This window comes from Micromonospora sp. LH3U1, from assembly GCF_028475105.1.
In the GTDB taxonomy this organism is placed as follows: domain Bacteria; phylum Actinomycetota; class Actinomycetes; order Mycobacteriales; family Micromonosporaceae; genus Micromonospora.
Genome location: NZ_CP116936.1, coordinates 1,251,212 through 1,308,098 on the forward strand (window position 1 = coordinate 1,251,212; position 56,887 = coordinate 1,308,098).

The window sequence follows — 56,887 nt, forward strand, 5'->3', positions numbered from 1 at the left end:
GTGACGGCACGCTCCGGTGGTCTGCGTACCGCGCTGCGGCACCTCGGGGAGGGCTACCGGGCGGCCGGGCACGATCCGGTGCTGGTGATACCCGGCCAGAGGGCCGCCGACGAGTCGTACCCGTGGGGTCGGGTCATCACTGTGCCCGGCCCGGAGCTGCCCGGCAGCGGCGGTTACCGGCTGCTGACCGGTCGGCGCCGGTTGGCCCGGCTGCTCACCGACCTGGCGCCGGACCGGTTGGAGGTCTCCGACCGGTCGTCGCTGCGGTGGACGGGACGGTGGGCGCGGGCACACGGGGTGCCGTCGGTGCTGGTGTCGCACGAGTCGCTGACCGGGCTGCTCGGCCAGTGGGGCGTGCCGGACGCGCTGCGCCGGCCGATCGCCGACCGGCTCAATCGGGCGACCAGCCGGGCGTACGACCGGATCGTCTGCACGACCCGGTGGGCTGCCGAGGAGTTCGACCGGATCGGCGCCGACAACGTGGACCTGGTGCCACTCGGGGTGGACCTGGACACCTTCCACCCGGACCGGGCCGACCCAGTGCTGCGCGAGCGGTACGCCGACTCTGTCGAGTTGTTGTTGGTGCACTGCGCCCGGCTGTCCCCGGAGAAGCGGCCGGAGTTGGCCGTGCAGGCGTTGGCCGAGTTGCGCCGGGAGGGCGTACCGGCGGTGCTGGTGATGGCCGGCGACGGCCCGCTGCGCGGCGCGCTGGCCCGGCGGGCGGCGGGGCTGCCGGTCACGTTCACCGGCTTCCTGCCGGACCGCGCGGCGGTGGCCGCGTTGTTGGCCAGCGCGGACGTGGTGCTGGCACCCGGCCCGGTGGAGACCTTCGGCCTCGCCGGGCTGGAGGCGCTGGCCTGTGGCACCCCGGTGGTGGTCAACGCGGCGAGCGCGCTGCCCGAGGTGGTCGGTGCGGCCGGGCTGGCCGCGTACGGCTCGGGGAGTCGATGGCCGCCGCGGTGAACCGCCTGGCGGCCCGGCCGGAGGCGGAGCGGCGGCGGAACGCCCGGGCCAGGGCCGAGGAGTTCGGGTGGCCGGCGGCGGTCACCGGGTTTCTCAGGGTGCACGACGTGAACGCTGGTCGGGGCACCCCGAGCGAGGTGACTCACCGCACCGCATAGGGTGCAGGCATGGCGCGACCTGACGGGCGAGGGCCCTCTCAACTTCGACCGGTGACCCTGACCCGAGGCTGGAGCACCCATCCGGAGGGCTCGGTGCTCGTCGAGTTCGGCGGCACCCGGGTGCTCTGCACGGCAAGCGTCACCGAGGGGGTGCCCCGCTGGCGCAAGGGTTCCGGGCTCGGCTGGGTGACCGCCGAGTACGCGATGCTGCCCCGGGCCACCAACACCCGCTCCGACCGGGAGAGCGTCAAGGGCCGGGTCGGTGGCCGCACACACGAGATCTCCCGGCTGATCGGCCGTAGCCTGCGAGCCAGCATCGACCTCAAGGCGCTCGGCGAGAACTCGGTGGTGCTCGACTGCGACGTGCTCCAGGCCGACGGTGGCACCCGCACGGCCGCGATCACCGGCGCGTACGTGGCGTTGCACGACGCGGTGGGCTGGCTTGCCGCCCGCAAGGCGTTGACCGCCAAGCCGGAGAAGGTGATGCACCGGTCGGTGTCGGCGGTCAGCGTCGGGATCGTCGCCGGCGAGGCGCGGCTCGACCTCTGCTACGAGGAGGACGTCGCCGCCGAGGTGGACATGAACGTGGTGTGCACCGGTGCGGGTGACTTCGTCGAGGTGCAGGGCACCGGCGAGGCGGGCGTGTTCGCCCGGGACCAGCTCGACAGTCTGCTCGACCTGGCCGTGGCGGGCTGCAACGAGTTGGCCGAAGCCCAGCGGAAGGCTCTCCTGTGAACAAGGTCCTGCTCGCCACCCGTAACCGTAAGAAGCTGGTGGAGCTTCAGCGGATCCTGGACGGCGCGCTCGGCGCGCACCGGATCGCCCTGCTCGGGCTGGACGACGTCGAGCAGTACGCGGAGCTGCCGGAGACCGGCCTGACCTTCGGCGAGAACGCGCTGATCAAGGCGCGGGAGGGGTGCCGGCAGAGCGGGCTGCCGACCATCGCCGACGACTCCGGGCTCGCGGTGGACGCGCTCAACGGGATGCCGGGTGTGTTCAGCGCCCGGTGGTCCGGCCAGCACGGCGAGGACCGGGCCAACCTTCAGCTGGTGCTGGACCAGATCGCCGACGTGCCCGACGAACACCGGGCGGCCTCGTTCGTCTGCACGGTGGCGTTGGTGCTGCCCGGCGGCAAGGAGCACCTCGTCGACGGCCGGCAGTCCGGGCGGGTGCTGCGTGCTCCGCGCGGTGATGGTGGGTTCGGCTACGACCCGATCTTCCTGGGCGACGGACAGGACCGGACCAACGCCGAGCTGACCCCGGCCGAGAAGGACGCGATCAGCCACCGGGGCAAGGCGCTGCGCGAGCTGGCCAAGCTGATCGCCAAGGTGCTGCCGCCCGCCGCCTGACCCGCGGCGGACGACAGCGACCCGACGGAGGTCAGCCCAGCGGGCCGACCTCCCGTTCGATGGCAGCGCGCAACTCCGGCCCGGCGAGGACGGCACGGGCCGCCTCCATCACGGGAGCGAGGAACACGTCCGGGCCGGGCTCGCCGGCTGCCGGGCCGAGCGCGGCGACGGCCGCCCGGCCGGCCGGTGACGGCTCCAGCGGGGCGCGCAGCTGAAGGCCGCGTACGCCGGCCAGCAGCTCCACCGCGAGCAGGCTGGTGAGGTTGTCCAGCACCGTGCGCAGCTTCTTGGCCGCCGCCCAGCCCATCGAGACGTGGTCCTCCTGCATGCCGCTGGTGGGCAGCGAGTCCACCGACGCGGGGGCGGCCAGGCGGCGGTTCTCCGCGACGATCCCGGCAGCCGTGTACTGGGCGATCATCAGCCCGGAGTTGACCCCGGCGTCGGGGGAGAGGAACGCCGGCAGCTCCCGGGAGCGGGTCACGTCGAGTAGCCGGTCCACCCGCCGTTCGGCGATCGCGCCCACTTCGGCGGCGGCGATGGCGAGGAAGTCCGCGGCGAAGCCGAGCGGCGCGCCGTGGAAGTTACCGGTCGACTCGACCCGGCCGTCCGGCAGCACAACCGGGTTGTCCACCACGGACACCAGCTCCCGGCCCGCGACCGTGCGGACGAAGTCCAGGGTGTCGCGGGCCGCGCCGGCGACCTGCGGCGCGCAGCGCATCGAGTACGCGTCCTGCACGGCGTGCGCCAGGTCGTCGCGGTGCGAGTCCATCACCCGGGAGTTTTGCAGCAGCCGGTGGATGTTCGCCGCCGACGCGGCCTGACCGGGGTGCGGCCGGATCGCGTGCAGCTCGGGCAGGAACGGCCGCTCCGAGCCGAGCATCGCCTCGATGGCCAGCGCGGCCGTCACGTCGGCCATGGCGAACAGGTGCGCGGCGTCGTGGATGGCCAGCAGCAGCATGCCGAGCATGCCGTCGGTGCCGTTGATCAGCGCCAGCCCCTCCTTGGCGGCCAGCTCGATCGGCTTGAGCCCGGCGGCGGTCAGCGCGTCGGCCGCGTCCTGCCGCTCGCCGGCCGGGCCGAGGACCCAGCCCTCGCCGAGCAGCACCAGCGCGCAGTGCGCCAGCGGTGCCAGGTCGCCGGACGCGCCCAACGAACCGTGTTCCGGCACCCAGGGGGTGATGTCGTGGTTGAGCAGGTCGATCAGGGCCTCGGCGACCAGCGGCCGGACCCCGGAGCGGCCCAGCGCGAGGGACCGGACCCGCAGCAGCATCATGGCCCGGACCACCTCACGCGGCATCGGTGCGCCCACCCCGGCCGCGTGCGAGCGGATCAGCGCGTGTTGCAGCTCGGCCCGCCGCTCCGGGGCGATGAAGGTGTTGGCCAGCGCCCCGAACCCGGTGGAGACCCCGTAGACGGGGCGGCCGGACGACTCGATACCGTCCACGATGGCCCGGCTGGTCGCCATCGCGTCGATGGTGGCCGGGTCGAGGACGACCGTGGCGGTGGCGCGGGCCACCGCGAGCACGTCGTCGGCGGAGATTCCGGTGGGTTGGATGGTCACGGTCGTCATTGCGGCACTCCGTTGCGCATTACCTGGCGGATCAAGGGGACACCGGGCCGGTAGGCCAGGTGCAGGTACGACGGCGCGTCCAGCACGATCAGGTCGGCCCGCGCGCCGGGGGTGAGAACGCCGATGTCATCGCGGCGCAGGGCCCGCGCGCCACCGGCGGTCGCGGCCCAGACCGCCTCCGCCGGGGTCATCCGCATCTCGCGAACCGCCAGGGCCACACAGAACGGCATGGACGAGGTGTACGACGAGCCGGGGTTGCAGTCGGTGGCCAGCGCCACGGTGACACCGGCGTCGAGCAGTCGGCGGGCGTCCGGGTAGGGCGAGCGGGTGGAGAACTCCGCCCCGGGCAACAGAGTCGCCACCGTGTGGGTCCCCGACCCGTCGCCGTGGGCCGTGCCGACAAGCGCGGCCACGTCGGCATCACTGAGGTGGGTGCAGTGGTCGATGCTCGCCGCGCCCAACTCCACTCCGAGTTGCACCCCGCCGCCGGGGCCGAGCTGGTTTGCGTGGATGCGTACGCCCAGCCCGGCGGCCTGACCGCTGACCAGGATGGCCCGGGCGTGGTCGACGTCGAAGGCGCCCCGCTCGCAGAACACGTCGACCCACTTCGCGTGCGGCGCGGCGGCGGCCAGCATCGGCCCGCAGACCAGCTCGACGTAGTCGTCGGGACGGTCGGCGTACTCGGCGGGCACCACGTGCGCGCCGAGGAAGGTGGTCTCGGTGCTGGACTCGGCGGCGATCCGCAGCGAGCGGGCCTCGTCGGCGACGGTCAGCCCGTACCCACTCTTGATCTCCATGGTCGTGGTGCCCTGGCGCAGCGCCTCCGCGCGCAGCCGGCGCACGGTGGCCCGTAGCTCGTCGTCGGTGGCGGCCCGGGTCGCGCCGACCGTGGTCCGGATGCCCCCGCCGGTGTACGGCTGACCGGCCATCCGGGCGGCGAACTCGGCGGCCCGGTCGCCGGCGAAGACCAGGTGGGCGTGGCTGTCCACGAAGCCGGGCAGCACGGCGGACCCGTCGGCGTCGACCCGTCGGTCGGCGGCCGGCGCGTGCGCGGACGGGCCGACCCAGGCCACCCGGCCGTTCTCGACCAGCACGGCCGCGTCGCGGCGGATGCCCAGCGGGCCCTCGCCGACACCGTTGGTGACCAGCTCCCCGATGTTGTCGACCAGCAGACTGCTCATGCCGGCGTCACCGCCTCGATGGACGCCGACAGCTCGGCCGGTACGTCCACGCTCAGGTGTCGGCCCTCGGCCACCACCACCCGGCCGTCCACCATGACCTGCTCGACGTCCGCCGCGGACGCCGCGAAGAACACGCCCACCGGCGGCACCCCGGCGGTGCGGGAGCTGTCCAGCCGTACCGTCACCAGGTCGGCGCGGGCACCGACGGCGATCCTGCCGGCGTCGGCCCAACCCAACGCGGCGTGCCCGGCGGTGCTGGCCGCCGTCAGCAGGTCGACCGGCGCGAAGTGGCCGCGGCGGCGGGTACGCAGCCGCTCGTCCAGCTCCACCGCCCGGGCCTCCTCGAACAGGTCGATCACGGCGTGGCTGTCGCTGCCCAGGCTCAACCGGATCCCCGCGTCGGCCATCCGCCGGGCCGGGCCGATCCCGTCGGCGAGGTCCCGTTCGGTGGTCGGGCAGAGGCACACCCCGGTCCGGCTCTCCCCGAGCAGTGTCAGGTCGGCGCTGGTCGGGTGGGTGGCGTGTACGGCGGTGGTGTCCGGCCCGAGCACGCCGTGCTCGGCGAGCAGCGCGGTGGGCGTGCGCCCGTGCACGGCCCGGCACTCGTCGTTCTCGGCGGGCTGCTCGGAGAGGTGCACGTGCAGCGGGGCCTGCCGCTCCCGGGCCCAGTCCGCGACCGTACGCAGTTGGTCGGCCGGGACGGCCCGCACCGAGTGCACGGCCGCGCCGACCCGGGCGTGGGAGTCCGTCGGCTGGAACGCCGCCGCCCGCTCGGCCCAGCGGGTCGCGTCGCCGTCACCGAAGCGGCGCTGGGGCCCGGCGAGCGCCTGACCGTCCACGCTGGAGGTCAGGTAGCAGGTGTCCAGCAGGGTGAGCCGGATCCCGGCGTGGGCGGCGGCCTCCACCAGCGCGGCGCCCATCGCGTTCGGGTCGTCGTAGGCGCCGCCGTCGGGCCGGTGGTGCAGATAGTGGAACTCGCCCACGCAGGTGATCCCGGCGAGGGCCATCTCGGCGTAGACGGCCCGGGCCAGGGCCAGGTAGGTGTCCGGGTCCAGTCGGTTCGCGACCGCGTACATCTGGTCCCGCCAGGTCCAGAAGTCGCCCCGACCGCCGTGGGTACGCCCGCGCAGCGCCCGGTGGAAGGCGTGCGAGTGCACGTTGGACAGGCCGGGCAGGGTCAGACCGGGCAGCCGCACCGCGTCGGCGTGCACCTCGACCCCGGCCGGTGGCTGACTTTCGGGCGTCAGTGGCGTCACTGCGCTGATCCGGCCGTCCTCGACCTCGATGAGCACATCGGGTGTGGGTTCGGCGTGCTCGGGCAGCCAGGCGTACTCGGCGAGCCAGCGGGTCGGTGTCACCGGCATGTCAGCTCCTTCAACACCTGGGCCAGCGCCCGGACCCCGGCGGCGCAGTCGTCGTCGGTCGCGGTCTCGGCCGGGGAGTGCGACACCCCGGTCGGGTTGCGCACGAACAGCATCGCGGTGGGCAGGTGCGCGGCGAGCACCCCGGCGTCGTGCCCCGCACCGGTCGGTAGCACCGGCGCGTCGAGCAGCGTGGCCAGCCGTTCGGCCAGCCCGCCGTCGAAGGCGACGAGCGGTGTCGCCGACTCCTCGGTGACCGTCACCGCCGTACCGTCACGGCGGGCCCGCTCCGCGAGCTTGCCCCGAACCGCGTCGACCAGCCCGGCCAGGGTCTGCGGGTCGGCGGCCCGGGCGTCCAGCCAGCCGGTCACCTTCGACGGGATCGCGTTGGTGGCGTTGGGTTCGACGGCGACCCGGCCCACGGTGGCGTGCGCGCCGCGTAGCCGGGCCTCCTTGTTGGCCGCCAGCACCGTGAACGCGTACGTGAGCATCGGGTCGCGGCGGTCGGCCATCCGGGTGGTACCCGCGTGGTTGCCCTCGCCGACGACATCGAAGCGCCACCGGCCGTGCGGCCAGATCGCGCTGGCCACCGCGACCGGCGCGTCCGTCTCGACGAGCGCGCGACCCTGCTCGACGTGCAACTCCACGAAGGCGCCGAACCGGCCCAGCAGCTCCGGGCGGGCACCCGCCGGCCGGTCGCCGAGCGCCTCGGCGAAGCTCACCCCGGCCGCGTCGCGCAGGCCGGCCGCGCGGTCGGGCGGCAGCGCCCCGGTGAGCAGCCGCGACCCCAGGCACGGTACGCCGAAGCGCGCACCCTCCTCCTCGACGAACGCGCCCAGCACCAACGGTCGGACCGGGGTGGCACCGGCGGCGCGCAGTTCGTCCACGGCGAGGAACGCGCTGACGATGCCGAGCGGCCCGTCGTACGCCCCGCCGTGTGGGACCGAGTCGAAGTGGCTGCCGGTGAGCACCGCGTCGGCGGCCTCCGGGTCACCCCAGTGGGCGAAGAGGTTGCCGTTGCCGTCCTCGGTGACCGGCATGGCGCGCTGCTCGGCCTGCGCGCGGAACCAGGCCCGCAGCTCCAACTCCGGCTCGGTCAACGCGTAGCGCAGGTAGCCGCCGCTGTCGGCGTCCCGCCCGACCGGTGCGATCTCGTTCCAGAGAGCCCGGAACCGGGCGGGAAGGTCGTCGGTCGCTGCGTCTCCGTTGTTCGCGACTGCGGGGCTCCGCTGCGCTGCACTCCTCGCGCTCACGCGGGTCCCTCGGTCATCGGGACCCGGACGCCGGTGCGGTCGGCGACCTCGCGGGCGATGTCGTAGCCGGCATCGACGTGCCGGATGACGCCCATCGCCGGGTCGTTGGTGAGCACCCGCTCGATCTTCTGACCGGCCAGGGCGGTGCCGTCGGCCACGCAGACCTGCCCGGCGTGGATCGACCGGCCGATGCCCACGCCGCCGCCGTGGTGGATGGACACCCAGGACGCGCCGCTGGCCGTGTTGACCAGGGCGTTGAGCAGAGGCCAGTCGGCGATCGCGTCGGAGCCGTCGGCCATCGCCTCGGTCTCCCGGTACGGGCTGGCGACGCTGCCGGCGTCGAGGTGGTCCCGACCGATGACCATCGGTGCGGAGATTTCGCCGGAGGCGACCATCTCGTTGAACCGCACGCCCGCCTTGTCCCGTTCGCCGTAGCCGAGCCAGCAGATCCGGGCCGGCAGGCCCTGGAAGGCGACCCGCTCGCCGGCCAGCTTGATCCACCGGGCCAGGGACTCGTTCTCCGGGAACAGGTCGAGGATGGCCCGGTCGGTGGCGGCGATGTCGGCCGGGTCGCCGGAGAGCGCCGCCCACCGGAACGGGCCCTTGCCCTCGGAGAACAACGGCCGGATGTACGCGGGCACGAAGCCGGGGAAGTCGAAGGCGCGCTGGTAACCGCCGAGCTGCGCCTCGCCCCGGATCGAGTTGCCGTAGTCGAACACCTCGGCGCCGGCGTCGAGGAAGCCGACCATCGCTTCGACGTGCTTCGCCATCGACGCCCGGGCCCGGTCGGTGAACTCGGCCGGCTTCGCGGCGGCGTAGTCACGGGCCTCGGCCAGCTCCACCCCGACCGGCAGGTACGCCAGTGGGTCGTGCGCGCTGGTCTGGTCGGTCACGATGTCGATCTCGACGCCGCGGCTGAGCAGCTCCGGGAAGACCTCGGCGGCGTTGCCGACCACGCCGACGCTCAGCGCCCGGCGGTCCCGCTTCGCCGCGAGGACCCGCTCGACCGCGTCGTCCAGGGAGTCGGCGACCTCGTCCAGGTAGCGGTCGTGCACCCGACGGTCGAGTCGGGTGCGGTCCACGTCGACGATCAGGCAGACGCCGCCGTTCATGGTGACCGCGAGGGGCTGCGCGCCGCCCATCCCGCCGCAACCGGCGGTCAGCGTCAGCGTGCCGGCGAGGGTGTCCGCGAACCTCTTGGCGGCCACCGCCGCGAACGTCTCGTACGTGCCCTGGAGGATGCCCTGGGTGCCTATGTAGATCCACGAACCCGCGGTCATCTGCCCGTACATGGTCAGGCCGAGCTGCTCCAACCGGCGAAACTCCGGCCAGGTCGCCCAGTCGCCGACCAGGTTGGAGTTGGCCAGCAGCACCCGCGGCGCCCACTCGTGCGTACGCAGGACGCCGACCGGGCGGCCCGACTGCACCAGCATCGTCTCGTCCTCGCGCAGGTCGGTCAGCGTGCGGACCAACGCGTGGTACGACGGCCAGTCCCGCGCCGCCTTGCCGGTGCCGCCGTAGACCACCAGGTCGTCGGGGCGTTCGGCCACCTCGGGGTCGAGGTTGTTCATCAACATCCGCAGGGCGGCCTCCTGCGGCCACCCACGGGTGGTGAGCTGGCTGCCCCGAGCGGCACGGACGGGCTGGGTCATCTCTGGTTCTCCTCCGGTCATCCGAGGAACAACTGTCGGCGGGCCGCAGAGGCTTCGAAAGCCTCCAGTCGGCGCTGGGTGTCGGCCGGCGCGGCATCGCAGATCGCCTGCAACAGCACCATGGCCAGGGTCATCGGTGCGGTGTGCAGGTCGAAGACGAGCCGCGCGCCGACCGCGGCGGGGAGCACCACGTCGGCGTGCTCGGTGGCCGGGCTGACCGGCGAGTCGGTGATCGCCACCACGGTCAGCCCGGCGGCGCGGGCGTCGCGCAGCGCGTCCAGCGTCTCTCTGGGGTAGCGGGGCAGCACGAAGGCGAGCACGGCGGACGCCCCGGCCTCGGCCGCCTGTTCCAGACGGTCGGTGAGCAGGCTGCCGCCGTCGTCGAGCACCCGCACGTCCGGGTGCACCTTGGCCGCGAAGTAGGCGAAGTACGCGGCCAACGGCGCGGCGGCGCGCAGGCCGAGCACCGGCAACGGTCGGCTCTCGGCGAGCAACCGCCCGGTCTCGGCGATCCGGTCCCGGTCGGCGAGCTGAGCGGCCAGCCGGTCCAGGTTGCCCATTTCCGCGCGTACCGCCTGCTGGAGTTCGTTGCCGGCGTCCCCCGACCCACCCGGCGTGGCGGTGGTGAGGTCGCGTAGCCGGCGGCGCAGTGCCGGGTAGCCGTCGTGGCCGAGCGCGACGGCGAACCGGGTGACGGATGGCTGGCTGACCCCGGCCAACTCGGCGACCTCGGCGGCGGACAGGTACGCCACGGCGGGCGCGTGTTGCACGAGGCAGTGGGCGATCCGGCGTTGGGTGGGAGTGAGCCGCACCCCTTGGAACAGGTCGAGCACCCGGTCAGCGGGTGCGGCGACAGTTCCTTCATTCATGAGCCGACTCTATGCATGAGAACTTTCACGAAGCAAGCGGCATCACCCGCCGTTGATCGCCCCGGCCGGGGCAGGCCGGGTTGGCCCACGGTCGGTACTATCCGCACGGCGGTTCAACGGAGGAGTGCGCATGCAGCCGGAAGGCCCCTACAGGTTCACCCACGCGCTCGGCGGGTCTCCGGTGGGGAAGGCGTGGGCCGCGATCGACGAGCAGGGCCGATTCGTCACTGTTGCGGTGCTTGAGGCCACCGTGGCCGCCACACCCGGCTGGCGTGAGGCATTCGCCGGGGCCGCCGACCTGCTGGCCCAGTCGCCCGACCCGGTGCCCTACACGTACGCCGATTTTTCCGCCGCCGCGCCCTGGGTGGCCTACCCGGCCGAGGCGGGCCCCGGTGCCGAAAAGCTGTTCCGGGCCCTCGGCGTCGACTACACCCCCGCCCCGATGGCGGCCCCACCGACGTCCGCCCCGCCCTCGGTGTCCGCCCCGCCCGTGTCGGCCCCGCCGCAGCCCGTCTCCGGCGGACCGCAGGCCCCATGGGCGGTGCAGACCGGCCCGATCCCCGGTCAGCTGGTGTCCGCGACCCCGCACCCCATCTCCGGCGTACCCGTCTCGCCGGCCGCGGTGACCTCGGCACCGCCGGCCGCGCACATCTCCCCGGTGAGCGGGCCGAGCGCCGACACGTTCGTCCCGCCGGTCCGCGTCCCGCCGCACGACCCGTTCAGCTCGCCAGCCCAACGGATCCGGCCCTCCCAGCCACGCCCGCGCCGCACCGGGCTCTGGATCGGGATCGCCGCCCTGGTCGTGGCCCTCGTCGGCGGTGGCACCGCCTTCGCGCTCACCGGCTTCGAGGGGAAGGCCGAGCCTACGGCGAGCCCCACACCCACCGGCGTGGTCGAGTCTGGCGCAACGGGCTCGTTGCCGACCGCGCCACCGCAGCAGCCCGGCCTGGAGCCGCCGCGGCCGGGGGACTGGCCCAAGTGGCCCGTCTTCGTGGAAAACGGGGCGGTACGAGCACAGAACCCTGATGGCTTGGGCTTCAAGTTCCTGGCGCCGGCCAACTGGGAGTGCGCCCCCGGCGGCAGCGCGGAGGGGCAGATCGAGTACAACTGCGGTGCCTCGATCGGGGAAAACTCGGAGATCGGCGGCGAGTTGATCGTCCGCGATTGTCGTGATTGTAAAGAGGAGCAGCGCGACGCCCTGCGTAAGGCCGAGGAGGCGTGGGGGCTGCAATGGCGCAGCGCCGGGCCGTACGTCGTCTTGGCCGAGACCGTGAAACTGAACGGCGCCCAGCGGTACGGCATCGTTGTCGTCGCGTTCTGGCGGTCCGACCCGGACGGTGCGATCGACCGCCAGTTGGTGCTGCGAATGACCGCACCATCGACATACATGAATGACATTCGGCGCGTGGTCAACTCCGTTCGTGACAACGCGCGTTTCTAACGAACGAGCCTTCGGGTCGGCGGCCGGGAGGACCATCTCGTATCGATTCGACCAGGGGCTGCGGTGGGCATCAGGGAGTCGGTAAGACGTACCAACGATGATGGCAAGGTGGCTTCCCGCGCACCCCGAAAGCGGCTCACGCCCGGCCCTATGTTCGTTGTCGGCACCACCCCTATGATGAGCGCCCGAAGCACAGTTTCGGCCGAGCTGATCGTCATCGGTTCCGGAGTCCCACCCCACAGTCCTGGCCTCACGGCGTGAGTGAACCCCGCATGACCAGCGCAGCCCTGGCTAGTGACTGGTCGACCAACGCTGATACGGAGATTGTCATGTTCACCGGCACCGGCGATGGTCATCCGCAGGGTGATCCAAGCCATGCCCCGACAACCCGGCTCAGCGGCAGTCAGGTGCCAATCCAGACAAACGTTGACCCGGCTGAGGGCCTCGGCGACACGACGTCCCGACCTCGTCCCATGGGCCGTCATCGGGCCCCGAGCGTGGTCACGCAACTGACCTCGGCCGGCCGGGCGTTCGTCGAGAGCCTGCGATCCGACCCGGATCAACGCATCGTCGCCGCGTTGGCAGTGCTCGTGGCGGCGCTCGGGTTGGCGCCGATCGCCCTCGCCCCCTCCGAGGTGGTGATCTACAGCGGCGTGGCGACGGGCACGCCGACGCTGTACACCTACACGATCGCGATCGCGGCTGCCGTGGTGGTGATTGGGATGCAGACGCGTCGTCAACTCCTCCGCGCCTTCTTCCCGTGGGTGCCGTTTCTCGGCTGGATGATCCTGTTTGCCGTGCTCTCGTGGGACTCGTCCCTGCGTACCGTGAGCGGCCTGCTGCATTTCTGCCTGGCAGCGATCGTGTTCGCCATCGGTGTCACGGCCGAACGCGCGGACCGCAGGAACTCGGTCCTGCTCTGGGCCTTCGCGGCCGTGGCGTGGTTGCAACTCTTCGCGATCACGATGGCGGTGATCGGTCTTCCACTGCGACGCATCGCCGGCCAGCAGTCGCTGGACGTGCTTGGCCGCGCCACGGGCCTGACGAGCCATCCGGGCGAACTGGCGAAGCTGCTGTTCTTCTGCGGCATGTGCGCGTTGACCCTGCCGCAGAAGACGGTGCGGCAACGGTGGGTGGCCTGGACGACGCTCGGTGTCGTCTTCCTCGGCGTCTCCCTTACCCAGAGTCGCTCGGTCCTCGCGGCCGTGGTCTCGATGATCCTCATCCTGGTGGTGCTCGAGTTCGTCACCGGGCGTTGGCAGAAGAGATACTTCGTGGTCGTCGGGATCACCGGCGTGCTCGGCTTGGTGTCGGTGCCGTGGCTGATCGAACGGTTCACGGCGGACCCCGAGGGCGGCGACCGTCAACACCTGCTCCAGGTCGCCTGGGATGTGATCCAGGCCCATCCGTGGGCAGGGGTGGGGCCCAACAGCTACGTTGCCATCGCCGGTGCCACCGATCGACTCACCGCCAGTGGTGTGCCCGTACACAACGTGCTGTTGCTGAGCGCCGCGGAGGTGGGCATCATCGGCGCGCTGCTCCTCTGGCTGCCGTTCGTGCTGACCGCGACGACGGCCATCCACTCCGTGTTTCGGGTGCGGACCTCAGAGTTGGCACCCAGGGTTCTGGTCAGTGCGCTGCCGGGCCTTGTCCTGATCGGCATGACGGGCTGGGGACTTATGCAGGGGCCATATTTTCTGATACTGGCGCTGGTGGTCGGCTACTTCTACGCCCGGGCGCGAGCTGCGAAGGTTGCGAGTGGTTATGGTCGCGACTGAGGTCAAGACGCCGGAGAAGCGACGCCCGTCCCTGACGATCGTGTCGGGCCTGCTGGGAATCTCCACCCTGGCCACACGGTCGACCACCCTGGTGGTCATGGCGCTGCTGACCAGAGGCGCCGGCACCGAAGCCGTCGGCTTCTACGGGCTCGCCACGCTCATCGCATCCTTCACCGCCGCAGCGCTCTCCCTCGGCCTGCCGACCTACCTGACCAGGGAGGCCGCCGCCGGGACGGTGTCGCCGCCCGTGGTCGCGCGGATCCATTGCGGGCGCTTCGTCGCGTTGATGGTGGCCGCCGCCGTCGCCTACCCGCTGATCGGCGTGGTCCTTCCCCGGGAAGCGCAGTTCGCCTTCTTCCTGATCTTCGTAGCCAGCCTTTTCGAACAGTGGAACGAGACGGCGTGGGTCCTCATCCGAGGGACGCCCTCGGCCTGGGCAGAACCGCTCACGAATGTGTCCGCCGGCCTCCTGCTGGTCGGCGCGTGTGCGGCCGACGTGTGGCTCATGGACGGGCTCACCCTCCGCGACGCTGCCGTCTACATGTCGATAGCGGCCGTCCTCCGGTCAGCTGCGGCGTTTCTCATCGTGCGAATCCTGCCTGCGCTTCGGGAGTCACGCGGCATCCAGTCGGTCCAGCACATCAGGCAGGCATTGCCGTATTTTGCCGCCGACCTCTTCGGCCTCTTCTACTTCCGCGGCGACGTCTTCGTGCTCGCGTTCTTCGTCGCCGCCGCGGAAGTCGGAGAATACGTTTCGGCAGCGGCGATCGTCGGACCCGTGGTCCAGGTCGCGGCGTCCATGGGCGTCGGCGCGCTCGCCTACGCCGCGCCGCGCCGGTCGTCCGGGAACGCCCAGTCGAACGACCCGCTCACGATCTTCAGGTTCTTCGGGCTCGCGGGTATGGGCGCTGCCGGCGTCATGTTCATCGGAATCCCGATCGGGACTGCGGTGTTGTTCGGCGACCAGGCGGGCAACATTCCGACTCTGGCGATGGTGCTCACCTTCTTCCTCGCGCTGCGATTCGGCAACTTCGGCCTGTCCGCCATTCTGCTTTCCCAGGGCCGCGCCTCCAGCCGGCTGGTGGTTCTTGTGTTGAGCATCTGTGGCAGCGTCGGACTGAATGTCGCACTCGACGGCAGGTACGGGGCCTTTGGCGCCGCAACGGCGATGGTGCTGAACGAGCTGATCGTGGCGGCGTCGCTGCTCTGGTTCTTGCGGATAAAGGAACTGGTGCGGCCTGTCGTGATGTCGTTCGGAATCGTGGCGGCGGCGGTCGCGGCACTCGCCGCACTACTCGCTGTACTGGAACCCACCCCAGCGTCCTTCATCCTGGGCGGCGTCATTCTTGTTCTGGCCATCGCCAGATTGTTGGCTCAACGGAGGGCCGCAGCTCAGCTGCAGGCCGCGACGACGGAGGACATGTGAGGGTCGGAATAGTCGGGTGGTTCGGATCGGACAATCTCGGAGACGAGATTCTTCTCCACTCGCTCATCACCTGCGTCCGCGCGGTCAAGGAGAACGCGTCGTTCGTGGTCTTCTCACCCAACCCCGACAGAGTCGCCGAGCTCCACGGCGTGCAGACGGAGCACATGCCCGTGCTGCGGGCTCGCGGTGCCTCGGAGCGTCAGGTTGCGGTACAACGCGCGATCAAGTCGTGCGACCTGCTGCTCCTCGGCCCTGGAACGGTCTTCCAGGAGCGTTCCCCCAACCTGTCCTGGCCCGGCACTCTGCCGATGTTCGCCCGGATCGTTGCGATGGCCAAGATTGCCGGGACGCCCGTAGCCACGGTCGGCGTCGGAGTCCGGGAGGGCGGAACGCCGTTCGGTCGTCAGTTGCTCCGTGTCATCGGCGCCTCGTGTGTCGGCGTCGGTGTGCGCGACGAGCGAACCGCGTCGCACTTCGGCTCCAGCGCCGAGGTCATCGGCGACATGGCGTACACCCTGCCGCTGCCCGAGCTGGAGCCGGTCGTCGCCGGTCGTCGCTTCGCGCTGTCGATGCGGCCGCTCGCGCCGGAGCTGGAAGGCCCTCTGCTGGCGGCGACCTCCGGTTGTGCCTCCCGGCTGCGCCAGGAGGGATGGTCGGGCACCTTCCTTCCGATGGCCTTCGGTCGAGGAGCACACGGCGAGGACGACCGCGTGATCTACGAGCGCGCCTTCCGCGACCTGCTGGACCTGGACTCGACCCCGCTGGACGGCAGCCAGCCTCTCGCCGGGGCCCTCCGTACCTGGTTGCAGGCGCTCGCGACGAATCAGCTCGTCCTCGGCACCCGCCTGCACGCCGCCCTCCTGGCTGTGGCGATCGGCGTTCCCACGGTGGCCATCGCGTACGAGCGGAAGGTCCAGGACGCCTTCGTCGATCTGGGGCTCAGCGAGTACGTGGTGCCGCCGGACGTCGATGCCGAAACGCTCTACCGGAAGGCGACTGCGGCTGCCGCGTCGCCCGAGCAGTTCCGGGAGGCCGCCGGGCGAGTCGCAGCCCAGGGACGAGTCGCGCAAGGGTTCGTCACGACGCTCCTGAAGCGGCTGGGCTGATGCGCGTCCTGCTGCTCACCCCATTCGCGCCCAACGGCCACCACAACCATGCCGCGGCCGACACGATCGTGCAGCTCACCCCGCGGCTGGCTGAACAGGTCGACCTCTTCGTGTACTCACCGGAGAACACCGCCGTACCCGAGCGGGACGATCTGAAGTACACGTTGCTGCCCTCCGGGGTCGTTGCTCGGCCGAGCCACCTGGACCGTCTCCGGGTCGAACCGGCGTGGCTCCGCCAGGCGTGGCCGCGGGAGGCCACACAGGAGGTTGCCGAGCTGATCCGTCGGATTCGGCCTGATGTCGTGCACGCGGAGTATCTGCAGTCTGCCGAGGTCGTCGGGCTCAGCCGGGCGTCGGTGCTCGGCCTGCACGACATCACCGAGAAGGTCATGTTGGAGTCGTACCGGGCGTCATCCGGCCTGGAACGGCCGTACCGTCTCGCCGAGCTGCTGCGAACGCGACGGTTCGAGCGTGCGGCGATCCGGCAGGCGGCGGCCGTCATCACCCTGTCGGACGCGGACTTCGCGGTCGCCGCGACGTACAACGCGAACACCGTGCTCGCCCGGCCGGGAATCCACGTCGGGGATCGGTCCTGGTCGCCGCCGCCCGCGACGAACCGACCGCGACTGGTGTTTGCCGGGGCCATGTGGCGGCGTGCGAACGTACTCGTCGCCGAGTTTCTCGCGCGCGAGGTGATGCCGATGGTGTGGCAGAGCCTGCCGGAAGCCGAACTCAGAATCGTCGGGGCCGAACCCACCGCCGACGTGATCGGCCTCGGCGAGAGCGACAGCCGAGTGGTGGTGACCGGTGCGGTGCCCGACTTCCAGTCGGAGATGCTCGACGCCCACGCCGTCGTCGTGCCGTCGATCGTGGGCGGCGGTGTGCTGATGAAGGTGGCACATGCCATGGCCCTCGGCTGCCCCGTCATCACCTCGAAAGGGCCGGCGGAGTCAGTACGCGGAGACGCCTCGATGGTGTTCATCGCGTCGACGGCTGACGAGATCGCGGCAGCCGTCCGGGGCGCAGTCGAATCACCGGAGGACGCCGCCCAGCGTGGTCGGCGTGCCCGCGCACACATCGAGCGGACGTTCCGTTGGGACGACACGGTCCGCTCGTACCTCGACGCCTACGGGATAGCGGGTCGACAGTGAAAATCGCAGCCATCATCGTCTCCTACAACTCGGCCCGGGAGCTTCCCCTGAGCCTGGGCTGCCTGGCGGCCCTGCCTGTGGACCATGTCGTGGTCGTGGACAACTCCTCCACGGACGACAGCGTCGAGGTCGCGAAGTCCTTCGGGTACCAGGTCATCTCGCTGCCGAACGTCGGCTTCGGCAAGGCCATCAACGCCGCAGCGGAGACCATCCCCGACGCCGACGCCTACTTCCTCCTGAACCCCGACTGCCACATCACCGCCGAGTCCTTCGCGCCCCTCACGGAGACTCTGCACGATGACCCGAAGCTGGGTGTGGTCGCGCCGCTCATGCGTTACCCCGACGGGCGCTTCGGGATCTCGGCGGGGCCGGCGCCGAGCATGGCAAAGGAATGGCTGGCGGCGCTGAAAGTCGACCACCTCGTGCCGAAGGGCCTGAAGCAGTATCTGGCTCGTGCAGCGCCGTTGCGCAAGAGGTTCAAGATGCTTGAGTATCTCGATGTCAAGCCGGCCGCCGAGGTGCGCGAGGCCGCCTGGGTGTCCGGCTTTTGCATGCTCGTACGGGGAGATGCCTTCCGGTCCATCGGCGGATTCGACCCCGGCTTCTTCCTCTACTTCGAGGACGTCGACCTCTGCACGCGGCTCTCGGCGGCTGGATGGGGCGTCGCGTCGGTCGGAATGAGTGTCGCCGAACACAAGGAGAGCACCAGCACCGCTGCGGTCGGCAAGAACAACCTGTACCGGGACGGCATGGATGTCTATTTCGCGAAGCATGGCACGCGGGGTCAGCGACTCCTCGCGTCCGCTCTAAGGAGACTGCCGATTTGAAGATTTTGTTTGTAGCGCCCTGGATCCCGGCATCGGTTCGCCCGCGTAGCCTCGTGATCCTGGAGATGCTCGCCGCCGAGCACGACGTCCGCTTCCTGGCACTGACGCACGACGACGAAGAGGCGCGGCTGGCGGAGCAGTTGCCGGTCAAGGACCGGACCCTCGTCGCCAACCCGTTCGTCGGTTCCATGCTGCGCTCCGCGCGAGCACTTTCCACCGGAGTCTCGCTGCAGACGGGCTATGCGAGCCCGAAGGCGCTCACCGACGCTCTTCGGCGGGAGCTGGACGACTTCCAGCCGGACGTGGTGCACCTCAACGTCTTCCGTACCGTCCACCTGGTCGAGGCCTGTGGTCGAACGCCGGTCATCGTGGACCTGGACGAGTTCCGCAGCGAGTACTACGAGCAACTGGCCTCCCATGGGTCCAACCTCGGGTGGAAGGCGTTGGGTCGTGTCGAGGCGGGCCGGATGCGGGCGCGGGAAGACAAGTTGGTCAGCATGGGGGTTCCCCTGATGCTGTCCGCGCCGTCCCTGCCCGGCCAGGAACGGCCCAACACCTTCCTCGTCCGGAGCCCCTGCGACTTCTCCGTTCAGCGCCAGGAAGGCCGCATCACGCCGACGGTCCTGTTCGTCGGTCGGCTCAGCTACGAGGCGAACGTCAACGGCCTCATGTGGTTCGTGCGCGAGTGCTGGCAGGGTATTCGCGACGCGGTCCCGGACGCCCGGCTCAGGATCGTCGGCACGGATCCGCCGAAGGCGGTTCAGGCGCTGGTCGGGAACGGCATCGAGCTCCATGCCAACGCGCCCGCGGTCGAGCCCCACTACGCGGATGCTGCCGTTGCCATCGCGCCGATCTTCCGGGGCACCGGCGTCCAGTTGAAGCTCATCCAGGCCATGTCCGCCGGCGTGCCGAGTGTGACGACCAGCATGGTGGCCGACCGCGCCGGTGTGCAGGACGGTGTTCACGTCAGCGTTGCCGACGACGCAGCTGGCTGGATCGCGGCGGTCAGCGCGCTGTTGTCCTCGCCGGAGAGGGCGGAGCGCATCGCCTCGAACGGACGTGAGTGGGTCGTGGCACACCACAGCTCGGCGGCGGTTCGTCGGCAGCTGCAGGCGGCCTACGCCTCGCTTTCCTCCCGATCAGAGGTAGACGCCTCCTGACGCAGATGGGCCGCCGAGACACGTATCGCACGTGTCTCGGCGGCCCCTTTGCATGTGTCGCGTCAGGACGCGACCGTCAGGCAATGATGCTTAGCCGACGGTCATGACCTCGTGGGTGAACTCCGTCGACGTGCCCGGGTAGGTGGTGTCCGGGTTCAGGTTGGCGATCAGCGGCGAGTTGCCGCTGTTCGGCGCCTGCACGAAGAAGTAGTTGACCTGGGACTGCAGCCCCATGGTGCCGTCACCCCAGTGGTACAGGTAGAACGACTGCGGGGTGCCGAGCGTGGTGGAGTTGGCGATCAGCGGCTGGCTGGCGTTCGTCGCGGTGACGAAGCGCCAGTTGGAGTGGGACCGCAGCGCGACGCCGTCGTCCCCCAGGTCGAGCATGTCGAACTTCTGCACGTGGGTGATCGCGGTCGCGCTGGCGATCAGCGGAGACGTGGCGCTCGCCGCGGTTACGATCTTGTTGTTGATCCCAGCGCGTAGGGCGACGACTGCCGACGGCGAGGCCCAGATGAACTTCTCCGCCGTACCGACGGTCGTGGAGCTCGCGATCAGCGGGCTGGCCCCGTCCGACGGCACGGTGACGTACTTGCCGTTGACCTTGGCGATCAGGGTGGTCGTGCCGTCGCCCTGCATCACCACCTGGAACCGCTCCGCGTCCGTGATGGTGCTGGCGTTGGCGATCAGGGAGCCGGCGCCGCCGGAGGTGGCGCTGACGTACTTGCCGTTCGCCCAGGACGAGAACGCGATGTAGTTGGTGCCGGCGCTCACGATGGTGAACTTCTCCAGGTCACCCATCTGAATGGGGGCCTGGGTGGCCTTCAGCGGCTGGGTGCCGCCCTGCCCCACCGAGACGTTCTTGCCGTTGGCCAGGGCACGCAGGCCGGTGACCTGCGGCACCGCCGTGGTGCCGATGCGCAGCATCACGTCGCTCGTGTTGAACGCGGCCGTGTTCCGAACGACCCGCCGGGTGCCGCCGTAGACCAGGTTGTTGCGCACCTGCAGGGGCGTCCAGGTCGGGTTCGCGGACAGCGCGAGCGCCGCGGCGCCCGCGACGTGCGGGCTGGCCATCGAGGTCCCGCTGTACTTGGCGGTCGCCGTGTCGCTGGAGGCCACCGACGACGGAATGTTGTGCCCCGGCGCGTGAATGTCCACACAGGTGCCGTAGTTGGAGAAGAAGGCGCGGAAGTCGACCTCGTCGGTCGCGCCCACGGTGATCGCCGAGGCCGCACGGGCCGGCGACTCCAGGCAGGCGTCGTCGTTGCTGTTGCCGGCGGCAACGGCGTACGTGACGCCGGAGGAGATGGAGGCCTCCACTGCGGCGTCGATCGCGGAGCTGGCGCCACCACCGAGGCTCATGTTGGCGACTGCCGGCTTGATCGCGTTCGTCGTCACCCAGTCGATGCCGGACAGGACACCGGCGTAGGTCCCACTGCCTTCGCAGTCGAGCACCCGCACGGCAACCAGCTTGACGGCCTTGGCCACGCCGTAGTTGGTGCCGCCGACGGTGCCGGCGACGTGCGTGCCGTGCCCGTCGCAGTCGTCCGCGACCGCGTCGTTGTCGACGAAGTCGTAGCCGTAGCTGGCCCGGCCACCGAACTCCTGGTGGGAGATGCGGATGCCGGTGTCGATGACGTACGCGTGCACGTTGCTCGCCGTGTTCGGGTACGTGTACCGCTTGTTCAACGGCGCGAAGATCTGGTCCAGACGGTCCAGGCCCCACGACGGCGTGTTGAGCTGGGTGTCACTCTTCGACACCTTGCGGTTCTGCTCCACGTACGCGACCTCGGAGCTGGTGGCCAGCTTCTTGGCCTGCGCGGCGTTCATCCGGGCCGCGTAGCCCCGGATCGAGCGCGTGTACGTGTGGGAGACGGCGCCGCCGTACCGCGTGGAGAGGGACTTGGCGCTGGCGTCGACCTCGGCCGGCTTGGCCTTGGTGTCCTTCAGGACCACGATGTAGCTGTCCTTGATGGCACCCTTGTCGGCGACCGACTGGGCCCTCGGAAGCTTCTTCGCGTCCGACGGGGCGGCATACGCGGCACCGCCACTGGAGATCGTTGCGGCAGCCGCGACTACGGCGAGGGCGAACCCGGCCGTGACCGAGCGACCAGCTCGGCGAAGTTGGAACACGTGAGACTCCCCGTTGGGTCAGCGTCCAGAACGGACGCACTTGAAGGTCGTCGCCTTTCGGCAAAGACGCAGCCCATCTTCGTCGATAGGAGCCATCGATGGCTCAGCCGTTCGGACTGATTGACGCCAACGCCGCGACTCTGCCCCGACGAGCCGGTGACCCTTGCACCAATGACGTAGCGTGTCGAACTGCCTACGATTGATTAACCCCATGCGTGGCCAAAATGTGAGGCACTGTGCCGCTGCTACCGCTGACCTATTTTCGAGGTCAGCAGGGATTGCCTGAGATCCTGGGTCCATCCTCGACCTGGTTCCCAATCCGGGTCAGTCCGGGGCAGCGCGGATGACCTTCGGTTGCGTAAGGTGCGAACGTCCTTTCGCGCCGGTTGATGGGCCGGTCCAAGCGACGCCCGCGTCTCGCTGACCAGGCCGCGAGACGTTGGCTCCTGAGCAAGGAGATTCGGGCTACCCATGTCACGAAAATGGATTCCTGTGCTGGTTTCATCCGTGCTGGCAGTCGGCCTGCTCAGCACGCCGCAGGCGGCGAGCGCGGCGACGCCTCCTGACGGTGGTGGCCGGGCCAACGCCGGCGCCATGCCGGGGGTGCGGAAGATCCCGGTGTCCGCGCTGGCGGCACCACCTGCCGGCTACACGATCAGCGGCATCGACGTCTCCAGCAATGACCACAACCTCGGCCCGATCAACTGGAGTGCTGTGGCGGCCGAGGGGAACAAGTTCGCCTACATCAAGGCGACCGAGGGAAACGACTACCTCAACCCCTACTTCAAGGGCGACTTCGCGGCGGCGAAGGCGGCGGGTCTCTTCGTCGGCGCGTACCACTTCGCGCGGCCGGACGGACGGGACCCCGTCGGGGAGGCCAACTACTTCATCAACAACATGCAGTGGGCGAAGGACTCGCGCACGCTCGTGCCCATGCTCGACTTCGAGTGGCCGTACTGGGCCGGCGCCCCGACCTGCTACGGGCTGACCCCCACGGAGCTCACCAACTGGGTCCGGGTGTTCACCAACCAGGTCAAGGCGCGCATCGGTCGACCGATGATGATCTACACGAACACCAACTTCTGGAATCCCTGCACCAACAACGACGCCTCCTTCGGTGGCCTCCTGTTGGACATCGCCGGCTACACCTCCACCCGGCCGCCGCTACCCGCCGGCTGGACCAGGGAGACCATCTGGCAGTACGCGCCCGGCGACCCCTCCCAGCCCGGCAACTACAGCAAGAACGTCTTCAACGGCGACTACGCGAGCCTGACCCGGCTCACCAGCCCCGAGGTCAGTGTTGCGCCCCCGGGCCCACGACAGTTCCGCACGCCCATCACGCCGAACAGTCGTTGATCGCCAGGGCGAACAACGATCGTTTCGTCGATGGCCGACGCAGACCGGTTATCTTCGCCACCAATCCAACAGGTTGACACCTCGCCGTCGAGCAATTCTGGGCGAGTGCCCGCAGGGCCGGCCTGGCCAGTTCGCTAGTCTCTCTGCGACTTCACGGGGTAGGGGAAATTGGTGGGCTCCAGAAAGAGCGATTTGGCTCCCTTTGGCATCGGCTTCGCCGTCATGTTGGTGGTCGCCGGTTATTCGCTGACCAGCGTTCCGCTCGACTGGGATGAGGGCGCGACGCTCTCCGCCGCGACCCGGTCGTTCGGTGAGCTCATCCAGTTGGCCAGCTACAAGGACGCGGTCATCACGCCCTTCTACCTGGTGCTCCATGTCCTGGTGACGGTCTGTGGCGAGTCCGATGTTGTCCTTCGCCTGCCCTCGCTCCTGGCAATGGCCGCCGGCGCTGGGGTGACCGCCGAGATCGGCCGGCGAGTCGCCGGGCCGGCGGCTGGAATCCTGGCCGGCATCATCTGCTCGGCGATACCCAGCCTGGTGTTCTTCGCCCACACGGCCAGGCCCTACGCGTTCGCGTTCCTTTTCGCGACACTCTCATCCCTGCTGTTGCTGACCGCCGTGCAGACCCCCACCTGGTGGCGTTGGGCGGGATATGGCCTTTGCCTGGCTCTCACCGGGATCTTCCATCTGGTCGCGCTCTCCGTGCTGGCCGCACACGTGGTGATTCTGGCGATGGCGTGGTGGCCAGAGCGTGATCGCCGGCTGTGGCGGGCGCTTCCCGCGATAGGTGCCGCGCTGGTGGTCGTATCACCGCTCATCTGGCTGGGCAGAGGCCAGCGGTATTCCCAGCTGCACTGGGTGCAGACACCGACCTGGAAGACCGTCGCCGAACTGCCGGGCGATGTCGCGTTCAGTCCGGCTGTCGGATACCTGTTGTTGCTCCTCGCCGTCGCCGCCTGTTTCGTCCTACCAACCCGTCGATACGTCGAGCTTGTCGCTCTCAGCACGGTGCCGGTCGTCGTCGGTCATCGGGGCCTCGCTGATCGCGCCGGTGTGGGTGCCGCGTTACGGCATCTTCCTCCTCGCGCCGGTTGCGGTGCTGGCCGCTGCCACCGTCACCACCGACCGTCTGCGTGCGGTTGCCGTGTTGCCGTGGCTCGTACGCGCCGTGGCGGTCGTGGGAGCGCTCGTCTTCCTCTCGCTGCCTGTGCAGAAGTCGGTCCGGCAGACGCACAACGCGCCGGACACCCGCACCATGGCCTCCGCCATCCACGACAACGCGGCCACCGGTGATGTCGTCGTCTACACCGACTTCGCCTGGTCGATGCGGCCGACCCTCACGCACTACCTCGCTGAGTTGGAGTGGACGCAGACAATCCAGCCACCGGACATCCTGATGAAGCAGACCGCGGCTGCCAATGGAACGCTGGAGGCGACCGAGTTCGCCGACATCCAGGGAAGGCTGGCCAAGGCCAACCGCATCTGGCTCATCGGCCCGGCGGCAGGCGTCTACGGAGCGCAGAAGGACCCGCTGTCCGCGCCCGGCTGGAAGATCAAATACATCGGTCAGCGCTACGAGGTGCGGCAGACCTACACGTTCGAGACCGGGCGAGCGGTATTGCTCGTGGCGCGCGACGGGTCGACGGGCCCGGCTTGAGCCATTGATCCTGGTACCACCCTGGGCGGCGCGGGCACCGGATCGGAGGTTGCGCCACCGGCAGTGAAGGCGATCGCCCTCGGGTTGGAACGTGCCAGCGGCGTCGCATACATTTACCTGCATGGCCGACGACCTCGCGTTGCTACTTCGCCGCGCCGGCTTCGGTCCCACGCCCTCTGAGCTGGCTGCGGCAAAAATTGCAGGGTACGACGCCACCGTCGCTACTCTCACGGCCCCGACAGCGCCGGACGTCGGCGCTCTGCTGTCTCCTATGCCTGTGCTCGAACCGGATCCCCTGGCCGGCCTGTCCAACCCGACCGACGCCCAACGGGCCAAGGCGAGTGTCGAGCGTTGGGAGCAGACGAAGCGGATCACCCAGTGGTGGTTGGATCGCCTCACGGTTGCTGACCACCAGACCCGCGAGAAGCTGTGGTTCTTCTGGCACGGGCACTGGGCCACCTCGGTGCGGAAGGTGATCCGCCCACAGTTGATGTTCCTGCAGCATCGAAGTCTGCGCAGCTCGCTCGACTTCGCGGTGATGGCCCACAAGATGATCACCGATCCGGCGCTCGTCTCCTGGCTCGATGGGCAGACCAACACGCGAGACGCACCCAACGAGAACCTCGGCCGCGAGTTGATGGAACTCTTCATGCTCGGCATCGGCAGGTACACCGAACGGGACGTGAAAGCGGCAGGCCGAGCACTGACCGGCTGGAAGATTGACTACGACGGGGCCCGCACCTTCTTCAGCCCTGCCGCGCACGACGCCGGAAAGAAGAACATCCTCGGCGTGACGAGGAACTTCGACGCGCACTCGCTTGTCGACTACCTGCTCAAGCAGGACCGCTGCCCTGCCTACATCGCCGAGCGGCTCTGGTTCCGCTATGCCTCGTCGACCGAGCCGATTCCGAAGTCCACCCGGGACAGCATGGTGTACGCATTTCCCAACTCTGCTTCGATGCTGCGGAAGCTCTTTGAGGACGACGCATTCCTGGCCAGCGCCGGCACGTTGGTGAAGCAGCCGACAGAATGGTTCGTCGGCGCGATGCGGCAGTTGGGTCTGCGGCCGGGGGAACTGTCCGACGACATGCTGGACTATTCCCTCAACGGCTTGGAGCGGCTGGGGCAGTTGCCGTTCGCGCCCCCGAGTGTCGAGGGGTGGCCGGCAGGAGCCGAGTGGTTGACCGTCGGGGCGGCGCACACCCGCCTGAACTTTGCCGGTCGGATCGCTCAGTTGGTCCATGCTCAACGGCTGACGCCGGAGAGCATGGCGCACATTCTCACCATCGACACCTGGACCAACAGGACGTACGCGGCCCTGAAGGCCACAACCGATCCGCAGCGTTTGTTGACCCTCGGGTTGGCGAGCCCGGAATATCTGGTGACGTGACATGGACGCAGTGACCCGGCGCAGGTTCCTCCTTGCTTCTGGCGTTGCCGGGGGTGCCGCCATCGTCGCCGGGGCGGCGCAACTGGACCTGGCAGGTCTCTTCGGCACCGCGAGTGACGCAGCGAGCCGCGAAGATCACCGGAAGACGCCGAAGCTCGTCGTCGTCACGCTCTACGGTGGCAACGATGGCCTCAACACGGTCGTTCCCTACGCGAGCTCAGCCTATTACGCGGCCCGACCCGAGCTGGCCTACGCGCCTGATCGAGTGCTCAGGCTGAACGACTCGTTGGGGTTGAATCCGGTGATGAAGGGCTTGAGTCTGCTGTGGAGCCAACAGCAGCTGGCCGTCGTCCTCGGTGCCGGGTATCCCAAGCCGGATCGGAGTCACTTCCGATCCATGGACATCTGGCAGAGCGCCTCACCCAGCGGTCCCGCCAACTCCGGGTGGGTGGGCCGATGGTTGGACGGCACCAATGCCGCCCCAGAGGCTGCGGTGAGCTTCGAGCCCATGCTCCCGCCGCTACTCGCGGGGGAGACCCGTACGGGAGCTTGCGTGAGTATCGGTGGGCTCAAGTTGCCGGCCGGAGTCACCCCGAACATGGTCGAGGTGCTGGGGCGGAGGGAGCCGCACGAATCCGAGATGCAGGCGCGGGCCGCGGATTCGTATGCGAATCTCATCAAGATCGACCAGCTCATCCAGGGTGCCACAGCTACGGGCGCCCCGTCGGGTGCCGTCGTCCGACCTGACATTCCCGCCACGAGTACGGGCGGCGCAAACGTCCTCTCCGAACAGCTCTCGCGCGTGGCGCAATGTGTCGAGGCTGGGGTCCCCACGCGCGTGTATTCGGTGAGCCTTGGTGGCTTCGACACGCACGCGGCGGAGCGAGTTGGCCACGAGTTGCTGTTGGGCCAACTCGATCAGGCGTTGGCCAGCTTCGTTGGCAGGCTGGCGCGGACCGAGGCCGGTCAACGGGTCACCGTGGTCGTCTACAGCGAGTTCGGTCGGCGGGTCCGCGCGAACGCCTCGGACGGCACCGACCACGGCACCGCCGGACCCGTCTTCGTGCTGGGTCCCCAGGTCGCCGGCGGGCTCTACGGCGAGCAGCCGAGCTTGACCGACCTGGATGACGGTGACCTCAAGGCGACGACGGACTTCCGTGACGTCATCGGCACGCTGCTGGCCTCGGTGTTGGAAGCAGACCCGGCGCGCTATGTCGGCGGAGGGTACAAGCCGAAGATGCTGCCGTTGCTCGTGCGCGACTGACGTTCAGCCCCTTGCCCGCCCGCGACCGGGTCGCTGCCGGCGCTGGGCCGGACATGCCGCGGCCGGGTAACCCGGTCACAGGATCCTGGTGACAACGGGTTGCCCGGCCGCGCCCCTTCAGGGGAAGTTGCCAGGGGTGGTGGTCAGCGACCACCACCGCGGAACACCTCCGCGACCGTGCGGAGCACCACCTTGACGTCGAGCCAGAGCGACCAGTTCTCGATGTAGTAGTTGTCGAACCTCGCCCGGTCGGAGATCGGCGTGTCACCACGGAGGCCACTGACCTGCGCGAGCCCGGTGAGCCCGACCGGCACCCGGTGGCGCATCGCGTAGTTGGGGTACTCGGCCGAGAACTTCTCCACGAAGTGCGGACGTTCCGGCCGCGGCCCGACCACGCTCATCTCACCGCGCACGATGTTCCAGAGCTGAGGCAACTCGTCCAGTGACGTACGGCGCATGAACCGCCCGATCGGTCCGACCCGTCGGTCATGCGCGATGGACCAGTTCGTCTGCGACTCCTGCTCATCCACCGGGCGCATCGACCTGAACTTGATGACATTGAACGGCTTGCCGTAGCGGCCGATCCGTTCCTGGTAGAAGAAGATGCCCCGACCGCCGTCGATGAACGTCGCGATCGCGCAGAGCAGCAGCACCGGGCTCAGCAGGACCAGTGCCATCGTGGCGACGAAGACATCGGAGGCCCGCTTGATGGCCCAGCGTGGCCCGGACAGGGTCGTGTCACCGATCTTGGCGATCGGGATGGCGCCGATGTGGTCGGGATAGCCAGCCTGGGAACGGGATCCCCAGAGGCGCGGCACCACCCAGAGGTCGCAGCGCGAGGTGAGCGGCTGGAGCAGGGTTTCGATCAGGGTCGCTTCGGTGCAGTCCGGGTCAGCGATGACCAGGACGTCACAATTCAGCAGCCTGACGAGCTGTTCGACGTTGTCGAGGGTGCCGAGCAGCGGAACCGACCCGGCGTCCTGCCGGGACGGTGCGTCGACGCAGCCAACGAAGCGCAGGCCGTACTGGGGGTAGCGCCTCAGCAGCCGGGCGAGCTCCACACCGATCGGACCACTACCGATGATGATGGCGTTGTGTTCCACCCACCGCCGCCTACGCGCGACGATGGTGAACTTCCTGCTGAGCGCGCGGCCGGCGATGACCAGCACGGCGGAGAGCGCAACGCCGCGCATGAAGCCGGTCACGTACTCCACCGAGGCGTGGCGTTCGGCCGCGATGATGGCCACCACCGCGGCCGAAGCCAGCAGCCGTCCGCAGAGGATCGGCAGTTCGTCAAGAATGCTGACGTGACGGCGGGCCCGGTAGAGCCCACCCGCCGCGAAGATGGCCACCGTGAGCGCGGTGTTGGCCAGCGTCCCGCGCCAGTAGTGCTGGGTCAACAGCAGCGGGGTCAGCAGCGCGATGACGTCGATCGGAGCCGTCATCATCCACGCGCGGAGAAAACGTGTGCCGGTCGAGGCCCGGGAGCTGGCGTAGGGCAGCACCGCGGTCGTGTCGAGACCGGGAACCGTAGGTGCGGCAACCGCCGGCTCGGGCCGCTCGACGCGGGGCATCGCGGCAAGGGTCGCCGCGTTGCCCGCCGCGTTGCCCGCCGCGTCCTGCTCAGGAGCCACCGACTGCTGTGGAACCGCTGACTGCTGTGGAACCGCTGACTGTTCCGGGGCCCCGTCGGGCGTGCTCGAATACCTAACCGCCGAATGGCGTGACATGAACGATTCCTCCCCCGTGACTACCCTCGGCCATGCATGTCGCGCCATCGGGCGATCGCAGGATATGAGCCGTTCAGCTGCGCCGCCAGAGCCGGAAGGACAATTGCAAGCCCTACTTCCCGTTGGCCAGGATCTCCGCCACTGCGTCGCGCCGAACGGCACCGTAGAACGTCTTGGCCTTCTCGGTGTTCGCGAAGACCACACTCTCGCTACCGACCCGTCCGGTGCCCTTCGTGGGGCTGGTCAGGAAGGTCAGGTTTCCGCCGCGCAGGTTGCGCAGGTCGGTCGCCATGTCCAGCAGGGACATCTTCTCGTCCACCGACACCGCGCTGGACGACGCCTTGACGAACGAGTTGAGCCGGGCCGGGTTGGTGAGGATGCCGCCGGAGACCGCTCGGTCCAGGATTGCTTTGATCACCTGCTGCTGGTGCCGGATGCGCGCGAAGTCGCCGTCGGCGAACTGCTTGCGTTGCCGCGAGTAGTCCAGCGCTGCCGCGCCGTCCATCCGTTGCTTGCCCTGTTGGAAAGTGCGGAACGGCTCGTGAATCGAGGTGAAGGACTTCTCCGAGTCGATGTCGACGCCGCCCAGTGCGTCGATGATCTCGACGAACCCGGCGAAGTCAATGATCATGACGTGGTCGATCCGCACGTCGGTGAACTTCTCCACGGTCTGCACCATCAACGGCACCCCGCCCCAGGCGTAGGCCGCGTTGATCTTGGCATCCCGGCCGCCGTTGTTACCGTTCTTCGACTTCGGCACCGGCACCCAGGTGTCCCGAGGGATCGAGACGAGCTGCGCACTGGACCGATCCTTCGGCACGTGCGCCAGGATGATGCTGTCGGTACGCGAGCCGGTCGTGCCCTCCGGGTCACGGGAATCACTGCCCAGAATCAAAATGTTCATCGCGCCCTTGGCCGCCGCCTGCGGACGGCCCTCCTCGGGCACGTCGGCGAACGCGTCCACCCGCTGGATGTCGGAATTGATCGAGCGGAAGTAGAGCCCGCCTGCGATCAGACCGCCGCCGCCGAGCAACGCCATCACCAGGAAGGTGATCAGGGCGACCTTCTGCCATCGAGGGCGGCGGCGCCGCGGCCGCGGCGCCTCAGTCGACTCAGGTGGCGACTGAGCGTCAACGAACTGCGTCTGGGGATCCACGTACTCCTGGCGATACTGCATGCCGCGATGCTACTGATTGCGGGTTACAGCCACGTACCCTCGGCTGGCCCATACGGCTCCACATTCTGACCAAACGACTTATCCGGCGAACGATTGCCTGAACCTGATATGAAGCAGCGGTGGACGCCACACAGTTGCGCCGGGCCATCGCCCGCACCCCACTCGCGCCCGTCGCCGCATTCCCCAAGCGGCTCGTCCGGGTCGCCCGCCACGACGCCAGGGTGCTGCGCATCTCGGCCCGCTGGCTCGTCACCTCCCGGGAACACCACAACTACACGTACGAACTGACCAAGCTCAGCCGTCACCACCTGGCCTGGTTCGTCAGCGTGGTCTGCGACCGGCCGATCAAGCAGGTTCGTGGGTGGCTCGACGAGGTCGAGTCCGACCAGGCGCTGCGCCAACACATCGAACGGACCACCGCAGGCGCCGCCCGCCGGGGTCTCGCCGACAAGAAGGTCCACTACGCCCGACGCGTCGGCTGGTACGCGATCGTCCGGGCCACCCGCCCCGCACACGTCGTGGAAACCGGCGTGGACAAGGGGTTGGGCACGTGCGTCCTGGCGTCCGCCCTGCTGCGTAACGCGCAGGAGGGGCACCCGGGCCGGATCACCTCGCTCGACATCAACCCCGAGGCCGGCTACCTCGCCGCCAGCGAGCCCTGGTCGGAGTTCGTCGACCTGGTGATCGGCGACTCGATCGCCTCGATCGGCGCACTGGACCGCCCTGTCGACCTGTTCCTGCACGACAGCGACCACAGCCGCGCCCACGAGAAGCGCGAGTTCGACGCCGTGGAGTCGAAACTCGCCCCCGGCGCGATTCTGCTCACCGACAACGTCACCAGCACCAATGTGCTCGCCGAGCACGCCGAGCGCACCGGCCGGCGGTTCCTCGCCTACCGGGAGAGCCCCGCCAACCACTGGTACCCAGGGGACGGCATCGGCGTGGCATGGTAGGCGGGTGCTGCTGAGATCGATTCACACGTACCCCGTCAAGGGTTGTCACCGGCTCGACCACGACGATGCGGTCGTGCAGCCGTGGGGCCTGGCGGGCGACCGGCGCTGGATGGTCGTGGACGCCGACGGTGTCGGCGTCACCCAGCGGGAGACCACCCGGCTGGTCGGCCTGCACGTCACCGTGCGTCCCGGCGGTCTGACGTTGCGCGCGGACGGGCAACCCGACCTCGACGTGTCCGAGCCGGCAGACGTGGCCCCGGTTGTGGTCCGCACCTTCCGCAGCCGCAAGCTTCCGGTCTCCGCTCTGCCAGCCGGCCCGGCGGCCGACGACTGGCTTGGCTCCCTGCTCGGCCGACCGGTCCGGCTGGTCTGGCTGGCCCGGCCGTCCCGCCACCTGGCGGTCGGCGCCACCGAGGCCGGCGAACGCGACACCGGTGACCAGGTCAGCTTCGCCGACGCCTACCCACTGCTGCTGGCGAATACCGCTTCCCTCCACGCCCTCAACGACTGGCTGGCCGAGGCGGGGGAGGAGCCGGTGCCGATGAGCCGGTTCCGACCCAATTTTGTGGTCGACGGGGCATCGGCGTGGGCGGAGGATGACTGGGTCGACCGGCCGCTGCGCATCGGCGACCTGAGCTTTCGCGCGGCTGGGCCGTGCGACCGATGCGTGGTGACCACGACGGACCAGGAGACGGGGGTACGCACGAGGGAACCGCTGCGCACACTCGGGCGGCACCGCAACGTCAAGCAGAAGCTCCTCTTCGGACTGAACCTGGTCCCGCTCGACACTGGACAACTGACCGTGGGCGCCCCCGTCCTCATCGAACCCTGACCGGGCCGCCCACCGGTCTGTCGCAGGAACGCGCCGGTCACCGTCCGTCGATGCTGTCTTAGCTTTGGCTTAGCCGGCTTGTCCGTCCGCGCCCGGGTCCGGCAGCATCGCCGTCGTGACGGACGAAAGCGCTGTCGACATCGACATCGACCTGGACCGGGCCCCCGAGGTCCGGCCCGCGTCGTCGTCCGGCCCGATGCCCTGGCTTGTCGCCACCGGAGTCACCGTCCTCGCGGCGGCGCTCGGACTCACCCTGACCCTGCGGTCCGGCTCCGCCCCGGCCTGCGCCGCCGGCCGGACGCTCGCCGCCGCGCCGCCCACCGGCAACGCCACGCACAGCGGCAAGGCGACCTTCTACGACTCGAAAGGCGCCGGCGGCAACTGCTCGAACCCCGCCGCCCCGGCCAACCGGCTGTACGTCGCGCTCGGTCCGACGGAATACTCCGCCGGCGCCGCCTGTGGTGGATTTCTCGACGTGAACGGCCCGAAGGGCACCGTCCGAGTGTTGATCATGGACCAGTGCCCGGAGTGCGCGCCCGGGCACCTCGACCTGTCCCGCGAGGCATTCGCCCGGATCGCCGACCCGGTCCAGGGCCTCGTCGCCGTCACCTACCGCGCGGTGGTCAACCCGCCACTACCCGGACCACTCACCTTCCGGATCAAGGAGGGCGCGTCGCAGTGGTGGTTCGCCGTCCGCGTCGGCAACCACGGCAACCCGCTGCGATCCGTCGAGGTCCGGCAGGGTGACAGCGGTCCGTGGCGGTCGGCCGCCCGGCAGGACTACAACTACTGGCTCATCACCTCCGGTGCCGGGCCCGGCCCGTTCAGCGTCCGCGTCAGCGACGTGTACGGAAACCGTGCCACCGTCGGCGGCATCCGGATGGCACCCGGCCAGGTGCAGAACAGCGTGGTCCGGATGTACGCGCGCAGTGCCGTGGCTGCCAGTGCGCGCCCGTCCGCATCGGCCCGGCCGCCCGGCAACCGACCCACCGGCACGCCGACGCCGGCCCGTCGTCCGGTCGAGGTGGCGAGGGCGACCGCGCCGGCCACCGGCACGCCCACCACCCGCCCGGCCGAGGCGACCGCCCGTCGGTGCGCGGGCTGACCGCTCAGTCGACCGGCGTCAGGTCGAGCCACATCAGGATCTCGTCCCGGTCGTCATCGGGCGCCACCCGCAACGCGCCCGGTAGCCGGCCGATCTCCCGATACCCGAGGCGGCCGTAGAACTTGTCCAACCCCAGCCCGTCGCGCACCGTGACATGTAGCGCCTCATGGCCGAACTCCCTACCCAGCCGGGCGGCTTCAACCATCAGCGCCGCGCCGTAGCCGGTGCCCTGGGTGTCCGGGTGGACCATCACCCGCTTCAACACACACCAGTGCGCCTTGAGCGGGAAACGGTTGTCATTGAAGATCAGCAAACCCACGAGCCGGTCGCCGGAGTATCCGACCAGCAACCGGTCCGGCCCGCCGGCGATGCCGTCGAAGGTCGGATCGGCGATGACGTGGACGTCGGCAGCGGCGACCGGTGGCACGAAACCGACCGCACCGCCGGCGTTGCTGACGTCCACCCAGAGGTCGACGATCTCAGCGCGCAGCTGCGGGGTCAGGTCGGGGTCGAGGACGAAGCGCAGACTCACGCTCGCCATCCTGACCCGACGACCAGGGTCGCGACCCGCGACAGTGACGCGCCCGACAGTTGTTGCTCGTCAAGCCGCGTCGCCTTCTCAGGCCGACGATGAGGTGGGGCCGACGGGATTCGAACCCGCACTGGTGCGGACCTAAACCGCATGCCTCCTGCCGTTGGGCTACGGCCCCTTGATGCTGTACTCCACCAGCGTCCACGGCCATTCTTGTCGACGAGGCAGTCGCCTGCCTATCCGGAAGCCGGTCGGAGTAACCGCATCAGGATCGTAGACCACCTCGGGCGCGACGAGGGCAGGCCGTCGCTGACCAGCGTACGTAGAGGTTTGGCTGTGACAGTTGGGGCAGAGCAGACGGAGATTGCGGGGCTGGTTGTCGAGGAAATCGCCGTTGATGTGGTCGACGTGGAGCGTCAGCTTGCCTCCCTGCCACGTCGGAGAGGTGCCACACACCTCGCAGTTCTCGGGAAGACCGATTGTTGCCAGGGCGCGTTTGAGGCGGAAGCCTGGGACCCGGCGAGAGCCCTCGGGCAGCTTCACCAGTAGCTCCGTGGGGGACATCCGTCGCCACCGCACACCTCGGTTGTGGGCCTGCCCCGTGAAGTGCGACGTGTCGATGCCGAAGCGTTTGAGCTGACGGCTGATGTGCGCGTGGGAGCCGCCGCTGACGCGTACGCCGAGCAGCCGCATCACCTCGGTGATGTTGCGCGCGGCGGCGGCAGCGGCGGCCAACGCCTCGGGCGTGTACTTGTATCGAACCACTGACGGACCGTAGCGGCCCGGTGCGACAGGTCAGTCCAGACCGAGGTCGCGGCGGAGCTTGGCGACGTGCCCGGTGGCCTTGACGTTGTAGAGCGCTCGCTCGATCTTGCCGTCGGCGTCGATCACGAACGTCGAGCGGATCACGCCGGTGACGGTCTTGCCGTAGAGCTGCTTCTCGCCGTACGCGCCGTAGGCAATCAGCACCGCCTTGTCCAGGTCCGACACCAGCGGGAAGGTGATCGCGTCGCGCTCGCGGAACTTCGCCAGCTTCTCCGGCTTGTCCGGGGAGATGCCGACGACCTCGTAGCCGGCGGCCTGGAGCGAGGCGAGTGAGTCGCGGAAGTCGCAGGCCTGCTTGGTGCAGCCGGGGGTCATCGCGGCCGGGTAGGCGTACAGGACGACCTTCCGGCCTCGTAGGTCGGCGAGGGAGAGTTGGTCGCCGGTATCGGTGGCGAGGGTGAACTCGGGCGCGGGGTCACCGGGGGAGAGACGGTCGGGCGCGGTCATGGCCCGACGATACCGCCGGGCCGGCGTGAGCCGTCGTCGGCGACGCGCGCAGGTGTGCGGCGGCGCGTGAAGGTCGACTCGTCGTCCCGGAAACCGGGGCATCGGCGAGTCGCGGACACCCCGGCATCCAGGAAGACGAGTCGATCACCAGGAACGAGCCTGACCTGGAAAGGTGATCAAGACCATCCGTTGTTGCCAGAGTCTGGCAACAACGAGGATTGGGAAATAAGCTGACGCACGCCGGCCCGGGTAGGGCCCGCTGACGTGTGGGAGGTCGCGTGGAAACACTGGCGATGCACATCTCGAACGGGATCATCGATGGTCCCGTCGCAGCGGTCTTCGCTGCGCTCGCTCTTGCCGCGCTCACCATCTGCGTCCTTCGTGGCCGGCGCGACCTGGACGACCGGCTGGCCCCGATGGCGGGCCTGGTGGCGGCGTTCATCTTCGCCGTCCAGATGCTCAACTTCCCGATCTTCACCGCTGGCGTGAGTGGCCACCTGCTCGGTGGCGCGCTCGCCGCCATGCTGGTCGGTCCGTGGGTCGGCGCGCTCTGCGTGTCCGTGGTGCTGGTCGTGCAGGCGCTGATCTTCGGTGACGGCGGCGTGGCGATGCTCGGCCTCAACATCACGAACATGGCGGTGCTCGGCACCGCCGCGGCGTACCTGCTCATCGCAGTGCTGTTGCGGGTGCTGCCCCGCACGCGGGCCGGCCTGGCCGTGACCGCTTTCGTCGCCGCGATGATCAGCGTGGTGGTCGCGTCGCAGGGCTTCGTCCTGCAGTACTGGCTGGGTGGCACCACCGACCTCGGTGGCAACCTGGCCGGCCTGGCCGGCACGATGGCCGGCGTCCACCTGCTGATCGGCATCGGGGAGGGCCTGATCACCGCGACCACCGTGCTCACCGTCGCGAAGGTACGACCCGACCTGGTGTACGCGCTGCGCTCCCTGCGCACGCCCGCCGCCCCCGTTGTCCCCGTCGCCGGAGGTGTCCGATGAAGAACCGTTCCTGGGCCTTCCTGGCCGGCGGCCTGCTGGTCGCCCTGCTGCTCGCCGGTGTGGTGAGCAACTACGCCTCGTCCCACCCGGACGGGCTGGACTCCTCGCTGCTCAAGGGCTGCACGGTCGACGCCGACGACAACATCGTCGCCGGCAGTTGTCCGGCCCAGCAGGCACGGGACCACGAGTTGGGCGACAGCCCGCTCGCCGACTACGGCGTGCGGGGCGTGCAGAACAGCTTCGTGTCCACCGGCCTCTCCGGGGTGCTCGGGGTGCTGGTCACCTTCGCGATCGGTGCTGGCGGCTTCTGGCTGCTGCGCCGCCGGGGCACCACACCGACCGACGGTGACGCGACAACGCCCGCTGAGGGCGACCCCGCGACGTCCGACGACGTCCGGCGCCGCGCCGACGCGGCCAGCTGAGCAGGGGTACGCGGAATGGGTGCCGGTCACGGGCATGTGCTGTACCGCGAGTCGGACTCGCCGGTGCACCGGCTCCCGCCCGAGGTCAAGATCGTGGCGATGGTGGTCTTCACCATCGCCGTGGTGGCCACCCCACGCACGGCGTTCTGGGCCTTCGGGGCGTACGCCGTGCTGGTGACGGCGGTGGCGGCGCTGGCCCGGGTGGGGCCACGGTGGTTGCTCAGCCGGGCGCTGATCGAGCTGCCGTTCGTGCTGTTCGCCGTCGCGCTGCCGTTCCTCGGGACCGGCGAACGGGTCGACGTGTGGGGCCTGCGGCTGTCCGAGGACGGGCTGCACGGCGCGTGGAACATCCTGGCCAAGGGCACCCTGGGCGTGCTCGTCTCGCTGCTGCTCGCCGCGACCACCACCACCCGGGACCTGATCGTGGGGCTGGACCGGTTGCACTGCCCGCAGGTGCTCACCCAGATCGCCACGTTCATGCTGCGCTATCTCGACGTGTTGGTCGGCGAGGCGAAGCGGATGCGGGTGGCGCGGATCTCCCGGGGTGACGACCCGCGCTTCCTGTGGCAGTTGCGCGGCTTCGCCGCCGGGATCGGGGCGTTGTTCCTGCGCGCCTTCGAGCGCGGTGAGCGGGTCTATCTGGCGATGCTGTCGAGGGGTTACACGGGGCGGATGCCCGCCGTGTGGCAGGGCGAGGGTGCGGCGACCGCCGGTCAGTGGCTGGTCGCGGCGACCGTGCCGGTGTTGGCGGCCTCCATCGCCGCCACCGCCGTCGTGCTGTCATGATCGGTGTCGTGCAGACCGCTGTCTCGCTGGACGTTCGTGGTGTTCGGTACGCGTACCCCGATGGGCACGTCGCCCTGCACGGGGTGGACCTGAACGTGCCGCGCGGCGATCGGGTGGCGCTGCTCGGGCCCAACGGCGCCGGCAAGACCACGCTGGTGCTGCACCTCAACGGCATCCTCAGCCCGACCGAGGGCAGCGTGAGTGTCGGCGGGTTGACGGTCACGCCGGACCGGGCCACCCTGGCCGAGGTGCGTCGCCGGGTGGGCATCGTCTTCCAGGACCCGGACGACCAACTCTTCCTGCCCACGGTGGCGGAGGACGTGGCGTTCGGGCCGGCGAACCTGGGTCTGCGCGGGGCGGAGTTGGCCGCCCGGGTGGACGAGGCGCTCAACGCGGTGGGAATGGGTGAGCACCGGGATCGGGCGCCGCAGCACCTCTCGTTCGGGCAGCGCCGCCGGGTGGCGGTGGCCACCGTGCTCGCCATGCACCCGGAGATCCTGGTGCTCGACGAGCCGTCGTCGAACCTGGACCCGGCGGCCCGCCGGGAGCTGGCCGAGATCCTGCGCGACCTGCCGGTGACCCTGCTGATGGTCACGCATGACCTGCCGTACGCGGCGGAGCTGTGCGAACGCTCGGTGATCCTCGACGGTGGCCGGATCGTGGCCGACGCCCCCACCCCGGACCTGCTGCGGGACGCGGCCCTACTGGCCCGTCACCGCCTCGAACTCCCCTACGGTTTCACCCCGCGCCCGTAACCCCGCAACCCCGTAACCCCGTAACCCCGTAACCCCACCCCAACCCACACGGCGATCTTGCACTTTCTGTCGCGACAACCGACGCGAAAGCCGCATAGCGGCGACACAAAGTGCAAGATCGCGCAGAGGGGAGGGGGAGGGGGGTCAGGGGTGGGTTGGGCTTTTGGTTCTGGGGGCTGCCTTCAGGCGCAGGACTCCGGCGGCTGTTGCTCCGGTGCCGGTTACCAGCACTATGGCCACCATGACGCGGGCGGCCTCGGGCGACCAGGGCACCGGGGCGATGGACCGGGCGAACACGGCGGCGTTCGCCGCACCGGCGAAGAGCGCCAGGCAGGCCCCGGCCAGCGCCACCACGAAGTCGGCGGCCGGGCGGCGGGCCAGCGCGTACCAACCGGCGGCGATCGCGCCGAGGCCGGTGAGCAGCGACCAGATCTGCCCGGACAGCAGCCCGACCACCACCCCGCCCACACCCTGTGCGCCCGCGTCCAGTTCCCGCCCCACCGGGTACACGACGGCCAGTGCGCCGCCGGCGACCAGCAACACTCCCAGCGCGGACAGCGCGCGGGCACCGGCCGGGGCGGCGGCGGCGACCAGGCCGAGCGCGCCCACCGCGAGCAGCCCCACGATGGTCACCGCCCACCAGCTGAACGCGTCCGGCGGCGGCACCCAGTCCAGCGTCCCGCCGATCACCAGCGGGTCGGCGCCGTCGCGCAGCGGGACCGTCCAGTCCCGGACCCGGTGCTCCCGGTCCGGTGCGGCGCGTACGGCCGCCGGTGGTGCGGACTCCTGCCACAGGGCGCGTTGGTCGTGCCAGCGCACCGTGGGCCCGTCGGCGATCCGCTGCCAGGACGGCGGAGCGGCCGGATCGGCCTCGGCCGGGAGTGCCGTGTCTCCGGCGAGGGTGCGGTTCAGGTACGTGGCGGGGGAGCGACTGTTTTCGAACACCCCGTCCGGGCCGACCCGCAGATACGGCTCGCCGGAGTAGCCGATGACCTCGACGGCGCGGCCGGTGCGGTTGGTCAACTCCAGTCGGGCGCCCGCCTCGACCACGCGTACCTCCAGCCCTGGCCGCGCCGGCGCGACCCCGGTGGTCCGGGTCCGGTAGTCGGTGCCGTCAGGTGCGTCCGCGCCGTGCGCGGCGGCGGGCGCCGCGGTGAGCAGGGTGGCCGCGCAGGCTGCGGCGGCGACCAGGCCGGCGCGGGCCACCAGGGTACGGATCACTTGCCGGCCGCCGCCACGGCTGCGGTGAGACCATCCGGGGTCGGGTTGGCGAGCGGCTGGCCGTTGACCTTGACGGTCGGCGTGCCGGTGACGTTGCTCCGGCTGGCGTCGTCGGTGACGTGTTCGGTCCACGTCTTGTACGTGTCGTCCTTGACGCAACCGCCGAACGAGCTCCGGTCGAGGCCCACGCCGACGCCGATGTCGATCAGCTGGTCGTCGGTGAGCCCGGCGCTGCCCTCCGGCGGCTGCTGGGCGAAGAGCGCCTTGGCGTACTCGTGGTACTTGCCGCCCGCCGCGGCGCAGCCGGAGGCGGCCGACGACCGGGTCGAGTATTCGGTCGTGGAGAAGCGGTTGAGGTACGCGACCGGGTGGTAGACCACCTTCGCCTTGTTCTCGGCCACCAACTGTTCGAGCGTCGCCCCGCTGGTCTGCTCGAACTGTTTGCAGGCCGGGCAGAGGAAGTCCTCGTAGACGTCGACGGTGACCGGCCCGCCGCCGGTGACGATGCCGGTGCCGTCCGCGTTGGCGCCGGGCGGGGTGGTGAAGTCGTCAGAGCGCTGGCTGGACCAGGCCGCCCAGCCGATGACACCGGCGATGACCAGGACGGCGACCGCGGCGACGGAGACCCAGATCGTGCGCCGGCGCCGGCGCTCGCGGGCGAGCTGCTCGCGGACCACCCGGGCGGCGTCCCGCTGCCCCTTGCGACTACTCATCCTCGTCCTCCACAGCGGGTTCGCCGGACAGCCATCCGTCCACCGAGACGGGCGTACGCGGCCAGATCAGCAGAAATCCGGCCAGCACCAAGAATCCCAGGTCCCGAAGGATCTCCGGGAGGTAACTGGGGGCCTGCCCCTCGGCCAACTGCCCGCCGCTGCCGAAGCAGCCGCAGTCGATGGCCAGCCCCCGTGCCCAGGCCGAGGCGATCCCCGCGATGAAGACCACCAGCAGCGCGGCGGACACCCCGGCGACGAGCCGGGTGGCCAGCCCGAGCAGCAGCAGTACGCCCAGCGCCAGCTCGACGAAGGGCAGGGCCGCGCCGATCACGGTCGCCACGTCGTACGGCATCACCTGATACGCGTTGACGGCCCGCCCCGAGGCGGCCAGATCGCCCACCTTCGACGCGCCGGCGACCAACCAGACGGCGGCGAGGCCGAGCCGGGCCGTCGTGCCGAGCCAGGGCCGGATGACCGGCCAACGGCCGACCGGGGTGGGAGGTGCAGTCACGCTCATTTGTCGTCCCGTCTCCACCGGAAGTTCCGCGCTCAGCCGGTCATGGCGTCGCCGACCGCCTCGACCAGTTCGTCGCGGGCCCGCGCGACCCGCGAACGGATGGTGCCCACCGGGACGCCTTCGACGGCGGCGGCCTCGGCGTACGACAGGCCGAGCAGTTGGGTGAGCACGAACGCTGCGCGTCGGTCGGCGCTGAGCCGGCGGACCAGGTCGGTGGCACCGAGCTGGCCGGCCGGGTCCGGGTGAGGGTGGTCGGTGTACGCGTTCGCGGCCAGGCGCTCGTCGAGCCGGCGGCGGCGGATCACCGTGCGCAGGTGGTCGGCGCAGGCCCGTCGGGCGATGCCGAGCAGCCAGGTGCGGGCGCTGGAGCGACCCTCGAACGCGGGCAGGGCCCGGAACGCCCGCAGGTACGTCTCCTGGGTCAGGTCGTCGGCGCTGTCCGGGTCGACCAGGGCGGCGGCGAACCGCCAGACCTCGACCTGGGTCAGCCGGACGAACGCCGCCTGGGCGGCCGGGTCACCGTCGCGGGCGGTCAGCGCCCACTCGGTGGCCCGGTCCCGGGAGGCGTCACCGGCCGGCTCTGCCGGACCGGCACCACCGGTGTCACGCGGGACGGGGATCACGAAAAACCAGGTTACGCGGCACCCGGCGGAGCGTTAGGGTCCTTCGGCTCTTGGATGGTCTGCGCCACGTCGGGAACTTTTCCCCCGCACGGGCCGACTACCCGATCATGACGTGCGACCACGGACGCGATCACCGGCCTCGGGTCGCCGAAAGCGACATGCGTCGGCGACCATGGCTGGCATGACTGTCGCCCCCCGCCGCTGGCTCGCCCGGCTGGCCGCAGCCGCCGGCCTCCTGGTCGCCGTCGTCGCCTTGTTGCTCGCGCCAGCCACCCCGGCCAGCGCCCACGCGGTGCTGGAGAGCAGCAGCCCGGCTGCCTCCTCCATCGTGCCGAGCGCGCCGGCCGAGGTGGTGCTGACGTTCAGCGAGTCGGTCCGCAAGGTCCCCGGCAAGATCCGGGTCATCGGGCCGGACGGCTCCCGGGCCGACCGGGGCGAGCCGTCGTTCGACGGCGGTGCCGTGAGCATCCCGGTGGACCCGGCCGGCGAGCGCGGCACCTACCTGGTCAGCTTCCGGGTGATCTCCGCGGACAGCCACCCGGTCTCCGGGGCGTTCACCTACTCGGTTGGCGCACCCTCGACGCCACCCGTCGACTCCGGTGAGGACAGCCGCGCCAACCCGGTGGTGGGTACGGCGGTGAAGGTGGCCCGTTTCCTCGGTTACGCGGGTCTGGTGCTGCTGGTCGGGCCGGCGCTGGTGCTCGCCGCGCTCTGGCCACGACGGCTCTCCCGGCGCGGGCCGACCCGGCTGGCCTGGGCCGGCCTCGGCCTGGTGGCTTTCGCCACCCTCGCCGATCTGTGGTTGCAGGTGCCCTACACCGCCGGCGGTGGTCTGTTCGATGTCACCGGCGAGGGGTTCGGCAGTGTGTTCGGTAGCGCCTTCGGCGCCGCCCACCTGGTCCGACTCGGCCTGCTGGCGGCCTCCGCCTTCCTGCTCCGCCCGCTGCTGGCCCGGCCCGCCAGCCGCGCCGACGCGATCATCCTGGCCGTGCTCGGCGGCGCCGCCCTGCTGACCTGGCCGCTGGCCGGGCACCCGGCGGCCTCCCCGGCGCCGGCGGTCTCCGTGGTGGTCGACGCGGTCCACCTGGGCAGCATGGCGGTCTGGCTGGGCGGTCTGCTCATGCTCGCCGGTTTCCTGCTGCGTCAGGCCGACGAGCGGGAGTTGGGCGCGATCCTGCCGATCTGGTCGCGCTGGGCGGCGCTCGCCGTCTCGGCGCTGCTGCTGGCCGGCACCGTCCAGGCGTTGATCGAGGTGGCCACCCCGCAGGCGCTGTTCAACACCACGTACGGGCGGTTGCTGCTGGCCAAGATCGGGCTGTTCGCGGTGGTGATCGCCGTGGCCGCGTACTCCCGGCAGTTGGTGCGTCGACGCATCGCGGCGCAGCGCCCGGCACCGGTACGCCGGGCGGTCTGGGTGGAGTTGGCCGTCACCGTGGTGGTGCTGGGCCTGTCCGCCACGCTCGTGCAGACCACGCCCGCCCGGACCGCCGTGGCCGAGCCGTCCGGCACCGAGGCCGGCCTCTTCAGCACCAGGTTGTCCAGCCCGCTCTATTCGCTGGAGGTCGAGCTGAGCCCGGCCGAGCGGGGCAACAACACGGTGCACCTGTACGCGTACGGCAAGGACAACCTGCCGTTGCCGGTGGTGGAGTGGCGGGCCACTGCCGCGTTGCCCTCGGCCGGGATCGAGCCGATCGAGGTCCCGTTGCTGCCGTTGACGGACAACCACGCCTACGGCGACATCAGCCTGCCGACCGCCGGTGACTGGGAAATCAAGATCACCGCCCGGACGACCGACATCGACCAGGCCACGGTGACCGCCACCGTGCCCATCCGTTAGAGAGGCCCGCGAAACCCATGACCCGATTCCGGCGTACCGCAACCGCCGCTGCCGCCCTGGCGTTCACCGCCGCCGCCACCGCTGTGCTCGGCTTCGCCGGACCGGCGTCCGCTCACGTCACGGTGAACCCGAAGGAGGCGACCCAGGGCGGCTACGCCCGGGTGGCGTTCCGGGTGCCCAACGAGAGCGACACCGCCTCCACCACCAAGCTGGAGGTGGTGTTGCCGGAGAACGCCCCGGTCGGCTCGGTGTCGACCATGCCGATGCCCGGCTGGACGGTTACCACGGAGAAGCGCAAGGTGGACCCGCCGATCGAGGTGCACGGCAGCCCGCTCACCGAGGCGGTTTCCAAGATCACCTGGACGGCCACCGGCGACGCGGCGGTGAAGCCGGGTCAGTTCCAGGAGTTCCCCGTCTCGATGGGGCCACTGCCGCAGGTCGGCTCGATGGTCTTCAAGACCCTGCAGACCTATTCGGACGGCAACATCTCGCGCTGGATCGACGAGCCGGTGCCGGGCGGTGCGGAGCCGGAGAACCCGGCTCCGGTGCTCACCCTGACGGCCGCGGCGCCGACGGGTTCGGCCGCACCGACCGCTGCCGCCGTCGCCTCGCCCGACGATGACGATGACGACGAGGGCAACGGTCTCGCGGTCGGCCTCGGTGTGGCCGGTCTCGTCGCCGGTCTGGCCGGCCTGGCGCTGGGCGGGCTGGCGTTCGCGCGGACCCGCCGGGAGCCGGTCGCCAAGTCCTGACCCCGTCGAACCCGCTGGCCCGCCGGACCATCCGGCGGGCCAGCGTGCTTTTCCGAGCCGGAACTGACCGTGCCGTGGATATCCCCTGATCAGACGGCGTACGTCGGTAAGGTCGGCCGGGTACTTGGCTACGGAGGGGGAAGCTGCGAATGCGGTTCGTGCGGGCGATCGCCGGAGTGCTGCTGTTGGTCGTAGGGATTCCGGCGCTGTTCGCCGGTGGCGCGCTCTGGCTGGTGACCCGACACGCCGACCCCGACGGGGCCTTCGCCGCCCGCTTCGAGACGGTCCGCACGCCCGGTCACGCGGTCGTGGTCACCGACCTCGACCGGCTGCTGCGGCAGGAGGCGCCCTTCGCGCGTACCGCGCAGACCCGGCTGCAACTGGACGCCCGCACCTCGGACGGCCCGGCCTTCGTGGGGCTGGCGCCCACCGCCGACGTGCGCCGCTGGCTGGAGCCGGTGCCGCACGCCGCGGTCCGCCGGGTGGCGCTGGCCCGAGGCCCGCTGCCGGTCCGGCTGGACCCGACCGGTGCGCCCGCCGACGCGCCGGGCGCCTCGGCGGTCACGCCGTTGGGTCAGCCCTTCTGGGTACGTGAGGGGATCGGCTCGCTGGAGTGGAGCGCGGACGACCTGGCCGGTGAGCCCATGAGCCTGGTGGTGATGCGCCCCGACGGCGGCGCTGACCTGGCGCTGGACCTGCGCGCCGAGTTGCGGGCAGGGTGGGCCGGCCCAGCCACCTGGGGTCTGCTGACCGTCGGCATCCTGCTGGTGGTGTGCGCGGTGCTGCTCCTGCTGCGACCGCTGCGTCCGCGTGAGGTGGTCTTCGTGGTCGAGCCGGATCAGGTGCCGGTGCTCGCCGGCCGGCTCGGGGTCACCTCGCTGAGTGGCCTGGGCTCCCCGGCACCCGGTCCGACCCCACCGTTACCGGCCGTACGGCAGCTCACCCCGGTCGGCTCGGGTTTGGGGGAACGGTCCCGGTCGGCGATCGGCGCCGAACCGGCCCGGCCCGGCACCCTCGCTGACCTGGACGAGCCGGTCCGGTTGCCCCGCCCGCCGGAGGTGACACTGAGTCTCGCGTGGCCGCCGGCTGGTGCGGAGGCCACGGCCCGGCCGGTGACGATGGACGAAACGGCGAGCGGCCCTCCGCGCTGCCGACGCGGAGGGCCACCCTCACCGGGGGAGCGGTGCTACCCGAGCGACGCTTGAGGTAGATGAGACCAGATTAGCGCCGATAGCCGCTAGTGGGGGCTTCGTCCATTTGGTGCGATTTTTGCTCAGGGTGTCTGGAGCGCACCGGCAGGGTGGCCAGCAGCAGCACGCTGAGCAGCACGTAGCCGTTCTGTAGGACGAAGTCCGCCGGGTTGTTGGTCCGCAGGGTTGCCACGCCCCATTCCTGGAACGTCACCACGCCGTAGATGATCACGGCGGCGGTGCCCAACGCGAGCCCGCCCAACCACCACCGCCGGCGTGCCTCGTCCGGACGGTCGGCGCTCAACGCCGCGTCGGCGAGCAGCACCACCGCCGGCACGAACCAGTAGATGTGGTGGGTCCAGGTGATCGGGCTCGCCAGCGAGCCGACCAGCCCGGTCAGCGTCAGACCCGTCAACGGGTCACCGGCCCGAGCCGCGCGGACGGCCCGCCGCAGCCCGTAGACGGCGACCACGGCGACCACCAACAGCCAGAGCAGTCGGTCCGGCTTCTCCGGCGCGGTGAACCGGCTGAGGAGGCCGAACAACGACTGGTTGCCCGCGTAGTCGGTGCGTCCCACCCGGTCGTTGTCCCACAACTCGTGGATCCAGAACCGCCAGGAGTCGCTGGGGGCGATCGCCGCCGCGAGCAGGGTCGCCGCGGCTGCGGTGGCGCTCGCCACCGCCGCGGCCCGCCACCGCCGGGTGGCCAGCAGGTACACGATGAAGATGCCGGGGAAGAGCTTCAGCGCCGTTGCCAGCCCCACGCCCACCCCGGCCCAGCGGCGTGCCTGCGGCACCGCGTACAGCAGGTCGGCCAGGATCAGCACGACCAGCAGCATGTTGATCTGGCCGAAGGTGATCGTCTCGCGGGTGCTCTCCACCGCCAGCACCAGCAGCACGGCGGCGGTCAGGGTGAACGCCCGCGGCAGGTTGTGCCGGGCGATGACCGGGGTCACCAGCCACCGGGTGGTCAGCACCACGGCCAGCACGGTGAGCACCGTGAAGATCGTCACGGTCACGCCGAGCCTCAACAGCCCGAACGGCCACAGCAGCAGCGCGCTGAACGGCGGGTAGGTGAAGAACAGCTCGCCCTGCACCCGGTCGGGTTGGACGTAGTCGTAGAGCGGATGGCCGACCCGCCACCAGTCCATCGCGGACATGTAAATCTTGAGGTCGAAGAAGTTGTGCTTGAGGCCGGGCAGGTAGAGCGCTGGTAGCACGGCGATGAGGGCCACCACCGCGACCAGGCGACGGACCGTACGGCCGCCGGGATCGTCGTCCGTGACGGCGGGCGGTGCTACGGGATCGGCTGGCACTCCGAAACCCTAGCGGTCTGGTCCGCCGAGAGCGCGCAGCCGCCGGGCGTGGGCGGCGCGTAGGCTGTCCCGGTGGCTGACCTCCTTGTCTGGATCGACTGTGAGATGACCGGGTTGGACCTCGGCAGGGACAAACTGATCGAGGTTGCGGCACTGGTCACCGATCCCGACCTCAACGTGCTGGGTGACGGTGTCGACGTGGTGATCCACGCCGACGAGGCGGCGCTGGAGGGGATGCCGGAGATCGTGCAGACCATGCACGCCAAGTCCGGCCTCACCGAAGAGGTCCGTCGTTCGGCGGTCACCCTCGCCGAGGCCGAAGACCTGGTCCTGGAGTACGTCCGTACCTTCGTCAAGGATCCGCGTACGGCTCCGCTGTGCGGCAACTCGATCGGCACGGACCGGGGCTTCATCGCCCGGGACATGCCCCGCCTCGACGCGCACCTGCACTACCGGATGATCGACGTTTCGTCGATCAAGGAACTCTGCCGCCGCTGGTACCCCCGCGTGTACTTCGGTCAGCCGCAGAAGGGTCTCGCGCACCGGGCGCTGGCCGACATCCGGGAGAGCATCCGGGAGTTGGAGTACTACCGGCGTACGGTCTTCGTCCCGCTGCCCGGCCCGGACGTCGAGACCGCCAAAGGTATCGCCGCCGAACTCTGACCCGGGCGGCCGTCACCCGGGAGCAGGGAACCCGCTAGACGTGGTGTGCCGCGGTGTGGCTATTATTGGTCCGCACCCCGCCCGGGGCGATCGACCGGGCGACGGCGGCATGGTGGCTGTAGCTCAGTTGGCAGAGCACCGGGTTGTGGTCCCGGTTGTCGTGGGTTCAATTCCCATCAGTCACCCAGCTGGTTTCACTGCTCAGGCCCCCTCTTCGGAGGGGGCCTGAGTCGTTTTGGGGGCGAGTTGGGGGCCTACGCGAAAGCCCCCTCCGAAGAGGGGGCTTTCGTCGTTCGGCTCAGGCGGTGGGTGTGGGTGACGGGGTCGTGCCGTCCGGGGTCGGGGTGGTGTCCGGGTCGGCGGGGGGCTCGTACGGGAGGGCGCTGCCCTTGACGTACTCGTCCCAGCTCATGTTCCAGTCGGTCCAGCCGTTGCCGTTCTGCAGCTTGCGCTCGGTGCCCTTGACCGTGATCGGGTCGCCGACCTGGGTGTTCTTGAACAGCCAGTCGCCGTTGGCCATCGACACGTTTACGCAGCCGTGTGAGACGTTCGTGGTGCCCTGCTGGCCTTCGGACCAGGGGGCCGCGTGGATGAACTCCCCACCCCAGGTGAGCCGCTGAGCGAAGTCAATCTTGGTGCGGTAGCCCTCCTCCGGGCCCAGCTCCTCCATGGTGTCGAAGACCGTCTTGCGCAGCTTCTCGATCACGACCATGGTGCCGCTGGACGACGGGGTGGTCTTCTTGCCGAGGCTGACCGGGATGGTCTTGATCAGAGCGCCGTTGCGGGTCACCGTCATCCGCTTGGTCTTGTTGTCCACCGTCATGATCACCGAGGGGCCGATCTTGACGTCCACCGAGAGGTCGGCGCGGCCGTACCAGCCTTCACCCATCGGCAGACCGCCGGCCTGCACCCGGTAGGAGACCTTGCTGTCGGCCTTCCAGAACTCCTTCGGCCGGTATCGGATCTCGGTCGGGCTGACCCAGTGCCAGATGCCCTCCTGCGCCGGTGTCGAGGTCACCGTCATCCGGCGCTGCACGTCGTCGCGGTAGTCCTCCGGGATGCCCCGGCTGAACTTCACGATCAGTGGCATCCCGACCCCGACCACCTGGTTGTCACCGAGGAAGCTGCTCACCCGTACCTGATTGCCCGGCTTGGCCATGGTGGTGAAGGTGCTTGTCGCGGTGGCCGGACGGTCGTCGTCGCCGGTGGCGGTCACGGTCGCCGTGTAGCTCGTGCCGTACGCCAGCGCGCCGGCCGGCAGCCACGTCTTGCCATCCGCGGCGAGGGTGCCCTCGACCGCCTTGCCGGCCGCGTCCTTGAGCTCGACGGCGGTCTTCACGGCGTCCTTCGTGGTGAAGGTGATGCCGGTGGACGCTGGCACGTCCTTGGCGTCGGTCGCCGGCTCGCTGATGGTCGCCGCCGCCTTCGGGGCGGGGCTCTCGCCGCCGCCGTGCCACGAGGACGGCTTGCCGCCGTCGCCGTCGGTGCAGGCAGAGGTGAAGGCCAGCGCCACGGCGAGGAGCCCCGCCGCGAACACGCGGCGTCGCCCGCCGGGCCTGATCAGCTGGTCCTGGCTAGCTCGCATGATTCCCTCACAGTCGTGGTCGCTGCCCATCGTCTCTTACTGACGCGCCAGAGCCGACCCCGGTTGCCGAGGGTGAACCGAAACACGCCGACCAGGGTGCCGGATTTTTGCTACTATCCGGCGTTTCGTGAGTCTGGCTCGTCTCCGCAGCGGGACTAAGGGGCTCGCCGCGGCGTCGTCGCATCGCGGGAGTGCAAGGGTACGCGCCGGCCCAACCATCGGCAGGGCCGGCGCGAGGATGCCGACAGGCTCAGAGCGCCGGGCCGGCTCCGCCACTGGGCACCGGCAGCGCGCTGCCCTTGATGAAGTCCGACCAGCTCAGGCTCCACGCCGTCCAGCCGTTGCCGGCGGCGAGCTTGCGCTCGGTGCCCTTCACCGTGATCGGGTCACCAATCCGCGTCCTCTCGAACAGCCACCGGGCGTTCGCCATGGACACGTTCACGCAGCCGTGCGAGACGTTCCGCCGCCCCTGCACGTGCTCTGACCAGGGTGCGGCGTGGATGTACTCGCCACCCCAGGTGAGCCGCTGGGCGAACTCGATGTCCGTGACGTAGCGGTTGGCCGGGTCCGGGTCGTCGCGGGTGTCGAAGGTCGTAGCTTCCTTCTTCTCCATCACGACCATCGTGCCGCTGGACGACGGCGTGCTCTTCTTGCCCAGGCTCACCGGAACGGTGCGCACCAGCGCGCCGTTCTCGTACACCATCATCTTCTTGTTGGCGTTGTCGACCTTCATCTCGAACGAGCGGCCGATCTTGGCGGTGGCCTTACGGTCGATGTCGCCGTACCTGCCGTTGCTCAGCGGCACTCCCGCGAGGGCGATCCGCACGGTGATGGTGGTGCCCGGCTTCCAGTACTCCGGCGCCCGGTAGTACGCCTGCGTGCCGTTGGCGACCCAGTGCCAGGCCCCCGGCTGCGGCGGGTCGGTGCGGACGAACATCCGCTTCTGCACCGCCGCCCGGTCCTTCTTCGGGATGCCCGGGTGGAACTCGGTGACCACCGGCATGGCCACCCCGTAGCTCTTGTCGTCGAAGAGGTACAGGCCGGACCCAATCGTCGACGTCGGCTTGGCCATCGTGGTGAAACTGCTGGTGCCCTGGCTACTCGTGCCGTCGGCGGCGTTCGCCGTCAGCGTGGCGGTGTAGCGGGTGCCGTACTTCAGCGGAGCGGACGGCACCCAGGTGGAACCGTCGGTGCGCAGCTTGCCCTCCACCGAGCCCCCGCCGTCGGCGGTCAGGGTGACCGCGGACACCTTCGCGCCATCCGCCAGCTTCGCGCTGATCTCCGTACTCACTGGCTTGTTCTTCGTGCCATTGGCCGGGCTCAGCGTGAGCGACGGCCCGCTTGGAGAACTCGGCGTCGAGGGCACGGGTGAGCCGGGTTCGGCGCTCACGTCTGGCGACGACGTCCCGCCAACGAATTCCGGCTTCTTCTGCTCGTCGCCGCATCCGGTCAGTGCCAGCGACGCCACCAGAGTCAGGGCGCCCACCACCGCCCCGGCTCGCGTGAACCGTGTCATCCCCACCTCTGTTCTCGCGTACCTGGCGGACATCGTGCCGCATCACCGCCGCAACCCATGTCCCCGTCGCGACGGCGTCGGTCGGTTTGTGGCTTTTTGCCCGCAAAGCTCGACCGAAGGGGGGAGCTGGGTAACCGGATTGGAGCCCCGCTCGGAGGGGTGCTAATCTTCTCTCCGTTGCCGAACGAGCGCCGCTAGCTCAACTGGCAGAGCAGCGGACTCTTAATCCGCGGGTTCGGGGTTCGAGTCCCTGGCGGCGCACCAGCAATTAAGGCTCTGGCCTGGTGGTTCTTCACCTGGCCAGAGCCTTTTTCGTGTCCGTGGTGACGATGGGGTGCTTCCTGCGCGCGATGGCGTGCCCACCCCGCGCCCACACAGGTTGAGGACACATGCGCACCACGACAGTCGGCAACGTGAAGATCCTGCTGCCCGACCTCGACCCGGAGGACCTCGACCGCGTTACCGACCTGGCCGACGGCCTCTCCGAGGCTCTCGTCGAGGACGCGTCGTGGCGCGGAGTGCAGCTGGAGGACCACCGCATCCGCAGCAGCCTGATCACCGGTGGCGACCTCAGCGAGAGCACCTGGGAAGCCGGCAGCATCTACGGCTGCGAGATCACCCGCACCGACTTCTCCGGCGCGGTCCTGACCGGAGTCACCATCGAACGGTGCGCCATCACCGGCTCACGGTTCACCGGCACCAGGCTCACCGATGTACGCCTCAAGGACGTTCTGTTCGACGGCTGCCGCTTCGACTACGCAACCTTCCAGCGGGTCGCCGCCGTCGGCTCGGTCGCCTTCACCGACTGCACCCTCACCCACGGCACGTGGTCCACCTGCCGCCTGCCCGGAATCGCGCTGCGGTCCTGCGACCTCGCCGGTCTGGATCTGAACTCCTGCCACCTCGACGGCGCCGACCTGCGGGGCAGCCGGCTCCGCGGGCTCAAGACGCCACTCGACAACCTGTCCGGCATCACCCTGGCGGAGAACCAACTCCCCGACCTCACCCAGCTGGCCGTTGACGCCCTCAAACTGACCGTACGCATCGACTGACTGCGAGGAGGCCGTCGAGGCCAGTGCGGCAGCCGCCGGACTACCGCAGGCCGGCCGTGACGACGGCGTGCTCCCGATCGTCCCGTAGCCCGCGATAGCTGACCCTGTGGTGTCGGGTGACCGGCCCGGCGCCAATTGACGCCGGGCCGGTCGCGCCGTCGGCGCTGCGCCACTCTCACGGGCGGAAAGCGTCAGTAGTCGATGTTGATGGCAGCGATCTGGCGGGTGCCGTTGAAGACGATGGCGGGGCCGGCAAAGCGGGAGCTGGCGTAGGTCAGTGCCGTCTTGTGCCCGGGACTGTTGAACCAGGCCTCGATCATCTGCTCGGGTGAGGAGTTGCCCGAGGACGCGAACAGGACCTCATGGCCGCAGTGCTCGAAGGCACCCGTATCCAGGTTCTGCTTCACGCATGCTTCCGCAGCGCGTTGTTCCGTTGTGCGCAGCTTGACCTCGGTCAGCCCGAGCGCGCGGCGCCGCTCGTTGAGCAGCACCAGCAGACGTTGTTCGGCGGCAGACACGCCGGTGGACGAGCCGGTGGACTTGCTGGCCGATTTGGTCGGCGATTTGGTCGGCGTCGGCGTCGGCGATTTGGTCGGCGTCGCTGACTTCGTAGGGCTGGAGCTTGGGCGCGAGGTGGCCGAGGCGCCGTCGAGCGCCGCCGGGGAAGGCGATGCGGGCGCGGATTCGGTGGTCTCGGAGCCGGGTGCGGTGATCGCGGTTGAGGGCTCCGCGCCTGTCGCGTTCGCCGGCTGCTGCCCCGGCCCGGCCGTGTAACTGGCGACGACGATTCCTCCCCCTCCGAGCACGGCGACGGCCGCGAGGACGCCCACCAGGGCCTTGGGTAGGGACAGGCCCGCGATGCGGGCCTGCTGCCGCACCCCGGCGGTCTTCGCGTGTGCGCCTGCCGTCGCAACGCCCTGCGACTTGCCGGAGACGGTGTGCGCCTTATGTCTGACCTGCGGGGCGAGGCCGGCCGGAAGCGGCGTGAGCGCGAGGCCCGCCAACAGCCGCTCGGCCGGGACCAGGTCCGACGTGACGTCCCGACAATGCGCGCAGGTCCGAATGTGCCGCGCGAACCGCTTGCGCCACACCGGCGCCGGTCGACCGCGCCATTCGGAGGCCGTGTCGATCAGGTCAGCGCAGCCGGGCCGGGCGGCGAGGGCTCGCACCACCATCCGAGCGGTGTCCAACTGCGCCTTCATCCGGGCCACGCGAACGGTCACGTGGTGTGGGTCGAGCTGTAGGGCATCGGCCAGGTCGGCGCGGGAGAGGTGACCCGCCTCGACCAGCCACCACAGGGACAGCAGGTGGCGGTGGTCGTCGTCCAGCCAGCGCGTGGCCAGGACGACCTCCCGGCGCTGATCGGACAGGCGAAGCTGGGTCAGGGTCAGGTCCGCGAAATCGGAACCCGGATCGATCAGGTTGTCGATGTCCTCCGGCGGCGCTGGTGTGGTGTGCCGGTGCTGTTTGTAGGCACGGATCTCGTTCATGGTGACGGCAACCAGCCACGACCGGAAGAGCTGCGGATCGCGTACGCCCGCCAGCCCTCGCACGACGCTCAACATCGTGTCCTGCACGACGTCGTCGACGTCCGCCGATCGGCTCAGCGCCCGGCCCACGATGTTGTACACCAGTGGCAGATAGTGCAAGACCAATTCGTCCATCGCCGCCTGGTCGCCGCGGCGTGCCGCGTCCACCACCGCGGCCATGTCGGTCCTGTTCGGGTACGCGTGATAGGTCACGCTCACAACCTCGCCTTCACGGGACATCCTCGTACAACGTGGAGATTGGCTGACACCCGTCCAGGTCACACAAACTGACCAGCTTGGCCAAAGCTGAGGCCGTGTCGGGGGTCTGGGCTAGCGTCTCCGCCATGCCGTTGATCACAATCGCCGACGAAGCGACCGGAGCGCCGAGCTGGCCCGAGTGGACCATGGAGATCTTCGAGGAGACGGTTCGCCTCGACGAGCTGATCCGACGGCGGGTCTTTCTGGAGGTCGCCGAGTCCGGCGCGCGCGTCGATCCCGAGGAGCGGAGCCGGGCGACGCTCGAGGCGTTCGGCCGCAACGGTTTCGTGGTGCTGGTCGACGACCGTCAGGTGACCAACCTCGACGAGAAGATCCACCTGCACGCGGGGTCCCGGGTCACGTTCCTCAAGCTCGTCCCGCTGGTGGGTGGCTGATGGGCACGTTCGACCCGGAGCCAGCACTGCGCCTGGTGGTCAACCGCGTCAAGGGGTGGTATGAGCGGCATGACGGCTTCACCCTCAACCCCACTGATCAGCGGGACTTCGTCAATCAGCTGGCCACGGTGTGTGGCTGGGCGCCGGCCGACACGGCTCGGGTGCTGCTCGCCGCGCTCAACGACCCGGATGGACCGTACGGTCTTCTTCCCGCACAGCTAGAACTCATTCCGGAGGCCACGCGACAAGCCGAGCTGCTCGGCGCGGCCGTGGCGGCGCTGAAGGGCGCCGAGGCGGATCACGATCGGCGGGTCGCTGCGGCGATGACGGTGATCGCAAGCCTGCCGCGCCGCCACACCATCACGAAGGAAACCCCGTTGGGGGAGGCCTGCCGCGAGATGTGGGCCCGGACGGAGCAACTCCTGCCCGCGCAGCCGGCAAACGTGCGGCAGGCACTGTTCGACGCGTTGACGGTGCCGGAGCAGGACAGCGACGGGCGGCGCACGCTGATCCGCTGTCTGCTCTCCGCCGGTGGGCTGGACGGTTCCGGATGGCTGGATCGGCTGGGCGCTCACGCCCGTCTGGATTTCCACGACTGGAGCTGGCGGCTCCGAGAATGGACGTGGGAGTCCATCCAGACGGAATACCTCGCCGGACGTACGCACCCGGCAGCGCTGGCAACCTGGCGTCGGACGAGGATCGAGCACTTCATTCGTGACGTGGGCGACCCGGACGAGACACTGTGGCCCATCCCCAACGTCGGTGAACAGTGGGCCGACCGCGCCATCGCGGACATCGAGGCGATGCCGGAGGAGCGCCGGTCAGCGTGGCAGGCGCTGCTCGCCCACTGCCTACTCGGCAATGACAAGGCGAGGCCGACCGCCGCCTGGCAGAAGAGCGCCCGACTGCTCCTCGACGCGGTCGGCGACGACGAGTTCGCCGGCCATGCCGACGAGTGGCTCCCGCTGGTGGGCCTGCCGCGCAGCCTGCCACTGCGCGTGACCACGTGTTGTCGCGGCCACTTTGGGGACTTTCCGCCACGGCTGCCCGACCGCCACAACGTCGGGCTGCTGTGGGGCCTGATCTGGCTGCGAGCGATGTGCCCGCCGTCGGAGGACACCGTGCGCAGCCTCGGGCAGATCGCGGAACGGGCCGCCCGCAAGATTCCCGGCCACGGTCCAGCGAGCCCGAAGTTGGCGAACGTCGCGGTTGCTGCGCTCGTCGACACCGATCATCCCGCCGCCCTCGCGCAACTGGCCCGGCTGGCGTCGCGGCTGACCTACAAGAGCACGCTGCGCATCGTCGAGAAGGGCCTGACCAGGCACGCCGAGGCGCTCGGCGTCGGCCGTGAGGACGTCGAGGAGATGGCGCTGCCCGGCTTCGGGCTGCCGCTCGCGGACAAGGTGGGTGACTGCTCGTACGAGGTTGAGGTGCGCGGCATCGACGCTGCTGTGGTGTGGCGCAACGCGGACGGCAAGGTGGTCAAGGCCCCTCCGGCGCAGGTGCGTAAGGACCACAGCGACGAGCTGAAGGAGTTGAAGACGACCGTCGCAGACATCGGCGCCACGCTGGTCGGCACCCGTGATCGCCTGGAGGGGCTGCTGCGGCGCGACCGGGCGTGGACCGTCGAGCAGTGGCGCGAGCGGTTCCTGGATCACCCGCTGGCCCGGGCCCTGGCCCGGCGGCTGATCTGGACCGTCGACGGCGTCGCCTGCTGCTGGGGCGGTGCTGCCCTTCGGACCGTGGACGACGAGGTGTTCGAGCCCGCCGACGCCGCCACGGTCCGGCTGTGGCATCCGGTCGACGACACGTCCGCGGTCGGATCCTGGCGCGACTTCCTGGCCCGGCACGCGATCACCCAGCCGTTCAAGCAGGCGCACCGGGAGCAGTACCTGCTGACCGATGCGGAGCGAACCACCGGCACCTATTCCAATCGATTCGCCGCGCACATCGTGCGCCAGCATCGCCTCAACGCGCTCCTGTCCCGGCGTGGCTGGTCGTACGTTCGACACCGCAACGACGGCGCCTCCTACGACGCGCCTTGGCTGGCCCTTCCCGACTGGGAGTTGCGCGCCGAGCTGAACATCGCCGGGATCGATGACGGCGAAGACCTGACGTTCGACACGATGTCGACCGATCAGCTGCGGATCACCCGGGAGGACGGCACGCCGGTGCCGCTGGAGCAGGTTCCGGCGGTCGTGCTGAGTGAGGTGATGCGCGACGTCGACCTGTTCGTGGCCGTGGCCGGGGTGGGCAACGATCCGAACTGGTTCGACGGTGGTCCCCAGGGCCGGTATCGCGACTACTGGGCACGGAACAGCTTCGGCGACCTCACCCCGCCGGCCCGGACGCGCCGGGAGGTGCTGGTCGAGCTGATCCCTCGGCTGTCGATCGCCGACCGCTGCACCTTCACCGACAGGTTCCTCGAGGTTTGCGGCGATCTGCACACGTACCGCATCCACTGCGGTTCGGGCAACATCCTGATCGCCCCGGACGACCGCTACCTGTGCATCATCCCGGAGTCGGCGAAGGCGAAGGAGCCGGAGATGTTCCTGCCCTTCGAAGGCGACAGCCGGCTAGCCGAGATCATCAGCAAGGCGCTGCTGCTGGCGGCCGACAAGAAGATCAAGGACCCGGTGATCCTGCACCAGTTGTGAGGCGCTCGGCAGCGGCGTCAGGACAGGACCGGCGGCACCAGGGCGGGTTCGACCCGCCCTGGTGCACGGCGTGAGCGGTATGCGAACGCGGGCTGCCCCTCGGTTCCTCGTCCTTCACCTGATCGCCCAGGCGGCGCCGGTAGCGATGGCCTGCCGCCACGGGCGGATGGCCTTGGGCGGCATGCCGACGGCGAGGGCGCCGACCAGACGGTCGCCGCTGCGGTACGCGGCCACGAACCGTCGCTGTTCCAGGTTGCCGTCAACGACGGCGACCTCGTCGCTGCCGCGCAGGTCACCGTAGGCGTGGATCTTCATGTCGTACTGATCGGACCAGAAGTACGGCACCGGCGCGAACGGCTTACGCGCATCGGGATACAGCAGGTTCCGGGCGGCCGCCATGCCCTGCTCGGCGGCGTTGGTGCGGTGCTCGACGCGCATGGTCACCCCGAACAGCGGGTTGTGCCAGCGAGCGACGTCGCCGGCGCCGTAGACGCCCGGCGCGGCGGCGCTGTACTGGTCGCAGACCAGTCCGTCGGCGATCTCCAGGCCGCTGCCGTCGAGCCATTCGGTGTTGGGCTGCGACCCGATCGCGACCAGGACCTCGTCGGCTTCGACCAGATCTCCTCCGCTCAGCAGCACACCGGTGTCGGTGACAGCCGTGACTGTGACGCCGGTGCGTAGGTCGACGCCGTGTTCGCGGTGCGCTTGAGAGAGGACCCGCCCGATCTGCTCACCGACGGCGTGGGCGAGCGGCACCGGTGCCGGTTCGAGCAGGACGACGTCGCAGCCGAGGCCGCGGGCCACGGCGGCGCATTCCGCGCCGAGGAACCCGGCGCCGACGACAGCCAACCGGGTGCCGGGCCGCAAGCTCCGGCGCAGGGTGAGCGCGTCACTGAGGGTACGCAGGACGTGCGCGCCCACGCCCGGAAGCCGCCGCGGTCGCACCCCGGTGGCGATGATCAGCCCGTCGTAGGGAATCGGGGTGCCGTCGGCCAGCCGCACGATGCGTTCCGCCAGGTCCAGCCCGGTTGCGCGGGCACCGAGCCGCAGGTCCAGGCGCAGTGCGGTCAGCTGCTCCAGGGTCCGCAGGGCCAGCCGGTCGGCGTCCCAAGCGGAGGCGAGGATCTGCTTGGACAGCGGCGGACGATCGTACGGTGGATCGATCTCCGCACCGATCAGCGTGAGGATGCCGTCGTAGCCCTCGCTGCGGAGGGTTTCGGCGGCGGCGAGGCCGGCTGCCGAGGCACCCACCACGACAGCGTGCTTCACCGCTCCACCAGGCGGATCGCGGCCGCCGGGCAGACAGCAGCCGCCTCGCGCACCTCGTCGTGGTGTTCCGGGCCCGGCTCGGCGTCGAGCACGATCGCGACACCGTCCTCGTCGCGTTGGTCGAAGACGTCGGGGGCGACCATCGCGCACTGCCCGGCCGCGACGCACTTCGGTTCGTCGAACTCCACGCG

General features: G+C 70.0%; 51 protein-coding genes and 3 tRNA genes (2 of these 54 cut by a window edge). 31 read left to right on the forward strand and 23 right to left on the reverse strand.

From position 1 onward, the window contains the following. The 3 genes from PCA76_RS05815 to rdgB form a co-directional block, all read left to right on the forward strand. Nucleotides 1-963 carry the 3' portion of a glycosyltransferase gene (locus PCA76_RS05815; RefSeq protein WP_336298049.1) on the forward strand. It extends 48 nt beyond the left edge of the window, so the window shows 963 of its 1,011 coding nt (coding positions 49-1,011); its start codon lies beyond the left edge, outside the window; its stop codon occupies nt 961-963. Between the two features lie 167 nt (nt 964-1,130). Further along, a complete protein-coding gene (gene rph / locus PCA76_RS05820) occupies nt 1,131-1,856 on the forward strand; it encodes a ribonuclease PH (protein WP_272615834.1) in 726 nt (241 codons plus the stop codon). After that, on the forward strand, nt 1,853-2,470 hold the full coding sequence (gene rdgB / locus PCA76_RS05825) for an RdgB/HAM1 family non-canonical purine NTP pyrophosphatase (RefSeq protein WP_272615835.1): 618 nt from the start codon (nt 1,853-1,855) through the stop codon (nt 2,468-2,470). The genes rph and rdgB overlap by 4 nt, the downstream gene beginning before the upstream one ends. A gap of 31 nt (nt 2,471-2,501) precedes the next feature. Here rdgB and hutH read toward each other — a convergent pair whose 3' ends face one another. The 6 genes from hutH to PCA76_RS05855 all read right to left on the reverse strand — a co-directional run bounded on the left by hutH (nt 2,502) and on the right by PCA76_RS05855 (nt 10,356). Then, nucleotides 2,502-4,040 carry a histidine ammonia-lyase gene (gene hutH, locus PCA76_RS05830; protein ID WP_272615836.1) on the reverse strand — a complete coding sequence of 513 codons (1,539 nt, stop codon included), beginning with the start codon at nt 4,038-4,040 and terminating at the stop codon, nt 2,502-2,504. Further along, nucleotides 4,037-5,221: an imidazolonepropionase gene (gene hutI / locus PCA76_RS05835; protein WP_272615842.1), complete on the reverse strand. Its 1,185-nt coding sequence runs from the start codon at nt 5,219-5,221 to the stop codon at nt 4,037-4,039. Before hutI ends, hutH begins: the two co-directional genes overlap by 4 nt. Continuing rightward, the gene (locus PCA76_RS05840; RefSeq protein WP_272615853.1) at nt 5,218-6,585 is read right to left on the reverse strand and encodes a formimidoylglutamate deiminase; all 1,368 of its coding nucleotides are present in this window, start codon (nt 6,583-6,585) and stop codon (nt 5,218-5,220) included. Before PCA76_RS05840 ends, hutI begins: the two co-directional genes overlap by 4 nt. After that, nucleotides 6,576-7,733, reverse strand: a complete 1,158-nt coding sequence (locus PCA76_RS05845; protein ID WP_272619203.1) for an allantoate amidohydrolase — start codon at nt 7,731-7,733, stop codon at nt 6,576-6,578. Before PCA76_RS05845 ends, PCA76_RS05840 begins: the two co-directional genes overlap by 10 nt. A gap of 98 nt (nt 7,734-7,831) precedes the next feature. Then, nucleotides 7,832-9,487, reverse strand: a complete 1,656-nt coding sequence (gene hutU, locus PCA76_RS05850; protein WP_272615855.1) for a urocanate hydratase — start codon at nt 9,485-9,487, stop codon at nt 7,832-7,834. Between the two features lie 17 nt (nt 9,488-9,504). Then, nucleotides 9,505-10,356 (reverse strand): MurR/RpiR family transcriptional regulator, encoded by an 852-nt coding sequence (locus PCA76_RS05855; RefSeq protein ID WP_272615856.1) that lies wholly within the window; start codon nt 10,354-10,356, stop codon nt 9,505-9,507. A gap of 130 nt (nt 10,357-10,486) precedes the next feature. On the opposite strand from PCA76_RS05855, the gene PCA76_RS05860 reads away from it, so the two are divergent. The 7 genes from PCA76_RS05860 (at nt 10,487) to PCA76_RS05890 (ending at nt 19,245) form a co-directional block, all read left to right on the forward strand. Then, nucleotides 10,487-11,797, forward strand: coding sequence for a hypothetical protein (locus PCA76_RS05860; protein WP_272615857.1), 1,311 nt, complete (start codon nt 10,487-10,489; stop codon nt 11,795-11,797). A 329-nt stretch (nt 11,798-12,126) separates the two neighbouring features. Continuing rightward, nucleotides 12,127-13,575, forward strand: coding sequence for an O-antigen ligase family protein (locus tag PCA76_RS05865; protein ID WP_272615858.1), 1,449 nt, complete (start codon nt 12,127-12,129; stop codon nt 13,573-13,575). Beyond that, nucleotides 13,562-15,001 (forward strand): oligosaccharide flippase family protein, encoded by a 1,440-nt coding sequence (locus PCA76_RS05870; RefSeq protein WP_272615860.1) that lies wholly within the window; start codon nt 13,562-13,564, stop codon nt 14,999-15,001. The genes PCA76_RS05865 and PCA76_RS05870 overlap by 14 nt, the downstream gene beginning before the upstream one ends. Further along, nucleotides 14,998-16,107 carry a polysaccharide pyruvyl transferase family protein gene (locus PCA76_RS05875; RefSeq protein ID WP_272615862.1) on the forward strand — a complete coding sequence of 370 codons (1,110 nt, stop codon included), beginning with the start codon at nt 14,998-15,000 and terminating at the stop codon, nt 16,105-16,107. The genes PCA76_RS05870 and PCA76_RS05875 overlap by 4 nt, the downstream gene beginning before the upstream one ends. Next, a complete protein-coding gene (locus PCA76_RS05880; protein ID WP_272615863.1) occupies nt 16,107-17,258 on the forward strand; it encodes a glycosyltransferase family 4 protein in 1,152 nt (383 codons plus the stop codon). The genes PCA76_RS05875 and PCA76_RS05880 overlap by 1 nt, the downstream gene beginning before the upstream one ends. After that, complete coding sequence (locus PCA76_RS05885) at nt 17,255-18,085, forward strand: glycosyltransferase family 2 protein (RefSeq protein WP_272615864.1); 831 nt, start codon at nt 17,255-17,257, stop codon at nt 18,083-18,085. The genes PCA76_RS05880 and PCA76_RS05885 overlap by 4 nt, the downstream gene beginning before the upstream one ends. A 65-nt stretch (nt 18,086-18,150) precedes the next feature. After that, nucleotides 18,151-19,245, forward strand: a complete 1,095-nt coding sequence (locus PCA76_RS05890; protein WP_272615865.1) for a glycosyltransferase family 4 protein — start codon at nt 18,151-18,153, stop codon at nt 19,243-19,245. A 90-nt stretch (nt 19,246-19,335) separates the two neighbouring features. Here the strand turns inward: PCA76_RS05890 and PCA76_RS05895 are convergent, their stop codons facing one another. Beyond that, entirely contained in the window at nt 19,336-21,378 is a 2,043-nt protein-coding gene (locus PCA76_RS05895) for a S8 family serine peptidase (RefSeq protein WP_272615867.1), read from the reverse strand. Nucleotides 21,379-21,870: 492 nt separating this feature from the next. Here PCA76_RS05895 and PCA76_RS05900 point away from each other — a divergent pair, with 492 nt between their 5' ends. From PCA76_RS05900 to PCA76_RS05920, 5 genes are all read left to right on the forward strand, one after another. Continuing rightward, complete coding sequence (locus PCA76_RS05900) at nt 21,871-22,734, forward strand: GH25 family lysozyme (RefSeq protein ID WP_272615868.1); 864 nt, start codon at nt 21,871-21,873, stop codon at nt 22,732-22,734. Nucleotides 22,735-22,905: 171 nt separating this feature from the next. After that, complete coding sequence (locus tag PCA76_RS05905) at nt 22,906-24,027, forward strand: glycosyltransferase family 39 protein (RefSeq protein WP_272615870.1); 1,122 nt, start codon at nt 22,906-22,908, stop codon at nt 24,025-24,027. Continuing rightward, nucleotides 23,990-24,391 (forward strand): hypothetical protein, encoded by a 402-nt coding sequence (locus PCA76_RS05910; protein WP_272615871.1) that lies wholly within the window; start codon nt 23,990-23,992, stop codon nt 24,389-24,391. The genes PCA76_RS05905 and PCA76_RS05910 overlap by 38 nt, the downstream gene beginning before the upstream one ends. A gap of 121 nt (nt 24,392-24,512) precedes the next feature. Then, nucleotides 24,513-25,781, forward strand: coding sequence for a DUF1800 domain-containing protein (locus PCA76_RS05915; protein WP_272615872.1), 1,269 nt, complete (start codon nt 24,513-24,515; stop codon nt 25,779-25,781). A gap of 1 nt (nt 25,782) precedes the next feature. Continuing rightward, nucleotides 25,783-27,045, forward strand: coding sequence for a DUF1501 domain-containing protein (locus PCA76_RS05920; protein ID WP_272615874.1), 1,263 nt, complete (start codon nt 25,783-25,785; stop codon nt 27,043-27,045). 143 nt (nt 27,046-27,188) lie between these two features. Here PCA76_RS05920 and PCA76_RS05925 read toward each other — a convergent pair whose 3' ends face one another. Continuing rightward, nucleotides 27,189-28,619, reverse strand: coding sequence for a sugar transferase (locus PCA76_RS05925; RefSeq protein WP_336298072.1), 1,431 nt, complete (start codon nt 28,617-28,619; stop codon nt 27,189-27,191). A 268-nt stretch (nt 28,620-28,887) separates the two neighbouring features. Further along, the gene (locus tag PCA76_RS05930; protein WP_442930205.1) at nt 28,888-29,952 is read right to left on the reverse strand and encodes an LCP family protein; all 1,065 of its coding nucleotides are present in this window, start codon (nt 29,950-29,952) and stop codon (nt 28,888-28,890) included. A 119-nt stretch (nt 29,953-30,071) separates the two neighbouring features. Between PCA76_RS05930 and PCA76_RS05935 the strand changes: the two genes are divergently transcribed. The 3 genes from PCA76_RS05935 (at nt 30,072) to PCA76_RS05945 (ending at nt 32,842) form a co-directional block, all read left to right on the forward strand. Then, nucleotides 30,072-30,905 carry a class I SAM-dependent methyltransferase gene (locus PCA76_RS05935; RefSeq protein ID WP_272615876.1) on the forward strand — a complete coding sequence of 278 codons (834 nt, stop codon included), beginning with the start codon at nt 30,072-30,074 and terminating at the stop codon, nt 30,903-30,905. 4 nt (nt 30,906-30,909) lie between these two features. Then, complete coding sequence (locus tag PCA76_RS05940; RefSeq protein WP_272615877.1) at nt 30,910-31,737, forward strand: MOSC domain-containing protein; 828 nt, start codon at nt 30,910-30,912, stop codon at nt 31,735-31,737. 115 nt (nt 31,738-31,852) lie between these two features. Then, nucleotides 31,853-32,842, forward strand: a complete 990-nt coding sequence (locus tag PCA76_RS05945) for an expansin EXLX1 family cellulose-binding protein (RefSeq protein ID WP_272615878.1) — start codon at nt 31,853-31,855, stop codon at nt 32,840-32,842. A 4-nt stretch (nt 32,843-32,846) separates the two neighbouring features. Here the strand turns inward: PCA76_RS05945 and PCA76_RS05950 are convergent, their stop codons facing one another. The 4 genes from PCA76_RS05950 to bcp all read right to left on the reverse strand — a co-directional run bounded on the left by PCA76_RS05950 (nt 32,847) and on the right by bcp (nt 34,646). Beyond that, nucleotides 32,847-33,374, reverse strand: a complete 528-nt coding sequence (locus PCA76_RS05950) for a GNAT family N-acetyltransferase (protein WP_272615880.1) — start codon at nt 33,372-33,374, stop codon at nt 32,847-32,849. Between the two features lie 104 nt (nt 33,375-33,478). Next, a tRNA-Leu gene (locus tag PCA76_RS05955) sits at nt 33,479-33,552 on the reverse strand. Further along, nucleotides 33,543-34,139 (reverse strand): HNH endonuclease signature motif containing protein, encoded by a 597-nt coding sequence (locus tag PCA76_RS05960; RefSeq protein ID WP_272615881.1) that lies wholly within the window; start codon nt 34,137-34,139, stop codon nt 33,543-33,545. Before PCA76_RS05960 ends, PCA76_RS05955 begins: the two co-directional genes overlap by 10 nt. 30 nt (nt 34,140-34,169) lie before the next feature. Then, nucleotides 34,170-34,646 (reverse strand): thioredoxin-dependent thiol peroxidase, encoded by a 477-nt coding sequence (gene bcp, locus PCA76_RS05965; protein WP_272615883.1) that lies wholly within the window; start codon nt 34,644-34,646, stop codon nt 34,170-34,172. A gap of 278 nt (nt 34,647-34,924) precedes the next feature. Here bcp and PCA76_RS05970 point away from each other — a divergent pair, with 278 nt between their 5' ends. Genes PCA76_RS05970 through PCA76_RS05985 form a run of 4 tightly spaced genes read left to right on the forward strand, consistent with a single transcriptional unit; the run spans nt 34,925 to nt 37,604 of the window. Continuing rightward, nucleotides 34,925-35,641: an energy-coupling factor ABC transporter permease gene (locus PCA76_RS05970; protein WP_272615884.1), complete on the forward strand. Its 717-nt coding sequence runs from the start codon at nt 34,925-34,927 to the stop codon at nt 35,639-35,641. Further along, entirely contained in the window at nt 35,638-36,063 is a 426-nt protein-coding gene (locus PCA76_RS05975) for a PDGLE domain-containing protein (RefSeq protein WP_272615885.1), read from the forward strand. Before PCA76_RS05970 ends, PCA76_RS05975 begins: the two co-directional genes overlap by 4 nt. Before the next feature lie 15 nt (nt 36,064-36,078). Then, a complete protein-coding gene (gene cbiQ / locus PCA76_RS05980; RefSeq protein WP_272615886.1) occupies nt 36,079-36,849 on the forward strand; it encodes a cobalt ECF transporter T component CbiQ in 771 nt (256 codons plus the stop codon). Then, nucleotides 36,846-37,604 carry an energy-coupling factor ABC transporter ATP-binding protein gene (locus PCA76_RS05985; RefSeq protein ID WP_272615887.1) on the forward strand — a complete coding sequence of 253 codons (759 nt, stop codon included), beginning with the start codon at nt 36,846-36,848 and terminating at the stop codon, nt 37,602-37,604. The genes cbiQ and PCA76_RS05985 overlap by 4 nt, the downstream gene beginning before the upstream one ends. A gap of 144 nt (nt 37,605-37,748) precedes the next feature. Here the strand turns inward: PCA76_RS05985 and PCA76_RS05990 are convergent, their stop codons facing one another. Genes PCA76_RS05990 through PCA76_RS06005 form a run of 4 tightly spaced genes read right to left on the reverse strand, consistent with a single transcriptional unit; the run spans nt 37,749 to nt 40,678 of the window. Further along, nucleotides 37,749-38,825, reverse strand: a complete 1,077-nt coding sequence (locus PCA76_RS05990; RefSeq protein ID WP_272615888.1) for a hypothetical protein — start codon at nt 38,823-38,825, stop codon at nt 37,749-37,751. Next, nucleotides 38,822-39,538, reverse strand: coding sequence for a DsbA family protein (locus PCA76_RS05995; protein WP_272615889.1), 717 nt, complete (start codon nt 39,536-39,538; stop codon nt 38,822-38,824). The genes PCA76_RS05990 and PCA76_RS05995 overlap by 4 nt, the downstream gene beginning before the upstream one ends. Then, the gene (locus PCA76_RS06000; protein WP_272615890.1) at nt 39,531-40,055 is read right to left on the reverse strand and encodes a MauE/DoxX family redox-associated membrane protein; all 525 of its coding nucleotides are present in this window, start codon (nt 40,053-40,055) and stop codon (nt 39,531-39,533) included. Before PCA76_RS06000 ends, PCA76_RS05995 begins: the two co-directional genes overlap by 8 nt. A 32-nt stretch (nt 40,056-40,087) precedes the next feature. Next, nucleotides 40,088-40,678: a sigma-70 family RNA polymerase sigma factor gene (locus tag PCA76_RS06005; RefSeq protein WP_272615891.1), complete on the reverse strand. Its 591-nt coding sequence runs from the start codon at nt 40,676-40,678 to the stop codon at nt 40,088-40,090. Between the two features lie 172 nt (nt 40,679-40,850). Here PCA76_RS06005 and PCA76_RS06010 point away from each other — a divergent pair, with 172 nt between their 5' ends. The 3 genes from PCA76_RS06010 (at nt 40,851) to PCA76_RS32775 (ending at nt 44,472) form a co-directional block, all read left to right on the forward strand. After that, complete coding sequence (locus tag PCA76_RS06010; RefSeq protein WP_272615892.1) at nt 40,851-42,515, forward strand: copper resistance CopC/CopD family protein; 1,665 nt, start codon at nt 40,851-40,853, stop codon at nt 42,513-42,515. Nucleotides 42,516-42,532: 17 nt separating this feature from the next. Then, nucleotides 42,533-43,267: a YcnI family copper-binding membrane protein gene (locus PCA76_RS06015; protein ID WP_272615893.1), complete on the forward strand. Its 735-nt coding sequence runs from the start codon at nt 42,533-42,535 to the stop codon at nt 43,265-43,267. Nucleotides 43,268-43,416: 149 nt separating this feature from the next. Further along, a complete protein-coding gene (locus PCA76_RS32775; RefSeq protein ID WP_442930206.1) occupies nt 43,417-44,472 on the forward strand; it encodes a hypothetical protein in 1,056 nt (351 codons plus the stop codon). A gap of 16 nt (nt 44,473-44,488) precedes the next feature. On the opposite strand, the gene PCA76_RS06025 is transcribed toward PCA76_RS32775, so the two are convergent. Then, complete coding sequence (locus PCA76_RS06025; RefSeq protein ID WP_272615895.1) at nt 44,489-45,772, reverse strand: glycosyltransferase 87 family protein; 1,284 nt, start codon at nt 45,770-45,772, stop codon at nt 44,489-44,491. A gap of 72 nt (nt 45,773-45,844) precedes the next feature. On the opposite strand from PCA76_RS06025, the gene orn reads away from it, so the two are divergent. Together orn and PCA76_RS06035 are read left to right on the forward strand one after the other, a co-directional pair. Beyond that, a complete protein-coding gene (gene orn / locus PCA76_RS06030; protein WP_272615897.1) occupies nt 45,845-46,435 on the forward strand; it encodes an oligoribonuclease in 591 nt (196 codons plus the stop codon). Nucleotides 46,436-46,547: 112 nt separating this feature from the next. Further along, a tRNA-His gene (locus PCA76_RS06035) sits at nt 46,548-46,620 on the forward strand. 113 nt (nt 46,621-46,733) lie between these two features. Here PCA76_RS06035 and PCA76_RS06040 read toward each other — a convergent pair. Both PCA76_RS06040 and PCA76_RS06045 read right to left on the reverse strand, forming a co-directional pair. Beyond that, nucleotides 46,734-48,020, reverse strand: coding sequence for a L,D-transpeptidase (locus PCA76_RS06040; RefSeq protein WP_272615898.1), 1,287 nt, complete (start codon nt 48,018-48,020; stop codon nt 46,734-46,736). A 250-nt stretch (nt 48,021-48,270) separates the two neighbouring features. After that, nucleotides 48,271-49,536, reverse strand: a complete 1,266-nt coding sequence (locus PCA76_RS06045) for a L,D-transpeptidase (RefSeq protein ID WP_272615899.1) — start codon at nt 49,534-49,536, stop codon at nt 48,271-48,273. A gap of 188 nt (nt 49,537-49,724) precedes the next feature. Between PCA76_RS06045 and PCA76_RS06050 the strand changes: the two genes are divergently transcribed. Both PCA76_RS06050 and PCA76_RS06055 read left to right on the forward strand, forming a co-directional pair. Further along, nucleotides 49,725-49,800, forward strand: a tRNA-Lys gene (locus tag PCA76_RS06050). A gap of 125 nt (nt 49,801-49,925) precedes the next feature. Next, a complete protein-coding gene (locus tag PCA76_RS06055) occupies nt 49,926-50,588 on the forward strand; it encodes a pentapeptide repeat-containing protein (protein WP_272615900.1) in 663 nt (220 codons plus the stop codon). A gap of 191 nt (nt 50,589-50,779) precedes the next feature. Here PCA76_RS06055 and PCA76_RS06060 read toward each other — a convergent pair whose 3' ends face one another. Next, entirely contained in the window at nt 50,780-52,357 is a 1,578-nt protein-coding gene (locus PCA76_RS06060; RefSeq protein ID WP_272615902.1) for a sigma-70 family RNA polymerase sigma factor, read from the reverse strand. 104 nt (nt 52,358-52,461) lie between these two features. Here PCA76_RS06060 and PCA76_RS06065 point away from each other — a divergent pair, with 104 nt between their 5' ends. Then, entirely contained in the window at nt 52,462-52,770 is a 309-nt protein-coding gene (locus tag PCA76_RS06065; RefSeq protein WP_272615903.1) for a hypothetical protein, read from the forward strand. Continuing rightward, on the forward strand, nt 52,770-55,427 hold the full coding sequence (locus PCA76_RS06070) for a DUF4132 domain-containing protein (RefSeq protein WP_272615904.1): 2,658 nt from the start codon (nt 52,770-52,772) through the stop codon (nt 55,425-55,427). The genes PCA76_RS06065 and PCA76_RS06070 overlap by 1 nt, the downstream gene beginning before the upstream one ends. A gap of 114 nt (nt 55,428-55,541) precedes the next feature. Here the strand turns inward: PCA76_RS06070 and PCA76_RS06075 are convergent, their stop codons facing one another. Together PCA76_RS06075 and PCA76_RS06080 are read right to left on the reverse strand one after the other, a co-directional pair. Beyond that, nucleotides 55,542-56,696, reverse strand: a complete 1,155-nt coding sequence (locus PCA76_RS06075; RefSeq protein ID WP_272615906.1) for an NAD(P)/FAD-dependent oxidoreductase — start codon at nt 56,694-56,696, stop codon at nt 55,542-55,544. Next, nucleotides 56,693-56,887 carry the 3' portion of a ferredoxin gene (locus PCA76_RS06080; RefSeq protein ID WP_272615907.1) on the reverse strand. 9 nt of this gene lie beyond the right edge of the window, so only the last 195 of its 204 coding nucleotides appear in the window; its start codon lies off the right edge, out of view — the gene reads right to left on this strand; the stop codon is at nt 56,693-56,695. Before PCA76_RS06080 ends, PCA76_RS06075 begins: the two co-directional genes overlap by 4 nt.

Excerpts from the sequence above, each read along its gene's own strand:
- rph (WP_272615834.1), top strand. The coding sequence starts at position 1,131 with ATGGCGCGACCTGACGGGCGAGGGCCCTCTCAACTTCGACCGGTGACC.
- hutH (WP_272615836.1), bottom strand. The coding sequence starts at position 4,040 with ATGACGACCGTGACCATCCAACCCACCGGAATCTCCGCCGACGACGTG.
- hutI (WP_272615842.1), bottom strand. The coding sequence starts at position 5,221 with ATGAGCAGTCTGCTGGTCGACAACATCGGGGAGCTGGTCACCAACGGT.
- PCA76_RS05840 (WP_272615853.1), bottom strand. The coding sequence starts at position 6,585 with ATGCCGGTGACACCGACCCGCTGGCTCGCCGAGTACGCCTGGCTGCCC.
- hutU (WP_272615855.1), bottom strand. The coding sequence starts at position 9,487 with ATGACCCAGCCCGTCCGTGCCGCTCGGGGCAGCCAGCTCACCACCCGT.
- PCA76_RS05855 (WP_272615856.1), bottom strand. The coding sequence starts at position 10,356 with ATGAATGAAGGAACTGTCGCCGCACCCGCTGACCGGGTGCTCGACCTG.
- PCA76_RS05860 (WP_272615857.1), top strand. The coding sequence starts at position 10,487 with ATGCAGCCGGAAGGCCCCTACAGGTTCACCCACGCGCTCGGCGGGTCT.
- PCA76_RS05865 (WP_272615858.1), top strand. The coding sequence starts at position 12,127 with ATGTTCACCGGCACCGGCGATGGTCATCCGCAGGGTGATCCAAGCCAT.
- PCA76_RS05870 (WP_272615860.1), top strand. The coding sequence starts at position 13,562 with ATGGTCGCGACTGAGGTCAAGACGCCGGAGAAGCGACGCCCGTCCCTG.
- PCA76_RS05880 (WP_272615863.1), top strand. The coding sequence starts at position 16,107 with ATGCGCGTCCTGCTGCTCACCCCATTCGCGCCCAACGGCCACCACAAC.
- PCA76_RS05890 (WP_272615865.1), top strand. The coding sequence starts at position 18,151 with ATGCTCGCCGCCGAGCACGACGTCCGCTTCCTGGCACTGACGCACGAC.
- PCA76_RS05910 (WP_272615871.1), top strand. The coding sequence starts at position 23,990 with ATGGCCTCCGCCATCCACGACAACGCGGCCACCGGTGATGTCGTCGTC.
- PCA76_RS05915 (WP_272615872.1), top strand. The coding sequence starts at position 24,513 with ATGGCCGACGACCTCGCGTTGCTACTTCGCCGCGCCGGCTTCGGTCCC.
- PCA76_RS05920 (WP_272615874.1), top strand. The coding sequence starts at position 25,783 with ATGGACGCAGTGACCCGGCGCAGGTTCCTCCTTGCTTCTGGCGTTGCC.
- PCA76_RS05925 (WP_336298072.1), bottom strand. The coding sequence starts at position 28,619 with ATGCCCCGCGTCGAGCGGCCCGAGCCGGCGGTTGCCGCACCTACGGTT.
- PCA76_RS05930 (WP_442930205.1), bottom strand. The coding sequence starts at position 29,952 with ATGCAGTATCGCCAGGAGTACGTGGATCCCCAGACGCAGTTCGTTGAC.
- bcp (WP_272615883.1), bottom strand. The coding sequence starts at position 34,646 with ATGACCGCGCCCGACCGTCTCTCCCCCGGTGACCCCGCGCCCGAGTTC.
- PCA76_RS05975 (WP_272615885.1), top strand. The coding sequence starts at position 35,638 with ATGAAGAACCGTTCCTGGGCCTTCCTGGCCGGCGGCCTGCTGGTCGCC.
- cbiQ (WP_272615886.1), top strand. The coding sequence starts at position 36,079 with ATGGGTGCCGGTCACGGGCATGTGCTGTACCGCGAGTCGGACTCGCCG.
- PCA76_RS05985 (WP_272615887.1), top strand. The coding sequence starts at position 36,846 with ATGATCGGTGTCGTGCAGACCGCTGTCTCGCTGGACGTTCGTGGTGTT.
- PCA76_RS05995 (WP_272615889.1), bottom strand. The coding sequence starts at position 39,538 with ATGAGTAGTCGCAAGGGGCAGCGGGACGCCGCCCGGGTGGTCCGCGAG.
- PCA76_RS06000 (WP_272615890.1), bottom strand. The coding sequence starts at position 40,055 with ATGAGCGTGACTGCACCTCCCACCCCGGTCGGCCGTTGGCCGGTCATC.
- PCA76_RS06010 (WP_272615892.1), top strand. The coding sequence starts at position 40,851 with ATGGCTGGCATGACTGTCGCCCCCCGCCGCTGGCTCGCCCGGCTGGCC.
- PCA76_RS06015 (WP_272615893.1), top strand. The coding sequence starts at position 42,533 with ATGACCCGATTCCGGCGTACCGCAACCGCCGCTGCCGCCCTGGCGTTC.
- PCA76_RS32775 (WP_442930206.1), top strand. The coding sequence starts at position 43,417 with ATGCGGTTCGTGCGGGCGATCGCCGGAGTGCTGCTGTTGGTCGTAGGG.
- PCA76_RS06040 (WP_272615898.1), bottom strand. The coding sequence starts at position 48,020 with ATGCGAGCTAGCCAGGACCAGCTGATCAGGCCCGGCGGGCGACGCCGC.
- PCA76_RS06045 (WP_272615899.1), bottom strand. The coding sequence starts at position 49,536 with ATGACACGGTTCACGCGAGCCGGGGCGGTGGTGGGCGCCCTGACTCTG.
- PCA76_RS06055 (WP_272615900.1), top strand. The coding sequence starts at position 49,926 with ATGCGCACCACGACAGTCGGCAACGTGAAGATCCTGCTGCCCGACCTC.
- PCA76_RS06060 (WP_272615902.1), bottom strand. The coding sequence starts at position 52,357 with ATGTCCCGTGAAGGCGAGGTTGTGAGCGTGACCTATCACGCGTACCCG.
- PCA76_RS06065 (WP_272615903.1), top strand. The coding sequence starts at position 52,462 with ATGCCGTTGATCACAATCGCCGACGAAGCGACCGGAGCGCCGAGCTGG.
- PCA76_RS06070 (WP_272615904.1), top strand. The coding sequence starts at position 52,770 with ATGGGCACGTTCGACCCGGAGCCAGCACTGCGCCTGGTGGTCAACCGC.